Source organism: Mycobacterium asiaticum, from assembly GCF_001673315.1.
Lineage (GTDB): Bacteria > Actinomycetota > Actinomycetes > Mycobacteriales > Mycobacteriaceae > Mycobacterium > Mycobacterium asiaticum_B.
Window position 1 is genome coordinate 1 of the sequence record NZ_LZLQ01000086.1, and the last position, 57,671, is coordinate 57,671.

Annotated in this window: 50 protein-coding genes and 2 pseudogenes (1 of these 52 running past the window's edge); 31 read left to right on the top strand and 21 right to left on the bottom strand. The window is 66.1% G+C overall.

All coding sequences use genetic code 11. The features are described from left to right. Positions 1-382: 382 nt before the first annotated feature. The gene (gene arc / locus A5636_RS12920) at positions 383-2,212 is read left to right on the top strand and encodes a proteasome ATPase (protein ID WP_065159042.1); all 1,830 of its coding nucleotides are present in this window, start codon (positions 383-385) and stop codon (positions 2,210-2,212) included. Between the two features lie 23 nt (positions 2,213-2,235). On the opposite strand, the gene A5636_RS12925 is transcribed toward arc, so the two are convergent. Continuing rightward, on the bottom strand, positions 2,236-2,850 hold the full coding sequence (locus A5636_RS12925; protein WP_065159043.1) for a hypothetical protein: 615 nt from the start codon (positions 2,848-2,850) through the stop codon (positions 2,236-2,238). Between the two features lie 36 nt (positions 2,851-2,886). Next, positions 2,887-4,077 carry a hypothetical protein gene (locus tag A5636_RS12930; protein ID WP_065159044.1) on the bottom strand — a complete coding sequence of 397 codons (1,191 nt, stop codon included), beginning with the start codon at positions 4,075-4,077 and terminating at the stop codon, positions 2,887-2,889. Between the two features lie 324 nt (positions 4,078-4,401). Between A5636_RS12930 and dop the strand changes: the two genes are divergently transcribed. From dop to prcA, 4 genes are all read left to right on the top strand, one after another. Continuing rightward, positions 4,402-5,898, top strand: coding sequence for a pup deamidase/depupylase (gene dop / locus A5636_RS12935; protein WP_065159045.1), 1,497 nt, complete (start codon positions 4,402-4,404; stop codon positions 5,896-5,898). Between the two features lie 113 nt (positions 5,899-6,011). Then, a complete protein-coding gene (locus tag A5636_RS12940; protein ID WP_065159046.1) occupies positions 6,012-6,206 on the top strand; it encodes a ubiquitin-like protein Pup in 195 nt (64 codons plus the stop codon). Beyond that, entirely contained in the window at positions 6,203-7,075 is an 873-nt protein-coding gene (gene prcB, locus A5636_RS12945) for a proteasome subunit beta (RefSeq protein WP_065159047.1), read from the top strand. The genes A5636_RS12940 and prcB overlap by 4 nt, the downstream gene beginning before the upstream one ends. Beyond that, the gene (gene prcA / locus A5636_RS12950; RefSeq protein ID WP_065159048.1) at positions 7,072-7,809 is read left to right on the top strand and encodes a proteasome subunit alpha; all 738 of its coding nucleotides are present in this window, start codon (positions 7,072-7,074) and stop codon (positions 7,807-7,809) included. Before prcB ends, prcA begins: the two co-directional genes overlap by 4 nt. A gap of 34 nt (positions 7,810-7,843) precedes the next feature. On the opposite strand, the gene A5636_RS12955 is transcribed toward prcA, so the two are convergent. After that, the gene (locus tag A5636_RS12955) at positions 7,844-9,502 is read right to left on the bottom strand and encodes a PPE family protein (protein WP_065159049.1); all 1,659 of its coding nucleotides are present in this window, start codon (positions 9,500-9,502) and stop codon (positions 7,844-7,846) included. 143 nt (positions 9,503-9,645) lie between these two features. On the opposite strand from A5636_RS12955, the gene pafA reads away from it, so the two are divergent. The 7 genes from pafA (at position 9,646) to A5636_RS12990 (ending at position 18,005) form a co-directional block, all read left to right on the top strand. After that, positions 9,646-11,004 carry a Pup--protein ligase gene (gene pafA, locus A5636_RS12960; protein WP_155763793.1) on the top strand — a complete coding sequence of 453 codons (1,359 nt, stop codon included), beginning with the start codon at positions 9,646-9,648 and terminating at the stop codon, positions 11,002-11,004. A 7-nt stretch (positions 11,005-11,011) separates the two neighbouring features. Further along, on the top strand, positions 11,012-12,058 hold the full coding sequence (locus tag A5636_RS12965; protein ID WP_065159051.1) for a helix-turn-helix transcriptional regulator: 1,047 nt from the start codon (positions 11,012-11,014) through the stop codon (positions 12,056-12,058). Then, on the top strand, positions 12,055-13,023 hold the full coding sequence (locus A5636_RS12970) for a helix-turn-helix transcriptional regulator (RefSeq protein WP_065159052.1): 969 nt from the start codon (positions 12,055-12,057) through the stop codon (positions 13,021-13,023). Before A5636_RS12965 ends, A5636_RS12970 begins: the two co-directional genes overlap by 4 nt. An 80-nt stretch (positions 13,024-13,103) precedes the next feature. Next, on the top strand, positions 13,104-13,376 hold the full coding sequence (tatA, locus tag A5636_RS12975; protein ID WP_065159053.1) for a Sec-independent protein translocase subunit TatA: 273 nt from the start codon (positions 13,104-13,106) through the stop codon (positions 13,374-13,376). A 25-nt stretch (positions 13,377-13,401) separates the two neighbouring features. Then, positions 13,402-14,355 carry a twin-arginine translocase subunit TatC gene (gene tatC / locus A5636_RS12980; protein ID WP_155763794.1) on the top strand — a complete coding sequence of 318 codons (954 nt, stop codon included), beginning with the start codon at positions 13,402-13,404 and terminating at the stop codon, positions 14,353-14,355. A gap of 102 nt (positions 14,356-14,457) precedes the next feature. Next, positions 14,458-17,199, top strand: a complete 2,742-nt coding sequence (locus tag A5636_RS12985; protein ID WP_065159088.1) for a DEAD/DEAH box helicase — start codon at positions 14,458-14,460, stop codon at positions 17,197-17,199. Between the two features lie 80 nt (positions 17,200-17,279). Then, the gene (locus tag A5636_RS12990; protein ID WP_065159055.1) at positions 17,280-18,005 is read left to right on the top strand and encodes a DUF4333 domain-containing protein; all 726 of its coding nucleotides are present in this window, start codon (positions 17,280-17,282) and stop codon (positions 18,003-18,005) included. Here A5636_RS12990 and A5636_RS12995 read toward each other — a convergent pair whose 3' ends face one another. After that, positions 18,006-18,962, bottom strand: coding sequence for a 5'-3' exonuclease (locus A5636_RS12995; protein WP_065159056.1), 957 nt, complete (start codon positions 18,960-18,962; stop codon positions 18,006-18,008). Positions 18,963-19,001: 39 nt separating this feature from the next. Between A5636_RS12995 and A5636_RS13000 the strand changes: the two genes are divergently transcribed. Beyond that, a complete protein-coding gene (locus A5636_RS13000; protein WP_065159057.1) occupies positions 19,002-20,138 on the top strand; it encodes a M24 family metallopeptidase in 1,137 nt (378 codons plus the stop codon). A 63-nt stretch (positions 20,139-20,201) separates the two neighbouring features. Here the strand turns inward: A5636_RS13000 and A5636_RS26165 are convergent, their stop codons facing one another. The 4 genes from A5636_RS26165 to A5636_RS13020 all read right to left on the bottom strand — a co-directional run bounded on the left by A5636_RS26165 (position 20,202) and on the right by A5636_RS13020 (position 25,542). Continuing rightward, positions 20,202-20,996 (bottom strand): DUF5631 domain-containing protein, encoded by a 795-nt coding sequence (locus tag A5636_RS26165; RefSeq protein WP_155763795.1) that lies wholly within the window; start codon positions 20,994-20,996, stop codon positions 20,202-20,204. Positions 20,997-23,110: 2,114 nt separating this feature from the next. Then, the gene (locus A5636_RS26170) at positions 23,111-23,641 is read right to left on the bottom strand and encodes a hypothetical protein (RefSeq protein ID WP_155763796.1); all 531 of its coding nucleotides are present in this window, start codon (positions 23,639-23,641) and stop codon (positions 23,111-23,113) included. A 111-nt stretch (positions 23,642-23,752) separates the two neighbouring features. Continuing rightward, a complete protein-coding gene (locus tag A5636_RS13015) occupies positions 23,753-24,727 on the bottom strand; it encodes a hypothetical protein (RefSeq protein ID WP_065159058.1) in 975 nt (324 codons plus the stop codon). Positions 24,728-24,816: 89 nt separating this feature from the next. Continuing rightward, the gene (locus A5636_RS13020) at positions 24,817-25,542 is read right to left on the bottom strand and encodes a hypothetical protein (protein ID WP_065159059.1); all 726 of its coding nucleotides are present in this window, start codon (positions 25,540-25,542) and stop codon (positions 24,817-24,819) included. Positions 25,543-25,668: 126 nt separating this feature from the next. Between A5636_RS13020 and A5636_RS13025 the strand changes: the two genes are divergently transcribed. Further along, on the top strand, positions 25,669-27,123 hold the full coding sequence (locus A5636_RS13025; RefSeq protein WP_065159060.1) for a hypothetical protein: 1,455 nt from the start codon (positions 25,669-25,671) through the stop codon (positions 27,121-27,123). Between the two features lie 15 nt (positions 27,124-27,138). Here A5636_RS13025 and A5636_RS13030 read toward each other — a convergent pair whose 3' ends face one another. Beyond that, complete coding sequence (locus A5636_RS13030; protein WP_065159061.1) at positions 27,139-27,546, bottom strand: F420-dependent biliverdin reductase; 408 nt, start codon at positions 27,544-27,546, stop codon at positions 27,139-27,141. A 35-nt stretch (positions 27,547-27,581) separates the two neighbouring features. Between A5636_RS13030 and A5636_RS13035 the strand changes: the two genes are divergently transcribed. The 6 genes from A5636_RS13035 to bla all read left to right on the top strand — a co-directional run bounded on the left by A5636_RS13035 (position 27,582) and on the right by bla (position 33,577). Further along, a complete protein-coding gene (locus A5636_RS13035) occupies positions 27,582-28,331 on the top strand; it encodes an SDR family NAD(P)-dependent oxidoreductase (RefSeq protein ID WP_065159062.1) in 750 nt (249 codons plus the stop codon). Next, the gene (locus A5636_RS13040; protein WP_065159063.1) at positions 28,328-29,503 is read left to right on the top strand and encodes a bifunctional cobalt-precorrin-7 (C(5))-methyltransferase/cobalt-precorrin-6B (C(15))-methyltransferase; all 1,176 of its coding nucleotides are present in this window, start codon (positions 28,328-28,330) and stop codon (positions 29,501-29,503) included. The genes A5636_RS13035 and A5636_RS13040 overlap by 4 nt, the downstream gene beginning before the upstream one ends. Then, a complete protein-coding gene (gene cobM / locus A5636_RS13045) occupies positions 29,500-30,249 on the top strand; it encodes a precorrin-4 C(11)-methyltransferase (protein WP_065159091.1) in 750 nt (249 codons plus the stop codon). Before A5636_RS13040 ends, cobM begins: the two co-directional genes overlap by 4 nt. Continuing rightward, positions 30,246-30,989 (top strand): cobalt-precorrin-6A reductase, encoded by a 744-nt coding sequence (locus A5636_RS13050; RefSeq protein ID WP_155763797.1) that lies wholly within the window; start codon positions 30,246-30,248, stop codon positions 30,987-30,989. The genes cobM and A5636_RS13050 overlap by 4 nt, the downstream gene beginning before the upstream one ends. A 160-nt stretch (positions 30,990-31,149) precedes the next feature. Further along, positions 31,150-32,646 (top strand): PPE domain-containing protein, encoded by a 1,497-nt coding sequence (locus A5636_RS13055; protein WP_065159065.1) that lies wholly within the window; start codon positions 31,150-31,152, stop codon positions 32,644-32,646. Positions 32,647-32,662: 16 nt separating this feature from the next. Beyond that, complete coding sequence (gene bla / locus A5636_RS13060) at positions 32,663-33,577, top strand: class A beta-lactamase (protein ID WP_065159066.1); 915 nt, start codon at positions 32,663-32,665, stop codon at positions 33,575-33,577. Positions 33,578-33,592: 15 nt separating this feature from the next. Here bla and A5636_RS13065 read toward each other — a convergent pair whose 3' ends face one another. Genes A5636_RS13065 through cobG form a run of 3 tightly spaced genes read right to left on the bottom strand, consistent with a single transcriptional unit; the run spans position 33,593 to position 36,789 of the window. Continuing rightward, the gene (locus tag A5636_RS13065; protein WP_065159067.1) at positions 33,593-35,065 is read right to left on the bottom strand and encodes a precorrin-2 C(20)-methyltransferase; all 1,473 of its coding nucleotides are present in this window, start codon (positions 35,063-35,065) and stop codon (positions 33,593-33,595) included. Next, positions 35,062-35,688: a precorrin-8X methylmutase gene (locus A5636_RS13070; protein ID WP_065159068.1), complete on the bottom strand. Its 627-nt coding sequence runs from the start codon at positions 35,686-35,688 to the stop codon at positions 35,062-35,064. The genes A5636_RS13065 and A5636_RS13070 overlap by 4 nt, the downstream gene beginning before the upstream one ends. 9 nt (positions 35,689-35,697) lie before the next feature. After that, positions 35,698-36,789, bottom strand: coding sequence for a precorrin-3B synthase (gene cobG, locus A5636_RS13075; protein ID WP_065159069.1), 1,092 nt, complete (start codon positions 36,787-36,789; stop codon positions 35,698-35,700). 65 nt (positions 36,790-36,854) lie between these two features. Between cobG and A5636_RS13080 the strand changes: the two genes are divergently transcribed. The 3 genes from A5636_RS13080 (at position 36,855) to A5636_RS13090 (ending at position 40,510) form a co-directional block, all read left to right on the top strand. Then, on the top strand, positions 36,855-37,526 hold the full coding sequence (locus A5636_RS13080) for an alpha/beta fold hydrolase (protein ID WP_065159070.1): 672 nt from the start codon (positions 36,855-36,857) through the stop codon (positions 37,524-37,526). Between the two features lie 100 nt (positions 37,527-37,626). Continuing rightward, the gene (locus A5636_RS13085; protein ID WP_081287768.1) at positions 37,627-39,027 is read left to right on the top strand and encodes an FAD-dependent oxidoreductase; all 1,401 of its coding nucleotides are present in this window, start codon (positions 37,627-37,629) and stop codon (positions 39,025-39,027) included. 31 nt (positions 39,028-39,058) lie between these two features. Beyond that, positions 39,059-40,510 carry a flavin-containing monooxygenase gene (locus A5636_RS13090; RefSeq protein ID WP_065159071.1) on the top strand — a complete coding sequence of 484 codons (1,452 nt, stop codon included), beginning with the start codon at positions 39,059-39,061 and terminating at the stop codon, positions 40,508-40,510. A gap of 69 nt (positions 40,511-40,579) precedes the next feature. On the opposite strand, the gene A5636_RS13095 is transcribed toward A5636_RS13090, so the two are convergent. Further along, on the bottom strand, positions 40,580-41,428 hold the full coding sequence (locus A5636_RS13095) for an SDR family oxidoreductase (RefSeq protein WP_065159072.1): 849 nt from the start codon (positions 41,426-41,428) through the stop codon (positions 40,580-40,582). Positions 41,429-41,544: 116 nt separating this feature from the next. On the opposite strand from A5636_RS13095, the gene A5636_RS13100 reads away from it, so the two are divergent. Then, on the top strand, positions 41,545-43,068 hold the full coding sequence (locus tag A5636_RS13100) for a molybdopterin-dependent oxidoreductase (protein WP_065159073.1): 1,524 nt from the start codon (positions 41,545-41,547) through the stop codon (positions 43,066-43,068). Positions 43,069-43,072: 4 nt separating this feature from the next. Here A5636_RS13100 and A5636_RS13105 read toward each other — a convergent pair whose 3' ends face one another. Continuing rightward, positions 43,073-43,273 carry a hypothetical protein gene (locus tag A5636_RS13105; protein WP_065159074.1) on the bottom strand — a complete coding sequence of 67 codons (201 nt, stop codon included), beginning with the start codon at positions 43,271-43,273 and terminating at the stop codon, positions 43,073-43,075. A gap of 56 nt (positions 43,274-43,329) precedes the next feature. Between A5636_RS13105 and cobN the strand changes: the two genes are divergently transcribed. Further along, positions 43,330-46,914 carry a cobaltochelatase subunit CobN gene (gene cobN, locus A5636_RS13110; protein WP_065159075.1) on the top strand — a complete coding sequence of 1,195 codons (3,585 nt, stop codon included), beginning with the start codon at positions 43,330-43,332 and terminating at the stop codon, positions 46,912-46,914. Positions 46,915-46,922: 8 nt separating this feature from the next. Here the strand turns inward: cobN and A5636_RS13115 are convergent, their stop codons facing one another. The 4 genes from A5636_RS13115 to A5636_RS13130 are packed head-to-tail and all read right to left on the bottom strand — an operon-like array spanning position 46,923 to position 50,725. Further along, positions 46,923-47,726: an SDR family NAD(P)-dependent oxidoreductase gene (locus tag A5636_RS13115; protein WP_065159076.1), complete on the bottom strand. Its 804-nt coding sequence runs from the start codon at positions 47,724-47,726 to the stop codon at positions 46,923-46,925. 14 nt (positions 47,727-47,740) lie between these two features. Continuing rightward, positions 47,741-48,382: a TetR/AcrR family transcriptional regulator gene (locus tag A5636_RS13120; protein ID WP_065159077.1), complete on the bottom strand. Its 642-nt coding sequence runs from the start codon at positions 48,380-48,382 to the stop codon at positions 47,741-47,743. Then, positions 48,366-49,511, bottom strand: coding sequence for a sulfotransferase family protein (locus A5636_RS13125; RefSeq protein WP_065159078.1), 1,146 nt, complete (start codon positions 49,509-49,511; stop codon positions 48,366-48,368). The genes A5636_RS13120 and A5636_RS13125 overlap by 17 nt, the downstream gene beginning before the upstream one ends. Next, positions 49,508-50,725, bottom strand: a complete 1,218-nt coding sequence (locus A5636_RS13130) for a DUF1214 domain-containing protein (RefSeq protein ID WP_172827229.1) — start codon at positions 50,723-50,725, stop codon at positions 49,508-49,510. Before A5636_RS13130 ends, A5636_RS13125 begins: the two co-directional genes overlap by 4 nt. Before the next feature lie 99 nt (positions 50,726-50,824). On the opposite strand from A5636_RS13130, the gene A5636_RS13135 reads away from it, so the two are divergent. Beyond that, the gene (locus tag A5636_RS13135) at positions 50,825-51,214 is read left to right on the top strand and encodes a PPOX class F420-dependent oxidoreductase (protein WP_065159079.1); all 390 of its coding nucleotides are present in this window, start codon (positions 50,825-50,827) and stop codon (positions 51,212-51,214) included. Positions 51,215-51,218: 4 nt separating this feature from the next. On the opposite strand, the gene A5636_RS13140 is transcribed toward A5636_RS13135, so the two are convergent. Continuing rightward, complete coding sequence (locus A5636_RS13140; RefSeq protein ID WP_065159080.1) at positions 51,219-51,911, bottom strand: dienelactone hydrolase family protein; 693 nt, start codon at positions 51,909-51,911, stop codon at positions 51,219-51,221. Between the two features lie 72 nt (positions 51,912-51,983). Here A5636_RS13140 and A5636_RS13145 point away from each other — a divergent pair, with 72 nt between their 5' ends. Continuing rightward, positions 51,984-52,469, top strand: coding sequence for an FxsA family protein (locus tag A5636_RS13145; protein WP_065159081.1), 486 nt, complete (start codon positions 51,984-51,986; stop codon positions 52,467-52,469). Here the strand turns inward: A5636_RS13145 and A5636_RS27615 are convergent. After that, the gene (locus A5636_RS27615; protein WP_301336720.1) at positions 52,466-52,600 is read right to left on the bottom strand and encodes a hypothetical protein; all 135 of its coding nucleotides are present in this window, start codon (positions 52,598-52,600) and stop codon (positions 52,466-52,468) included. The genes A5636_RS13145 and A5636_RS27615 overlap by 4 nt on opposite strands. A gap of 77 nt (positions 52,601-52,677) precedes the next feature. Here A5636_RS27615 and A5636_RS13150 point away from each other — a divergent pair, with 77 nt between their 5' ends. The 3 genes and pseudogenes from A5636_RS13150 to A5636_RS27870 form a co-directional block, all read left to right on the top strand. Further along, positions 52,678-54,282, top strand: a complete 1,605-nt coding sequence (locus A5636_RS13150; RefSeq protein WP_065159082.1) for an amidohydrolase — start codon at positions 52,678-52,680, stop codon at positions 54,280-54,282. 160 nt (positions 54,283-54,442) lie between these two features. Continuing rightward, positions 54,443-56,123 (top strand): annotated as a pseudogene (lnt, locus tag A5636_RS13155) (apolipoprotein N-acyltransferase); the annotation flags it as partial. 63 nt (positions 56,124-56,186) lie between these two features. Beyond that, positions 56,187-57,017: pseudogene (locus tag A5636_RS27870) on the top strand (polyprenol monophosphomannose synthase); the annotation flags it as partial. Here the strand turns inward: A5636_RS27870 and rbpA are convergent. Then, positions 57,014-57,349, bottom strand: coding sequence for an RNA polymerase-binding protein RbpA (rbpA, locus tag A5636_RS13165; RefSeq protein ID WP_065159084.1), 336 nt, complete (start codon positions 57,347-57,349; stop codon positions 57,014-57,016). The pseudogene A5636_RS27870 and the gene rbpA sit on opposite strands and share 4 nt — an antisense overlap. A gap of 186 nt (positions 57,350-57,535) precedes the next feature. Between rbpA and A5636_RS26835 the strand changes: the two genes are divergently transcribed. Further along, positions 57,536-57,671: the start of a hypothetical protein gene (locus tag A5636_RS26835; protein WP_081287770.1), read on the top strand. The gene runs 215 nt beyond the window's last position; the window shows 136 of its 351 coding nt (coding positions 1-136); it begins with the start codon at positions 57,536-57,538; the stop codon falls past the right edge of the window.

Genomic DNA, 57,671 nt, shown 5'->3' on the forward strand with positions numbered 1-57,671 from the left:
GGAGTCCATTCGCCGCGGCGCCTGGTGCGAACAACCAGTGAGTCCGACCACCGCCAGCGCGATGGCGGCGCCCAGCGTTACGCAGACTTTCCGCGACATCGGGTTGCAGCGCTCAGCGGCGAAAAAACGGGTATAGACAGCGAAATGCAACAGAAGTCACACGCGCGCCGGCCGCGCTGGTCGCCGGAGTGGTCGGAAGGCCTGTGGCTAGGGATTTCAGGGTCACAGAAGTCCTTTCGCTCGGCCCGAGTAGAAGCCGAGATTACCAGCGTGACCCAAGTTGTAACTTTTCAACCGCATTTGACTACACACATCAAACGCTGCCGGCCGGTAGCGTTGAACTATCCGCCACGCCATCCCTGGTGCGGGAAAGGAGCGCAACATGGGTGAGTCAGAGCGTTCTGAAGCATTCGAGACCCCTCGCGATATTCCCCTGTCCAGCGAAGATGCTGCCGAACTCGAACAGCTGAGGCGTGAGGCCGCGGTGCTGCGCGAGCAACTCGATAATGCGGTCGCACACCAGAACCCCACTCGTTCGTCGCGCGATGTGCATCAACTCGAAGCCCGTATCGACTCGCTCGCCGCACGCAATTCGAAATTAATGGAAACTCTTAAAGAGGCTCGCCAACAACTATTGGCGTTGCGTGAGGAAGTTGACCGGCTCGGTCAGCCGCCCAGTGGTTACGGCGTCCTGCTCGGTTCGCATGAAGACGAGACCGTCGACGTATTCACCTCGGGCCGCAAGATGCGGCTGACGTGCTCGCCCAACATCGACCTGTCTGTGCTGAAGAAGGGACAGACCGTGCGTCTCAACGAGGCGCTGACGGTTGTCGAGGCTGGGACGTACGAGTCCGTCGGCGAGATCTCGACGCTGCGCGAGGTGCTGGGCGACGGTCACCGCGCGTTGGTGGTCGGCCACGCCGACGAGGAGCGCATCGTCTGGCTGGCTGAGCCGCTGGTCGCCGAAGATCTCCCCGAAGGCCACCCCGACGCCCTCAACGACGACAGCCGGCCGCGCAAGCTGCGGCCCGGCGACTCGCTGCTGGTGGACACCAAGGCCGGGTACGCCTTCGAGCGGATTCCGAAGGCCGAGGTCGAAGACCTGGTGCTGGAAGAGGTTCCCGACGTCAGCTACGAGGACATCGGTGGCCTGACGCGGCAGATCGAACAGATCCGTGACGCGGTCGAACTGCCGTTCCTGCACAAGGAGCTCTACCGCGAATACGCGCTGCGACCACCGAAGGGTGTGTTGCTCTACGGCCCGCCCGGTTGCGGTAAGACGCTGATCGCCAAGGCCGTCGCCAACTCGCTGGCCAAGAAGATGGCCGACCTGCGCGGTGACGATGCGCGTGAGGCGAAGTCCTACTTCCTCAACATCAAGGGACCGGAGCTGCTCAACAAGTTCGTCGGCGAAACCGAGCGCCACATCCGGCTGATCTTCCAGCGCGCCCGGGAGAAGGCGTCGGAAGGCACTCCGGTGATCGTGTTCTTCGACGAGATGGATTCGATCTTCCGCACCCGTGGCACCGGCGTCTCCTCTGACGTCGAGACCACGGTGGTGCCGCAGTTGCTGTCGGAGATCGACGGCGTGGAAGGTCTCGAGAACGTCATCGTGATCGGCGCCTCCAACCGTGAGGACATGATCGACCCGGCCATCCTGCGACCCGGACGCCTGGACGTGAAGATCAAGATCGAGCGACCGGATGCCGAAGCGGCACAGGACATCTTCTCCAAGTACCTGGTCGAAACGCTGCCGGTGCACGCCGACGATCTCGCTGAGTTCGACGGGGATCGGGGTGCTTGCATCAAGGCGATGATTGAGAAGGTCGTGGACCGGATGTACGCCGAGATCGACGACAACCGGTTCCTGGAAGTCACCTACGCCAACGGTGACAAGGAAGTCATGTACTTCAAGGACTTCAACTCCGGCGCGATGATCCAGAACGTGGTCGACCGGGCGAAGAAGAACGCGATCAAGTCGGTGCTGGAGACCGGGCAACCCGGTCTGCGCATCCAGCATCTGCTCGACTCGATCGTCGACGAGTTCGCCGAGAACGAGGACCTGCCCAACACCACCAATCCCGACGACTGGGCGCGGATCTCGGGCAAGAAGGGCGAGCGGATCGTGTACATCCGGACCCTGGTCACGGGCAAGTCGTCGAGCGCGTCGCGAGCGATCGACACCGAGTCAAACCTGGGGCAGTACCTGTAAGCCGCTAGCTCGACCTGTAAGCGCTAGCTCGCCAGCGAGTAGCTGTTCGTCAGGTCGTCCTGCAGCACTTGGGCTGCTTGGGTTGTGGTGTCGACGCGCAGTTCGTCGTCCAGCACGCGCGAGTGGTAGGACCAACCCGTCGGAAGCTTGAGTCGGTCGCCGAGCGTGGGCAGATCGGCGCGCGAGAGTTCAGGGTCGACGACCTGGCTCCACGTCTGCATCACCCATTGGCGCCCGTGCGGGTCCTGAAGTTCATAGATTTCCTGCCCTCGGTTGAAGACGAAGACCGTGTGCCTGCTCACTTGGTTGACGGTGTAGGGCGTGGGGTTCATCGACGACAACAGAACGGTGGCCTGCAGCAGCATGTCGATGCCGCCGAAGGTCTTGATGATCTGCGGGCCCTGCTGGTTCTTTTCGATGCGGTTCATCAACCAGTAGCGCGGACCGTTGAGAAGAGCTGTGGCAGCACCGTTTTCGGTCGCGATGGCATGAGCGTCGAGTGCCTTCCACAGGTCTTCGGGACAATCGTTGAGCGGAAAGCTGTTGTAGACGGTGGCTTGCGGACCCGCTTCGCCGGGAGTCACGAGAAGCACTTCGCCGTAACGTTTCCCGGACAGGTCGCCCGATTGTTCGGGCATCGCGGAGTTCGATTGAGGGGCTGACACAGGGTGAACCTAATCACCCAGGTCAGCGGCGTCAACACTGGTCATCGGCGCGTTCACCACTCGGCTGCGGTACCGGTTGCGGGCGGTCAGGGTGAGGTGCAGATCGTCGATCAACGGGTCGACGAAGGTAGAGCGGTAGTCGTCATCACCGGCCGCGCGGGCGCTGATGTACATGAACGTCAACGCGCCCAGGAACAGACAGAGGTGCACCAGGGAGTCGGGCACCGGCACCGTCAATCCGAGCACGGTGGAGTTGTTGTCGGTGGTGCGGGCCCACTCCTGCAGGAGGCCGGGGGTAAGCACGATCAGGCCCAGCGTCACATAGATTCCGGCGGTGAGCGCCGCCACCACCATGATCTGCGCGAGTTGGGACGCCGCCAGCACGAAGACTACGTTGACGCGTTCGGCCCGACTCAGCGGCGGGCTGCCGGACGGATCCGGCATCGACTCGAAAGGCGTGTCGGACAAGCGTTCTCGGTCGAGGGCCACGGCTGCGGGTCTGCGCAGCATTGGCTTGACTCGTTCGGCGGTGGCAGAGACCACGAAGGCGGCGGCAATGCCGATCAGAAAGACGATCGCCAGCGCCAGCCGGTCCCCGCTGATGGTCGCGGCCATCAGCCAGACGTTGCCGTTGAAGAACACCAGTGTGGTCAGCAGCACCACGGGCAGCGCCCGCACTGCGAGTCCGCCGATCGTCGCGAGGTGCGAAAGCGTCATGCGGGCCGACCACCCGGTCACCGAGCCGACTCCGCAGCCGGTCAGCACCAGCATCACGACGGCCGCGCCGACAGCGTTGGCCAAGTGTGATGGGCCGCTCTCGATCACGATCGCGATTCCGACGATGATGATCGCCGCCGTCGCCGCCAGCGCCCTGCCGCGGCCGCTGGGGATTCGAGACACCAACCACCCGACAACAGTCATCGCTATCGGGGCGACTGCGATCAGGATCAACAGAAACCATTCCCGCGGCGACGGCGTGCCGTCGATGATCACGTCCTTGCCGTCAGTGACGAACAGCACCGGCAATGCCCAGCAGTGCAACGTCGCGTAGGCCGCCAACATCGGGGCCGAGCGCGACCAGAGTCGCCGCCACCGCCCACGCGTGGTCAGTACCGACGGAAGGCCACGCTGCAAGAACCAGTTCTCGGCTTCGTTGGTCGCCGACCGCCGTCGCGCCCGTGAGCGCAAAGAACGACTCATGCCGGGTCACACTAGCCTCGGCAAGCACGTTGCGCCGCGCTCTCGGCCGCCGCCACGATTGGCTGTCTGCCGGGCGACTGCAACCATTTGCGTTTTTGATTGTGTGACTAGGGCTTTCAGTGTGCGGCAGCGGCGGGATTTTCGGGCCTGGGGCCGCCGCAGACGCACACCGCAAACCGCCGCTGCACACCCGATTGCCGACGTCGGCAATCCGGCGCCAAGACCGTCCCCGTCCCTGCAGTGATCGTCGGCTGCTCCCGCCCCGACACCCGTCCTCACCGGGCCGCACACAGCCCGCGTCGCCGACGGGCCTAGGCTCAAGGGATGCAACGGATTATCGGAACGGAGGTCGAGTACGGCATCTCCTCGCCGTCCGACCCGACCGCTAACCCGATCCTCACCTCTACCCAGGCGGTTCTGGCGTACGCCGCCGCGGCCGGCATTCAACGCGCCAAACGGACCCGCTGGGATTACGAGGTCGAGTCGCCACTGCGCGACGCTCGTGGTTTCGACCTGAGCCGGTCGGCAGGACCGCCCCCCGTGGTGGATGCCGACGAGGTCGGCGCCGCCAACATGATCCTGACCAATGGGGCGCGGCTCTACGTCGATCATGCGCACCCGGAGTACTCCGCCCCCGAATGCACCGACCCGATGGACGCGGTGATCTGGGACAAAGCCGGTGAGCGGGTGATGGAGGCCGCCGCCCGCCATGTCGCCAGCGTGCCCGGCGCCGCGAAACTGCAGCTCTACAAGAACAACGTCGACGGCAAGGGCGCGTCGTACGGATCGCATGAGAACTACCTGATGTCGCGGCAGACGCCGTTCTCGGCCATCATCGCCGGGCTCACGCCGTTCCTGGTGTCCCGGCAGGTGGTGACGGGTTCGGGACGGGTCGGCATCGGGGCCTCCGGCGACGAGGCCGGCTTTCAGCTGTCCCAGCGCTCCGACTACATCGAGGTCGAGGTTGGCCTGGAAACCACCCTCAAGCGCGGCATCATCAACACCCGTGACGAGCCGCACGCCGACGCCGACCGGTACCGCCGGCTGCACGTCATCATCGGCGACGCAAACCTGGCCGAGACGTCCACGTATCTGAAGCTGGGCACGACGGCGCTGGTCCTCGACCTGATCGAAGAGGGCATCGACCTCACCGACCTGGCCCTGGCCCGCCCGGTGCACGCGGTCCACGCCATCAGCCGCGACCCATCGCTGCGTCAAACCGTGGCCCTGGCCGACGGTCGGGAACTCACCGGGCTTGCGTTGCAACGGATCTACCTCGACCGGGTGGCCAAGCTGGTGGACAGTCGCGACCCGGATTCGCGCGCCTCGCACGTCGTCGAGACCTGGGCGCATGTGCTCGACCAACTCGAGCGGGACCCGATGGACTGTGCCGAGTTGCTGGACTGGCCGGCCAAGCTGCGACTGCTGGAAGGCTTCCGCCAGCGCGAGAATCTGAACTGGTCGGCGCCCCGGTTGCACCTGGTTGACCTGCAGTACTCCGATGTCCGCCTGGATAAAGGCCTGTACAACCGCCTGGTGGCCCGCGGCTCGATGAAGCGCCTGGTCACCGAACATCAGGTGCTGGAAGCGGTGGACAATCCGCCGACGGACACGCGGGCGTACTTCCGCGGCGAGTGCCTGCGCCGGTTCGGGGCGGACATCGCCGCCGCGAGTTGGGACTCGGTGATCTTCGACCTGGGCGGCGACTCGCTGGTCCGGATCCCGACGCTGGAGCCCCTGCGGGGCAGCAAGGCGCACGTGGGAGCACTGCTCGATTCGGTGGACAGCGCGGTTGAACTGGTGGAACAACTCACCAGCTAGGGCTGGTTGAACCGACGAAACGTCGGTGCTGACCGGTAGGGTAGAAAACGCCCACGGGCGATGGACACGCAGCGCGGCTTGTCAGAAGGCCCGCAACGAAGCAGGAGGCGGCGATGGCGCAGGAGCAGACCAAACGTGGCGGTGGTGGCGGCGATGACGACGACCTCACCGGCACGACGGCCGCGGGCCAGGAGCGTCGCGAAAAGCTGGCGGAAGACACTGACGACTTGCTCGACGAAATTGACGATGTCTTGGAGGAGAACGCCGAGGACTTCGTTCGCGCTTACGTTCAAAAGGGCGGACAGTGACCTGGCCGTTGCCTGATCGCCTGTCCACTAACCCCGCAAGACCTGGATTTCCGGCTGTAGAGCTGTCGTCCTTCGCTGACTTTCTGCGTCGGCAAGCCCCGGAACTGCTTCCTGCGAGCATCACCGGGGGAGGCGTAGCCGTGACCGACCAGCTGCCGCACGGGACCACCATCGTTGCTCTGAAATACCCCGGCGGCGTGCTGATCGCCGGGGACCGTCGTTCGACGCAAGGCAACATGATTGCCGGGCGCGACGTCCGCAAGGTCTACATCACCGACGACTACACCGCTACCGGCATCGCCGGAACCGCGGCCATTGCCGTGGAATTCGCCCGGCTGTATGCAGTCGAACTCGAGCACTACGAGAAGCTCGAAGGCGTGCCGCTCACCTTCGCCGGCAAGGTCAACCGCCTTGCCATCATGGTGCGTGGAAACCTGCCCGCCGCGATGCAGGGCCTGGTGGCGCTACCGCTCCTGGTGGGCTACGACATGGATGCCGCTGATTCCGAAGGCGCTGGCCGCATCGTCTCCTTCGACGCCGCGGGCGGCTGGAACATCGAGGAAGAGGGCTACCAGTCGGTGGGTTCCGGGTCGATCTTCGCCAAATCGTCGATCAAGAAGCTGTATTCGCAGGTCACCGACGCCGATTCGGCGCTGCGGGTAGCCGTGGAAGGGCTCTACGACGCCGCCGACGACGACTCCGCCACCGGCGGGCCGGACCTGGTCCGCGGCATCTATCCCACGGCGGTCACCATCGACGCCGAGGGGGCGGTCGACGTCCCCGAGCGGCGGATCGCCGAACTGGCCCGGGATGTCATCGAAAGCCGTTCGCGCGCAGATACTTTCGGCCCCGACGGTGGTGAGAAGTGAGCTTCCCGTATTTCATCTCGCCTGAGCAGGCGATGCGCGAGCGCAGCGAGCTCGCACGCAAGGGCATTGCCCGCGGTCGCAGTGTCGTGGCCCTGGCGTACGCCGGCGGGGTCCTCTTCGTCGCGGAGAACCCGTCGCGCTCGTTGCAGAAGATCAGCGAACTCTACGACCGGGTGGGCTTCGCTGCGGCCGGAAAGTTCAACGAATTCGACAACCTGCGCCGCGGTGGTATTCAGTTCGCCGACACCCGCGGCTACGCCTACGACCGTCGCGACGTCACCGGGCGCCAGTTGGCTAACGTCTATGCCCAGACCCTGGGCAGCATCTTCACCGAACAAGCCAAGCCTTATGAGGTCGAGCTGTGTGTGGCCGAGGTGGCCCACTACGGCGAGACCAAGGCGCCAGAGCTGTACCGGATCACCTACGACGGGTCGATCGCCGACGAGCCGCACTTCGTGGTGATGGGCGGCACCACCGAGCCGATCACGAACGCGCTCAAAGAGTCCTACACCGAGAACGCCGAACTACCCGACGCGTTGAACATCGCGGTCGAGGCGTTGCGGGCGGGTGCTGCCGACGCTGCCAGCAACGGCTCGTCCACGCTGAGTGTGGCCAGCCTGGAGGTCGCGATTCTCGACGTCAACCGGCCACGCCGGGCATTCCGTCGGCTCAACCGGGCCGCTCTGGATTCGTTGCTGGGCGAACCGGAATCTGACGGCGAATCTTCGGAGTAGTCACACTCGCCGGTCTTCACCGCGACTGACAGGCTCACCGCCAGGTGCTCGGCACCATCGGCGTCGCGGGGCCGCTCCCGAAGTCGTCGCCTGCCAACCTTGTCAGTCCGACGGCGGGGGCAGCGTTTTTGGGAAGGGTGCCGGCATATCCCTGTGGGCCCGCGCCTTGATCGGACGCCGTAAATACGGGCTCGACCTCGACCTGGGCCTCGACGTCGCCCCCGACGTCCTCGGCCAGGACCTCGACGTCGCCCTCGACGTCCGCGGCCAGGACCTCGACCTCGACGTCGACGTCCGCGGCCAGGAACTCGTCGCTGTAACCCCGCTGCGGGGTGCGCTTATGCTGCCGGAGCCGCGCCCGCCGTCGGAGCGCACCCTTCGACTCGGTCGCTACCGCGGCGCTGTCCGGCTTGGGGGCCTTCTTCTTAGCGCTCGCGCTCGCGCCGGCGCCCATACCCGAACCGAACCCGACGCCGGGGGGTCCCACTACGTACGGCGGGGTGAATCCAGGGCCAGTGGCCGACGGGGTGGGCGGCGGCCCGCCCGCACCCGCCGGGGCCGTCGAGGCAGCCGGGGCTGGCGCCGGAGCGGGCGTGGAAGCTGACGTGAACGACGTTGTCGGAGAGCCCGTTCCTGCGGCCGGCCAGTCAGCAGACGCGGCGGCGGGCAGTTGCGTCGGCGTATCAGCAGCAGCGGGTGGGCCCGCTAACCCGGCCGCCCCGGCAAAGCCGCTCGCCGTCCCTGCGGGCATCAACATCGCGCCGCCTGCCGCGGCCAGCAACAACGGGGACTGAGTTATGGCCGTCCCGAGCTGGGCGACATGCGTCGGCCAGTCCAACAGCGACAGCGCCAGGAAATACTGGATTGCCTGAGTCGGGTTCTGCGACATCTGCATGGTGTCCCCGATCAGCTCGAGGCCGCGAGCGAGGTACCACATCGGCTGGGTGGCGTCTGCGTAGCTCTCGTAGCCGACGCCGTTGAGCGTGCCGGCGCCCGAATCCCAGTAGATGCCGAAGATCTCCAGGAAGTCCGATATCAGCTCGGTCAAAGGGTTGGAAACCAACGGATTTCGGATCAGTCCGTCGATGCCGAAGCGCTCCAGGATCGGGGCGATCGCGTTGATCATGGCTCGCCCCGGATCCAGGGATGCCGCCGAACCAGCGGATCTCATGATGGGCGGTGCCGCCGACGAGGATGGTGTGGACGCGACCGCGGCCGTCGCAGCAGCGTGATAGGTGGTCATCGTGGTGGCGGCCTGAATCCACATCCGCACGTAGTCGGCTTCGTTGAGAGCAATCGGCACCGTGTTGATGCCGAAGAAGTTCGTCGCAACCAGCGCAGCGTGCGTGGCGTGGTTGGCGGTCAGCTCGGCCAGGGTCGGCATCGTAGCCAGCGCGGCGCAGTACGCCGCGGCCGCGTTCTGGTGCTGTGTGGCTGCAGCGGCATCGGCCGCACTGACTTCGAGCAACCACGCAATGTACGGCGCTTGAGCCGCCGCCCAGGATTCCCCGCCGAGACCTGCCCATGAACTCGGTCCCGTCGCGGCGACCAGATTGCTGATCGCCGCGGCGGTCGCGGCGTACTCGTTGCTCAATGTCTCCCACGCTGCCGCGGCCGCCAACAGCGACCCGGGGCCTGGCCCCTGGCTCAACAATGCGGAGTGCACCTCGGGTGGTGAGGCCATCCAGATCATGTCCGCGCGGTCCTCCGAAGCGTCCGGGCATCAAAGTTTCGCATAGCCTAACTTTTATATTCGGTATCCCGTCAAGTGAGCTAGTCGGCGACGCGGGCGCGGCTGCGCACCGTCGCGGAGGGACAACCAGTACCCTCGATTAGGTGCAGCGACGAATCATGGGCATTGAGACCGAATTCGGTGTCACCTGCACCTTCCACGGGCATCGCCGCCTGTCCCCAGACGAGGTGGCGCGCTACCTTTTCCGGCGGGTGGTCTCGTGGGGTCGCAGCTCGAATGTTTTCTTGCGCAACGGGGCTCGCCTCTACCTCGATGTGGGCAGCCATCCGGAGTATGCGACCGCGGAGTGCGACAGCCTGGTGCAGCTGGTCACCCACGACCGAGCCGGCGAGTGGGTGCTGGAAGACCTGCTGGTCGACGCCGAGCAGCGATTGGCCGACGAGGGCATCGGCGGCGACATCTATCTGTTCAAGAACAACACCGACTCGGCGGGCAACTCTTACGGTTGCCACGAGAACTATCTGATCGTGCGAGCCGGCGAATTCTCCCGGATCTCCGACGTGCTACTGCCGTTCCTGGTCACCCGCCAATTGATCTGTGGGGCCGGCAAAGTGTTGCAGACGCCGAAAGCCGCTACTTTCTGCTTGAGCCAGCGTGCCGAGCACATCTGGGAAGGCGTGTCTTCGGCGACCACCCGGAGCCGGCCGATTATCAACACCCGCGACGAGCCGCACGCCGATGCGGAGAAGTACCGCCGGCTGCACGTGATCGTCGGTGACTCGAACATGTGCGAGACCACCACGATGCTCAAGGTGGGCACTGCGGCGCTGGTGCTCGAGATGATCGAAGCCGGAGTCGCTTTCCGGGACTTCTCCCTGGACAACCCGATCCGCGCCATCCGCGAAGTCAGCCACGACGTCACCGGTCGCCGGCCCGTCCGGCTGGCCGGTGGACGGCAGGCCAGCGCGTTGGACATCCAGCGCGAGTACTACAGCCGCGCCGTCGAGCACCTGCAGACCCGCGAGTCCAACGCACAAATCGAACAGGTGGTGGATTTGTGGGGCCGCCAGCTCGATGCGGTGGAAAGCCAGGACTTCGCCAAGGTGGACACCGAGATCGACTGGGTGATCAAGCGCAAGTTGTTTCAGCGCTACCAGGACCGCTACAACATGGAGTTGTCCGACCCCAAGATCGCCCAGCTGGACCTGGCTTACCACGACATCAAGCGCGGCCGTGGGGTCTTTGACCTGCTGCAGCGCAAAGGTCTGGCCACTCGGGTCACCACCGACGAGGAAATCGCCGATGCCGTCGAGCGGCCACCGCAGACAACCCGCGCCCGGTTGCGCGGCGAGTTCATCAGCGCCGCACAGGCCGCTGGGCGTGACTTCACCGTCGACTGGGTGCACCTCAAGCTCAACGACCAGGCGCAACGAACGGTGCTGTGCAAAGACCCGTTCCGGGCCGTCGACGAGCGGGTAAAACGACTGATCGCGAGCATGTAACCGCGGAATGGCCATTTCGAAAGTCGAGCGGCTGGTCAACCTGGTCATCGCACTGCTGTCGACCCACGGGTACATCACCGCCGAGAAAATCAGATCGAACGTCGCGGGTTACTCCGAGAGCCCGTCCGCCGAGGCGTTCTCCCGGATGTTCGAACGCGACAAGAACGAACTACGCGACCTGGGCATCCCGCTGGAAGTCGGCAAGGTCTCCAACCTGGACCCCACCGAGGGGTACCGCATCAACCGCGACGCCTACGCGCTGCCGGACGTCGAGTTGACGCAGGAGGAGGCCGCTGCCGTAGCGGTCGCAACGCAGCTCTGGCAGTCGCCCGAGTTGATCACCGCCACCCAGGGGGCGTTGCTCAAACTCCGGGCCGCCGGCGTGGACGTCGATCCTGTCGACAACGGCGCGCCGGTGGCCATTGCCTCCCCGGCCAGCCTGCCGGGGTTGCGTGGGTCAGAAGACGTGCTCGGACTCCTGTTGGAGGCCATCAACTCCCGGCAGGCGGTGCAGTTCCCGCACCGGCCGTCCCGCGCCGAGCCGTACACCACCCGCACCGTGGAACCGTGGGGTGTGGTCACGGACAAGGGCCGTTGGTATCTCGTGGGCCACGACCGCGACCGAGAAGCCACCCGTACCTTCCGGGTCTCCCGGATAGGCGCCGCTGTCACGCCGATAGGAGAGCCCGCCACGGTCACGGTGCCCGACGGCATCGAACTGTCTGAGGTCGTCGCCCAAGCCGTTGCCGATGGCCCCACCGGAGCACAGGCTCAGGTCTGGGTGGCCGACGGGCGGGCTACCGCGTTGCGCCGGATCGGACGGTCGGTGGAGTCCCGGCAGCTGGCCGGTCGTGCTGGTGAGGTGATCGAACTCGACATCTCATTCAGCGACCGCTTGGCGCGCGAAATCGCCGGCTACGGCGCGGACGCGATCGTGTTGGAACCTGATTCGCTGCGTGAAGACGTGCTGGGTCGTTTGCGCGCGGCAGCCGGTCGGGAGCACGTGACCCGCACCGGCGACGATGCAGAGCGAAGCGATGAGGAGGAGCGGTGACGTCCGTATCCACTCGGCTGGTGCGGTTGCTCAACATGGTGCCGTACCTGCAGGCCAACCCGCGCATCACGCGGGCTGAGGCCGCCGCGGACCTCGGTGTCTCCGAACAACAGCTGGAGCAGGACCTCAAACAGCTGTGGATGTGTGGACTGCCCGGCTACGACCCCGGCGACCTCATCGACTTCGAGTTCTCCGGTGACACCGTCAAGGTGACCTTTTCCGCGGGCATCGACCGGCCGCTCAAGCTGACATCGCCCGAGGCCACCGGCCTCTTAGTGGCGCTGCGGGCGTTGGCCGACATTCCCGGCGTGCTCGATCCGCAGGCTGCGCGCAGTGCGATCGCGAAGATCGCGGCCGCCGCCGGTGCGGCCGGACCCGACAACGCCGTAGCAGCCATCGATCAACCCGCGCCCATGGAGAGCCGGGCCGCGGCCACAGTCCGTTCCGCGGTCCGCGACAAGCGGGCATTGACCATCGACTACTACGCCGCATCCCATGACTCCCTCACCACCCGAATCGTCGACCCGATCCGGGTGTTGCTGATCGGCGACCACAGCTACCTGGAAGCTTGGTCACGCGAGGCCGAAGGGGTGCGGCTGTTCCGCTTCGACCGCATCGTCGATGCCGCTGAGCTGGGCGAACCCGCGTTGCCGCCGGAACCGGTGCTGCGGGCTCCGCCGGACACCTCATTGTTCGACGGCGACCCGGCGCTGCCCTCGGCGCTGTTGCGAGTAGCACCATCGGCGATGTGGATGTTCGAGTATTTCCCGATCCGGGAGGAGCGCGAGCTGGATGACGGCTCGTGCGAGGGCACGATGACGTACGCCTCCGAAGACTGGATGACCCGGCTGGTGCTGGGTTTCGGTGCTGCGGTGCGGGTGCTGGAGCCCGAGTCGCTCGCGCAGCGCGTTCGCGCCGAGGCGACGACGGCCATCCAGGCCTATGCGGCGGCCGGACAGGGCTGAGGGCACGCCCTGCGCTGCGCTTGGCACGGAGCGACCTCTGTGCTGCGGTAGCATCGGGTGAACGTCTGGAGGTAATCAAAGTGGGCAGTCTTCAACCGTGGCACTGGCTGATCCTCGCTGTCGTGGTGATCGTGTTGTTCGGTGCCAAACGGCTCCCCGATGCGGCGCGCTCGCTGGGCAAGTCGCTGCGAATCTTCAAGTCCGAGGTCCGTGAACTGCAGAGCGAGAACAAATCCGAAGCGTCATTGCAGACCCCGGCGGCTCCGGCGGCCACGCCGACACCCGTGCAATCTCAGCGCGTCGAGAACGCAGCACCCGCCGACCAGGGCCACTCCGAGGCGCGGCCGGCTTAGTCCGGGTGTCACCTGACCGAATGTCGTGAAAGCTTCCCGGGTTTCAGCGCGCGCTTTTGGTCCTCTCAAACGGCTCAATCCCCGTAACCGGCGCAGTCGCGTCAACCCCGACGGGACGATGTCGCTGGTCGAGCACCTGACCGAGCTGCGGGCCCGATTGCTGATCTCGCTGGCCGCGATCGTCGTGACGACGGCGTTCGGATTCGTCTGGTACTCACATCCGGTATTCGGGCTGGAAAGCCTGGGTGAGTGGCTGCGGCAACCCTATTGCGCTCTGCCGCAGTCAGCGCGGGCGAACATCAGCGCGGACGGGCAGTGCCGGTTGCTGGCCACCGCGCCGTTCGACCAGTTCATGCTGCGGCTCAAGGTCGGCATGACGGCCGGGATCGTGCTGGCCTGCCCGGTCTGGTTCTACGAATTGTGGGCGTTCATCACTCCCGGTCTGTACAAAAAGGAGCGCCGCTTCGCGGTGGCTTTCGTGATCCCGGCAGTAATGCTGTTCGTCGCCGGCGCCGCTCTTGCCTACCTGGTGTTGTCCAAGGCATTGAGCTTCCTGTTGACCGTCGGCAGCGACGTGCAGGTCACGGCACTCTCCGGCGACCGGTATTTCGGGTTTCTGATCAACCTGCTCGTGGTCTTCGGGGTCAGCTTCGAATTTCCATTGCTGATCGTGATGCTCAATGTCGTCGGCATCCTGACCTACGAGCGGCTCAAGGCCTGGCGGCGTGGCCTGATCTTCGCGATGTTCCTGTTCGCGGCGGTGTTCACGCCCGGTTCGGATCCATTCTCGATGACCGCGCTCGGTCTGGCGTTGACCGTGCTGCTGGAGTTCGCCATTCAGATCGCCCGGGTGCACGACAAGCGCAAAGCCAAACGTGAAGCCGCCGCGATCCCGGACGACGAGGCGTCGCCCATCGAGGCGCCCTCGCCGATACCGGCGCCCTCGGTCATCGGCGGATCCCATGACGACGTCACCTGAGTCGAACGGCCGCGAGCGCGCGTGTCCGCACAGGGACACGCCGGTGCGGGTGGCATTAAGCGGACCTTCGTGCCGCGGCCTGAAGGCTGCAGCGTGACTGATCTGACCGATCTGCCCGAACTGGCCCGCTTCAGTACCGAACTGCCCTTTGCCCTCGACCCCTTCCAGCTACGCGGGTGTGCCGCGCTGGAACGTGGCCACGGCGTGTTGGTCTGCGCCCCGACCGGCGCCGGCAAGACCGTCGTCGGGGAATTCGCCGTGCACCTGGCGCTGGCTGCCGGCGGCAAATGCTTCTACACCACGCCGCTCAAGGCGCTGAGCAATCAGAAACACACCGATCTGACCGCGCGCTACGGCAAGGACCGGATCGGATTGCTGACCGGTGACCTCTCGGTGAACGCCGACGCCCCAGTGGTGGTGATGACCACCGAGGTGCTGCGCAACATGCTCTACGCCAACTCCGCTGCCCTGCAAGGGCTTTCGCATGTGGTGATGGACGAGGTGCACTTCCTCGCCGACCGGATGCGCGGCCCGGTGTGGGAGGAGGTCATCCTGCACCTGCCCGACGAGGTGCGCTTGGTCAGCCTCTCGGCCACCGTGAGCAACGCCGAGGAGTTCGGCGGCTGGATCCAGACCGTGCGCGGCGATACGACGGTAGTGGTCGACGAGCACCGCCCGGTGCCGCTCTGGCAACACGTGCTGGTGGGTAAACGGCTCTTCGACCTGTTCGATTACCGGCCCGAGGCGCCCGCCAAGGACAAACCCCACGTCAACCCCGAATTGCTGCGTCATATCGCGCATCGCCGCGAGGCCGACCGATTGTCTGACTGGCAGCCGCGACGTGCTCCGCGGGGCGGTTCGGCCCGCGGCGGGCGGCCCCGTTTTTATCGCCCGCCGGCCCGGCCGGACGTGATCGCGTCGCTGGACTCGGCGGGTTTGTTGCCGGCGATCACGTTCGTGTTCTCTCGCGCCGGGTGCGACGCCGCCGTGCAGCAATGCTTGCGGTCGCCGCTGCAGTTGACCACCCAGGAGGAGCGGGCTCGGATCGCCGAGGTCATCGAGCACCGTTGCGGTGACCTGGCCGACGCAGATCTGTCGGTGCTGGGCTATTACGAGTGGCGCGAGGGGTTGCTGCGTGGGCTGGCCGCCCACCATGCCGGGATGTTGCCGGCTTTCCGGCACACCGTTGAGGAATTGTTCACCGCTGGCCTGGTCAGAGCGGTATTCGCAACCGAGACGTTGGCGCTGGGCATCAACATGCCGGCCCGCACCGTCGTACTGGAAAGACTGGTCAAGTTCAACGGCGAGCAGCATGTGCCGCTCACGCCGGGGGAGTACACGCAGCTGACCGGTCGCGCTGGGCGGCGCGGCATCGATGTCGAGGGACATGCGGTGGTGCTCTGGCACCCGGAAGTAGAGCCGTCGGAGGTCGCCGGCCTGGCGTCTACCCGCACGTTTCCGCTGCGAAGCTCGTTCGCGCCGTCCTACAACATGACGATCAACCTGGTTCAGCACATGGGTCCGGAACAGGCGCATCGGCTGCTGGAGCAGTCGTTTGCCCAGTATCAGGCAGACCGGTCGGTGGTCGGCTTGGTCCGCGGCATCGAGCGCGGAAAGGGAATGCTCGACGAGATCGCCGCGGAGCTGGGCGGGCATGATTCGCCAGTGCTGGAATACGCCCGCATGCGTGCACGAATCAGCGATCTGGAACGCTCTCAGGCCCGGGCGTCGCGCCTGCACCGACGCCAAGCCGCCAGCGACGCACTGGCCGCGTTGCGCCGAGGCGACATCATCACCATCACCCACGGCCGCCGCGGCGGACTGGCGGTGGTGCTGGAAACGGCCCGCGACAGCTCCGATCCGCGGCCGCTGGTGCTGACCGAGCACCGGTGGGCGGGCCGTATCTCGTCGGCCGATTATTCGGGTGCCACCCCACCTGTGGGGTCGATGACCCTGCCTAAGCGCGTCGAGCATCGCCAGCCACGGGTGCGTCGGGATCTGGCCTCCGCGCTGCGCTCGGCCGCCGAGGGTCTGACCATCCCGGCGGCGCGGCGGAACAAAGAGGACGCCCACTACGACCCGGAACTCGCCTCGTTGCGGGAAGACCTGCGTCGTCATCCGGCACACAACGCGCCGGGAGTCGAAGAGAAGGTCCGCGATGCCGAGAGGTACCTGCGGATAGAGCGGGACAACGCGCAGCTCGATCGCAAGGTAGCCGCGGCCACCAACTCGCTGGCGCGCACCTTCGACCGGATAGTGGGTCTGCTGACCGAGCGTGAGTTCATCCGGGGCGGTGCCGATGATCCGCAGGTCACCGACGACGGCCGGCTGCTGGCGCGGATCTACAGCGAGAGCGACCTGCTGGTGGCCGAGTGCCTGCGCAGCGGCGCGTGGGCCGGGTTGAAGTCCGCCGAGTTGGCGGCAGTGGTGTCCGCCGTCGTTTATGAGTCCCGCGGGGCTGACGGGCCCGGTGCACCATTCGGTGCTGAAACCCCGACGCCGCGACTTCGGCAGGCGCTCGTGCAGACGGCGCGGCTGTCCGCGGCGTTGCGCGCCGACGAGCACACCCACCGGATCGCGCAGAGCCGGGAACCCGACGACGGCTTTGTTCCAGTCATCTACCGATGGGCAAGCACCGGCGATCTGGCGGCGGCGCTGGCCGCGGCCGAGGCCACCGGAAGCGGTGCACCCTTGTCAGCAGGAGATTTCGTACGGTGGTGTCGGCAGGTTCTTGACCTGCTGGACCAGGTCCGCAACTCCGCCCCGGACCCCGACGTGCGGGCAACAGCCAGGCGCGCTATCAATGACATTCGGCGCGGCGTCGTCGCAGTTGACGCCGGGTAGGCTGGGCCGGAGCTACGGTGTGATCGGCGTACCACCACGGGGGCCAACGTGGCCAGGACAATACGGACTGAGGAGCAGTGATGAGTGGACCGCAGGGACCGGACCCAAGGTGGCAGCAGCCCGGCCAGGGTTCCTCGGACCCGACCATGGCGGGCTCGCCGTGGCAACAGCCCGGTGGCGGCCAGGACGCAACCTGGCACGCCCAGTCATATCCGGCCGCTGAGTACCCGGGCTACCAGCAACCCGGCGAACAGGCCTATCCCCAGCAGCAGTATGGACAACCCGGGTACGGGTCAGACTTCGGTTCGCAGGCCACCCAGTACGGCGCGACACCGCAGTACGGGCAGGCGCCTCAATACGGGCAGCCGCCGCAGTACGGCCAGCCGCAATACGGGCAACCGGGTCAGCCTGGTCAGTATCCGCCGCCCCAGGGTGTGAACGCCTACGGCCAGCCCGCTCAGGGTCCCAAGCGGTCAAAGACTTTTATGGGTGCGGTGATCGGCGGGATCGCTTTGCTCTTCCTCGTCGTGCTCCTGGTGCTCGGGTTCGTGGTGCCCGGGTTCTTCGTCACCACCAAGTTGGACGTCAACAAGGCCAACTCCGGCGTGCAGACGATCCTTACTGACGAGACCAACGGTTACGGCGCGAAGAACGTCAAGGACGTCAAGTGCAACGGCGGTTCCGACCCGGTGGTGAAGAAGGGCGGCACCTTCGACTGCACCGCGAGTATCGACGGCGCATCGAAGCGCGTGACGGTGACGTTCCAGGACGACAAGGGCACCTACGAGGTCGGTCGCCCGCAGTAATCAGTCGGGCAGCCGGTCCAGCGCTTTCTGCAACCGCGAGATCGAGGATCCGACGCCGTACTGGGTCGCCAAATCGGCGGTGCGCTTCGGGTCAGCTGCGTGCAGCGGCAATTTGTCGGTGCTCGTCGACAGCGTGACGGGGGCGTCGGTAGCCACCCGCACGACCTGTTGTGCGGCTTCGATGTAGTCGCTGGCTTTGCGCAGCTTGGTCCGAATACCGTTGGCCAGCTTGGATTTCGGGTCATCAGCTGCGGCCACGATCGCGTCCAGAGACCCGTGTTGGGCGAGCAGGCTGGCCGCGGTCTTCTCGCCGACCCCGGGTACCCCGGGCAGTCCGTCGGAGGGGTCACCGCGTAGCAGCGCCAGTTCGGCGTAGGCCGGACCCGCGCGATGCGCTGGGACCCCGTACTGTTCGGCCACTTCTTTGGGGCCGAACAAGGTCGCCTTGGAGAGCCCGCGCCCAAGATAAAGCACCCGGACCGGGACGGGGTCGTCGGCAACTACCTGCAGCAGGTCCCGGTCCCCGCTGACGACCACCACAGGGTCCTTGTGTTCCGCGGCGGCCAGAGTGCCCAGCACATCGTCGGCCTCATAGCCCGGCGCGCCGGCGGTTGGGATCCCGAAGGCGTCCAGTAATTCCATGATCATGTCGATCTGTGGGGTCAGCTCGTCGGGTACTTCCTCCACGTCGGGCTCACCCTCGGGTTCGGGTTCGGCGACCCGGTGTGCTTTGTAGGAGGGGATGAGGTCGACGCGGAACTGGGGTCGCCAATCCAGGTCCAGGCACACCACCAGCCGCCCCGGCTTGTGTTGGGTGATCACGACGGCCACGGAGTCGATGAATCCGCGAACGGCATTGACCGGCCGGCCATCGGGAGCCTTGATCGACGACGGTACTCCGAAGTAGGAGCGGAACCACATGCTGGCGCCGTCGAGCAGCAACAGGGGAGCAGGCATGAGGTAATCCTGCCAGGCCGTCCGGTTAGCCTGGCTGGCATGGACTCTCACCGATTCGAGGGCGCGGTTTATGCCCGTCGCCTCGGCGCGGCCGCCAGTTTGGTCGCCCGAGCCGGGCTGGCCGGCCTGGTGATCACCCCCGGCTATGACCTGCGGTATCTACTCGGCTCACGCGCAGACACTTTCGAACGGCTGACCGCGTTGGTGGTGCCGGCGGTAGGGGATCCGGCGGTGGTGCTGCCGCGGTTAGAGCTCGCCTCGCTGAAGGAATCCGCTGCCGCGGAGCTAGGTCTGGATGTGCGGGACTGGGTCGACGGCGACGATCCATACCGATTGGTGAGTGAGGCCCTGGGCAGTGCACCGGCCGCTGTGGCGGTGACCGACTCCATGCCGGCGTTGCACTTGCTGCCGCTGTCCCACGCGCTGGGTGTGATGCCGGTGTTGGCCACCGACGTGCTGCGCGAGTTACGGATGGTCAAAGAACCGGCCGAGGTCGATGCGTTGCTTGCGGCCGGCGCGGCGATTGATCGAGTGCATGCGCGGGTGCCGTCATTTTTGGCGCCGGGGCGAACGGAGGCTGATGTCGCGGCTGATATCTCGGAAGCGATTGTGGCAGAAGGCCATTCGGATGTGGCATTTGTGATCGTCGGCTCAGGTCCGCACGGCGCCGACCCGCATCACGGCTTTTCGGACCGACAGTTGAAGGCGGGCGACATTGTTGTCGTCGACATCGGCGGCACCTACGGGCCCGGCTATCACTCGGATTCGACGCGTACGTACAGCCTCGGCGAACCGAATGCCGAAGTGGCTGAACAGTATTCGATTTTGCAACGGGCCCAGCGCACGGCGGTTGAGACGGTGCGGCCCGGGGTGACGGCCCAGCAGGTCGACGCTGCCGCACGAGACGTACTGGCTTCGGCCGGTCTGGGGGAGTATTTCGTGCACCGCACCGGGCACGGCATCGGACTGTGCGTGCATGAAGAGCCCTACATCGTCGCCGGAAATGAGCTGCCGCTGGCGACGGGCATGGCGTTCTCGATCGAGCCGGGTATCTACTTTCCCGGTCGGTGGGGGGCTCGCATCGAGGACATCGTGGTCGTGACTGAAGATGGGGCTTTGTCGGTCAACAATCAGCCCCACGAGCTGACCGTGGTGCCGATGTCCTCAAATCGTTGACCACTGCCCAGAGCCGAAGGGCACTCGGGCTCTGAATCGGAGCCATCGTTTGATCAAGGCAATTCAACTAGTGGGCTGGCCAGCAAGAAACCACGCGAGATGGTAGTTGGCGACCTTCTTATCACCGGCCACCAGTGCGTCGATCGATGCGAGCAGTTGCCAATTGCCGACCTTGTTGGCATCGATGTGGTGGGGGTAGGCATCGAGCACTTGGCTGCTGATCGTGGCCAGATGTTCTTGCAGCAGAGTAATTTCCGAGTCCAGGACACCTGTGCCGGCTGAAGCCGCCTTGGCCAGCGTGTGGGCTAGTCGCGGCAGGCCGTCGCGCCACTGGGTGGCCCGGCTGAGTTCCCAGCCGAGATCGGCAATGTCCGGCGCGGATCGCGGCCGCGGCGAAGTGGGCAACGGCTCGGCGTCATCGGGAACGTGGTGAGTCGGGGTGTAGTGGGCGGTGACGGTGACTTCACCGAGCAAAGCCTCAAGGGCGCCGCGGCGTCGTGCCGGTGGTAGCAGCGTCACCACGGACGGCAACGCGATGCGGGGCGGGATCCAACCGCCGGCCAAATCGGTCACTAGCACGGTGGTATTACCGGCGCGGTCGCCGGCCGCCCACGCTAGGCGCGGTTGCTGGCGCGCGACGGCGTTAACCAGGCGCTGCAACCGGGCGCGCGCAGTGGCGTCGGCGGATGCGGCGCCGACGGCCGCGCCGGTCGCTGTTGCTGCGACGGCCTGGGTGCCGATCGATGACGGTGGCGATGGCGCCTGGGTGGGAGTGGTTTGCCGGACGAGCGGGGATTGGCCCGGAGTTGCTTGACCGGCCGACGGGCTTACCGGTGCCGAGCTTGGGGTTGCAGACACGGGCGGCGGGCTGGGCGCTGGGGGCGGGTTGAGGGTCGTCGACACCGGTGGCCGGAGGTCGGAACCATACGTTGGCAATGCATTAGCGGCCGAAGGTGTCAGGGGTGCGATCGGTGTTTGCGGCGCTGCCGCGACGATCGCGGGTGCTTGCGGCGCGTCCGGCACGGCCGCATGGTAAGTGGGTGTTGGCGCTTCGGTGGCCGACACGTGGACCGGAGGGCTCGCTGCGGCGGCTGGGACTGCCGTTGGTGCATGCGGCATTTGAGCTTCTGTGGGTGTCACTGGCATCGATGCGGCGGCGTGCGCGGCCGCGGATATTGGGGCTCCGGACTCCAACCCCTTATTGAAGCTTTGTGCGAGTTCGGCGGGAGTGATGCTTGGGGTTTGGGGGAGTGCGGGAGCGGATGGGAGCAACGTCCCGGGTAACGGTGCACCTCGACCGCTTATTGCGGGCGGGATAGATGTGTTTGCCGTCCCAGAAGTGGAAAACCCAGGGACTGCGGGGGCAAGGGCAGGCGGGGCCGCAGGCGGCGCCGCAGTCGCATGCGTCCCAAATCCGCCGTGCGGCGGAGTGGGTGATAGACGTCCAACTGGCAACACCTGTCTTGGCGCTGCTTGGCTGGGAACCGACTCGTTGATCGCTGCGGGCTCTAGTACAGATGGAAGATGGTCATTCAGAAAGAGTTGCGGTTCTGCGCATCCCGGTTTGATTGGGGGCGCTTCACCTTCTTGCCGGCCGAGTGACGTTGGGAGCTGGCCGACTCCAAGTAATTGCGGAGAGGCGGAGTTGTTTACCAAACTTCTGATTGCGTCGTTTAATTCCCGCTGATCCTTGGGATTCTGGAAGATGTGACCCATGTCGACGCCGTGTGCTTGAGCGAACTGACGCGTCGTTTGTCCCGCGGCTTCTACGTCAAGTATTCGCTGTACAGCGTCGGCCACGTTACCGCCATACTTTGCAACAGCCATGTTTGCAATCGCGTGATAGTTGTTGATCAACGACAGGATTGCAGCCACCTTGGTCTCTGGGGACTGCTTGGAGTCTTCGACCGCTTGGATTTCTTTGTTTCCTTCTTCAGCCAAACTCGATAAATCCTGTCGGAGGGAAACTATGCTGTCATAGGCAGTTCCATATGCCTGCTCTTTCACCATATTTTTCTCAGCTACTAATCTGGCTTGGTGTTCGCACGTACGAAAAGTCGCACGTAAATCTTCAACTGTGCTACCACTTTGGTCAGCAAGTAATCCGGATTGCGCATCGCGCAGAGCGTCACCAAACTCGTTAAACCGTGTGCGTATTCCGGTGCGATTCGCTCTGCCGCTGGCGACGGCGGCTAAGTCGGTATCGTCGGGCCAATAATCGCCTACAAGTACAGGCGACCACTTGCCGGCAGGAAAGGTCATCTGCACATCTCGGCGACTCTTGATCCGGCACGTTCGACAGCATTCTGTGAATCCTGCAGTTCCGAATCACCGGCCTCAGCCATGTAGTTGATTGCAAGCATTTGATATGAATCGGCTAGTGCTCTAGTTGCCGCTGCAAAGTCGTTTGGGGTGGCGGATTCCTGTTGCAGCACCTTTAGCAGATATTCGCCACTATCGAACAGCGCGATTCGCGCATTCGCCGCTAGCCCCAGCAAGGTGGCGGGGTCGTTGCCACCACCCCGGCCCGTATTGGCAAGTACCGCGTGGTGCACCTTTGCATACGCAGCGCACACCCTCCTCTTCGCTTCGGCAACTTGCTGGCTCGTGTATGTGGGAGGGAGCGGTGGTTCGTGCTTCGGCAAGGGTCGAAACCAGGCGCCTACGGCGACTCCGACCGCCAGCAGCGCAATTCCTAGCGAGACGATTGCGAGCCACCTCGGCACCCGACTACGCGCGGGCGGCATCGCGGGCGGCCAGGTCGGAGGTTGCTGCGAAGGCACGTTAGACACGCGTGGATCGTATCGTTCCCGCGTGAAACCGCCAGTCATGCTTTGCTACGCGACACGTGAGAGGCCGTTGACCAAATACTCACGCGCACAGACTCATTGTGCCGGCGGATCAAAGGACTCGAAACAGGACTTCCGCGGTTGTCGTCCGATAGGAGTACCATGTGCCTGGCGGTAAATCCGTCATTTGCAGAGTGCTTCGATTCTGACTGCCTCTTCATTTCCAATATTTAAGGTATCCTTCATCTGGCTATCAGCAAGACCGTTAAGGTAGTCAATGACGAGCTCTTCGTAAATATCGGAAATCTTGCGGGTACTTACCTTGAGCTCAGATGGTGTGGCAGCCTGCGCTGACAGGACTGTTCGAAGATATCCGCTGCCCGCAAGGAGCGCTTGACGACCATTTATCGCGAAAGCAAATCTGGCAGTCTCGTCAACGCCAACCTCACGAGAAGAACTCGCTTTGATCGCCTGGTGCACTTTCGCATACGCAGCGCACACTTTCGCCTTCGCTTCGGCAACCTGCTCGCTCGTGTACGAGGGGGCGGGCGGCGGTGGTTCGTGCTTCGCCAATGGTCGAAACCACGCGCCGAGGGCAACTCCGATCGCCAACAGTGCGACCCCTAGCGAGACGAGAGCGAGCCACTGCGGCGGCCCAATATGCGTCGGCGGTGTCGCGGGCGGCCAGGTCGCAGGGGGAGGCATGTTAGACACGCGTGGATCGTAGCGTTCCACCGAAAAACCGCCAGTCACCCTTTGCTGGGTGCGGCGTGACAAGGAGTCGATCTCCTGATCAAGCTCAAAGGCAACGTTGCTGTCGTCGGATCACGAACCCGAATCGGGACCTTCGCGTTTATCGTCGGAGAGCACTATGCGTCTCGTCGCTACCGGTTTGCCGTCGATGTGCTTGGTCACCGCCGGCAGCGTGGGGGGAGCGGTGATACGCCCCTGCACCGGTGCGCCATTTTTGACAGTAGGTCCGACGATCCGTTTGGTGTCGGGCTTGGCCTCGCTGCCGGAAGCGCCTGCGCCGTGCATGGCCCCCGGCGGCATCATCGGCATTGCACCGCCCATCGCCCCGCGTTGAGCCGCCGCAGGTTCGGGCACACTCGGCGCCGGCGCCGAGGCGGCCTGCGACGATGCGGGCACGGTACCGGCTGAGGGAGTCGGCGGCGGCCCGAGCATCGCCGTCGGATTGGTTCCCTCGAAACCGCCACCCCCACCGCCAGCGCCCTCGCTACCGCCGCCTCCGCCGGCACCAGAGAAGTGGCCGCCCCCCGCACCGAAATCGTCCCCACCTCCGAGCAACTCGTCGGGATCGACCTCACCGGCGCTGGCGCCAGTCCCTTGCTGCATCATTCCCATGCCCGTCTGCATGGCCTGTTGCCCGGCCTGCGCAAGCTGTTGCGGAATCTGCATAAACGGCTGCAGAACCCCACCGAGCGCTCCGGCGATTCCGCCCGCTACCCCGGACGCCATCTGCGGCATCTGCTGCAGCATCTGAGACATCTGCCCCGCGCCTCCGACACCGGCCAACTGCGCGGCAGCTTCGTTTTCGTTGGCAGGAAACTTGGCGAGCGCATCGTTAACTTTCGCGTCGCGCTCGTCATGCCCGCTCTGCGCTTCGCTGTTGTCGTCGGCGTCACCGGCGTTGGCGGCCGCGCCGAGCGCCCTGAGCAGTTGGCTGATGCCCGAATGCCCGGAAGCCAGCTGATCAGGAGTGATCGCCGGTGGCGGTGGTATCCCGAGTAGCTGCGAAAGTTGGTCGAGCATGATGCGTAGCTCGTCGTCCCCGCTCATCGTGTCCTTCCACCTACGGGGCCAGGTGCCCTCCTGGATCGGGTGATGCTATCGCCTATCGGTGATTCCGGTTAGTCAGTACGGATTTTTCACCGCTTCAGCGGGTTGGGGTCATCAACAACCGCGTTGTAACGCAGGATCATGTCTCGGTCAGGTAGTACGAGTCTGACCGGATCGTCTTGATAGATCTGGGTGTACAACGCGGCCAGTCCCCGACTTAGAGTTTCGTCGTAGATGCCAGATTCCACGTGAATACCTCTGCTAAACAACTCATCTGGACTGCCGATGCGTCCATCGATCAGGTACTGCGGAGGAATGTTTGTTACCGGGTGTCCGGATGCGAGGACGGCGTTCAGTATCTCGCGATCAGCTCGGCCAATTGACATGGTGGGCAATCGATGATCCGTCGGGAGCAGCATCCCGGTCGGGGCGGGCCCCAGCACATCACCCTCAATTGCCTGACCGACTATTCCGAGCGCTGGCGCGGCAAATGGGCCGGCTCCTGGTATTGCTCCTGTCACTGCGGCCAAGGTCTTCACCCCCAACTCGTAGGCCGTCTTCTTCTGGTCATATTCCGTCCGCCGCGCGGCATCTTCCTGCAACGCATGGCTTTCCACCTGCGCTTGAACCGCGTTGTGGATCCCGGCGTCGACCAACCCGCGCAGGGTCATAGCGTCGTGCAAGTGGGCGTTGTAGTTCGCCATATGGGGTGTGTGGCTGGTGAGCGTCTGAATGTAGTTGCCCTCGGCGAGAATCGCCTGCCGCTCAGCATGCCCATTGAAGTAGTCCGACGCTGCCTTGTCAGTGCTGAGCACCGAGAAGATCCCCTTGGCGACGGGTCAAGGCCGACGTGCCGAGGTCAGCTCACAGATTGATCTCAACACTCCTACAGTTGGACAACGTTTCTCGTCCCCTTCCGTAGCGCCGTGCCAGGGTAACGCATGCCCAGCGCGAGGTCGTTGAAGTGCGCCGTTTTCGTCTCGACGTTCATGCTTGCGCTGACATCGGCGGCACCGGTCGCCGCCGACATCAACGAGGTGCCGACACCGCCGTCACCCACGGCTCCCTGCAACGCGATCAGTCCGTTCGCCTTTCCGTGTTCGGGCACCGGCAAGTTCGCCGACGCGGTCGCCGCGGAATGCCGACGCGTCGGGGTCTCTGACAATCTGTGCCTGGTGCCGTTGGCGCACAAGGTGACTCAGGCTGCGACGGCCGCTTATCTCCAGTCGTGGGTGCACCGTGCCGCGCAATTCCAATACGCGCTCGGCGACTCGGTGCCCTTCAAAGACGCTCAGTGGATCGGTACCCACAACTCTTTCAACAGCCTCGCCGAACAGTTCACCCCGTCGCACGCCGACTCCAATCAGCAGCTGTCGATGCCTCAGCAGCTCGACATCGACGTGCGCAGCATCGAATTGGATCTGCACTACATCCCGCGACTCGGCCAGCTGGGCCGGCCCGGTGTCACGGTGTGCCATGGTCGTCCGCCGGAGCAGGGCAACCTGGGCTGCACCACCGAACCGCTGTTCTCCAAAGTGCTTCCGGTCATTGGGGATTGGTTGAATAACCATGCCGACCAAGTCGTCCTGCTCCTCATCGAGGATCAACTGAAAGATCCGACGGCCTACGCCTCGGCGCTGTCCACCATAGAGAACGGGTTGCGGCGCCCCGACGGGACAAGTCTGATCTATCATCCCGCTCCCGCCGACATCAGTCCCGCCGGATGTGCTGCGTTCCCGCGCAACATCTCTCGCAACGACGTCCGAACCGCGGGCGCGCAGGTAGTGCTGGTCAGCGATTGCGTGCCGAGTTTGGGCAGCGCCGTCTTCAGCTGGGAACACGAGGAGGTGCAGAAGGGGTCAACCTTTGACTACCAGCAGTTTCCGCGGTGCGATGCGACGTATGGCCCCGTCGTTTATGCCAACAACATCGTCCGATACTTCGAGGACTCCACGTTCATTTCGGCGCTGATCAACCCCAGCCGGCCACCCAACAATCCGGAGGCGCTGACGCCGAACAAGGTGCAGGCGATGACGTTCTGCGGCGTCAATCTCTTTGGTCTCGACCAGCTACTGCCCGAGGACGGCCGCATTCAAGCGACGCTGTGGAGCTGGGCACCGGATGAGCCTCGTGCCGGAGCAGGCGGGTGCACCCTGCAGGGCGCCGACGGACGTTGGGTTGCGGCGCCCTGCACTGACCCGCATCCCGCGGCCTGTGTGAACGGGATAGGCGCGTGGACCGTGACGGCACCGGTGCAGTTCACCGGCGCGTCGGCGGCCTGCGCGGCGCTGGGGTCGACGTTCGGGCTGCCGCGGACGGGGATTCAGAATTCGCGTTTGTGGGCGGCGGCTGGGCCGGGCGGTGGAGCGTGGGTGCAGTACGTCATCTCGCCGTGACCGCGGGAAACGTCATCAACTGCGGTCGAGCAGGTCGGACGAGCCCAACACCCGTTCCACCTGAACCTCGATGACGACCCGACGTGGGTTCGCCCGCGGTGTGCGGTAACGCTGCGCGTAACGCAGCTCGGCGTCGCGAACGGCGTCGATTTGTTTGTTCACCACGGCACGGCCCTCGAGGGACAGCCACCGTGCACCATCGACCTGGCTGAGCACCGCTACACCACCGCGCTCGGCGTTGACGGCCTTCTGCGAACCGCCGGTGGTGATGACGCGGGCGATGTGCGTCCTGGGGTCGAAGGTGAATCCCACCGCCACCACGTGCGGTGAATTGTCGGCCCGCAACGTCGTCAACATCGCCAGATGGCGTTCGGAGAGGAACGCCAGCGCGTCGTCGGTGAGCCGCGTAGTGGTCTTGGCCATCGCCTCTCACGCTAGCGCAGGCGATAATCACAGCCGTGGACGACACGAGCAGCGGTCCGATAGTAATTTTCGGCGGCCGCAGTGAGATCGGCGTCGAGCTCGCACGGCACCTGGCGCCTGGCGCCACGGTGCTGTTGGTGGCGCGCCGAGCCGATCAACTCGGTGACGAAGTGGCCACCGTGCGAGACGCCGGTGCCGCCTCGGTGCACACCTTGGAGTTCGACGCCGACGACGTGTCCTCCCACGCTGCCCTGGTCGACGCGATCATCGCCGAGCATGGCTCGATCGGCACCGCGGTGCTCGCCTTCGGAGTCCTCGGTGATCAAGCCCGCGCCGAGATCGACGCGGCGCATGCCGTCGCGATCGTGCACACCGATTACGTCGCGCAGGTCAGCTTGCTGACGATTCTGGCGGCGGCCATGCGCCGCGCCAATCGGGGATCGCTGGTGGTGTTCTCGTCGGTGGCCGGGGTGCGGGTGCGTCGCGCCAACTACGTCTACGGTTCTGCCAAGGCCGGGCTGGACGGATTCGCCAACGGATTGGCTGACGCGCTACACGGCACCGGGGTGCGGTTGTTGATCGCTCGCCCGGGGTTTGTCATCGGGCGGATGACGCAGGGCATGACGCCGGCGCCGCTATCCAGTACCCCCGAGCAGGTTGCTGCCGCCACGGCGAAGGCACTGGCCAAAGGGCGGCGCAGCGTTTGGATCCCGTGGGCGCTGCAGCCGATGTTCTTCACTCTGAAGCTGTTACCGCAATTCGTCTGGCGCAGGATGCCGCGATGATCATCGTTGTCGGCATCGGCGCCGACGGCATGTCCGGCCTATGCATGGAGTCGGCTTACGAATTGCGGCGCGCCACAATCATTTACGGATCCAAGCGGCAACTCGACCTGCTCGATGACACCGTGGTTGCCACGCGGCGTGAATGGCCATCCCCGCTGCTGCCTGCGTTGGAGCGAATCCTCGAGGACGCAGCCGGTGACATCCACGTCATCGCCAGCGGCGACCCGCTGCTGCACGGAATCGGCGGGACCCTGATCCGACGCTTCGGAAACGACAACGTCCGGGTCCTGCCGCACGTGTCGTCGGTGACCCTGGCCTGTGCGCGGATGGGCTGGAGCGTCCATGACACCGAAGTGATCAGCCTGGTCACGGCCGAGCCGCCTACGGCGGTGCGACGTGGGGGACAGGCAATTGTGCTGTCCCGCAACCGGACTACCCCAACGGCGCTGGCGTCGCTGCTGGCCGCCTACGGGCGCAGCGAGTCAGAGTTCACCGTGCTGGAGCAACTCGGCGGCCCGTGCGAGCGTCGTCGGGACGGCACCGCCGGGGACTGGGCCAACCATGCACCCGTGGATGTCGACGACCTCAACGTGCTCGCCATCCGCTATCTGCCCGACGAGCGCGTCAGACATCTGCCCGACGACGCGTTCGCCCACGACGGTCAGATCACCAAGTACGGTATCCGGGCGCTCACGTTGGCGGCGCTTGCTCCTGTTCCAGGAGAAAGGCTTTGGGATGTCGGTGCGGGTTCCGGCAGCATCTCCGTCGAGTGGTGTCGCAGTTTTCGGGGTTGTACCGCGGTGGCATTCGAACGAGACGAGCGTCGCCGCACCAGAATTGCCGACAACGCCGCCGCAAACGGTGTGACCATCGAGACGCGCGGTGCTGCGCCGGATGGATTCGACGGCGCGCCACTTCCGTCGGCAATCTTCATCGGTGGTGGTCTGACCCGTCCCGGCTTGCTCGACTCCTGCCTCAAATTTCTGCCCGTCGGCGGGCGCCTGGTGGCGAATGCGGTGACCGTGGAATCGGAAGCCGTTTTGGCGCAAGCCCGTTCACAACACGGCGGCGAGTTGCGGCGATTCCAGCATTACCACGCTGAACCGCTGGGCGGCTTCACCGGCTGGCGCCCGCAGCATCCGGTCACCCAGTGGGCGGTGGTACAGCGGTGACGGTGTATTTCATCGGTGCCGGGCCGGGTGCGGCGGATCTCATCACCGTCCGCGGCCTGCGGCTGCTCCAAACGTGTCCGGTGTGTCTTTATGCCGGTTCGATCATGCCCAAAGACCTGCTGGCCCACTGCCCGTCCGATGCCAAGGTCGTCGATACCGGTCCACTTACCCTGGACCAGATCATCAACGAACTCACCGACGCCGATGTCGCCGGCTACGACGTGGCGCGCTTGCACTCCGGTGACCCCTCCTTGTACAGCGCCTTGGCTGAGCAGTGCCGCCGGCTCGACGCCGTGGGCATCGGTTACGAGATCGTCCCCGGGGTGCCGGCTTTCGCGGCCGCGGCGGCGGCACTCAAGCGTGAACTCACCGTCCCCGGGGTGGCGCAGACCGTCACGCTGACCCGGGTGTCGACGCTGTCCACGGCCATGCCGCCCGGCGAAGACCTACCGACGCTCGCCGCAAGTGGTGCCACCCTGGTTCTGCATCTTGCCGCGGCCCAGATCGACGCCATCGTTCCGCAGCTGCTGGCCGGTGGATACCCACCCGAAACACCGGTAGCGGTGGTCGCTTTCGCCAGTTGGCCGCAACAGACCGTGCTGCGCGGCACGCTCACCGACATTGCCGCACAGATGCGTCAGGCCGGCATCACCAAGACCGCCGTGATCGTCGTCGGTGACGTGCTCGCCGCCGACGGTTTCACCGACAGCTATCTGTATTCAGCGGCCAGACGTAAGGACCACTGATGCGGGTGTTGCTGCTCGGTGGCACCGCCGAAGGGCGTGCGCTGGCCGAAGTCCTGCATCCGGATGTGGACATCATCAGCTCGCTCGCGGGGCGCGTCCCTGACCCGGCGTTGCCGGCAGGGCCGGTGCGCATCGGCGGCTTCGGTGGCGTCGACGGACTGCGTCGGTGGCTGCGCGAGGAACGCATCGATGCGGTCGTCGACGCCACCCACCCGTTTGCGGCCACCATGACCGCGCACGCCGCACAGGTATGCCGCGAATTGTCGCTGCCGCATCTGGTGCTGGCCCGACCACCGTGGGATCCGGGTGCGGCCACGGTCGTGGCCTCGGACAGGGAGGCAGCCGAAGAGGTTGCGAAACAGAACTATTCACGAGTCTTCCTGACCACCGGCCGGTCGGCGGTGGGGGCTTTCGCCGGCAGCGACGCGTGGTTTCTCATTCGCGCGGTGACCGCGCCTGAGCACATGCAGCTGCCGCGCCGCTATGAGCTGTTGCTGTCCCGCGGTCCCTACCGGTACGAGGACGAACGTCGACTGCTTGCCGAATACCGGATCGAGGCCCTGGTGACCAAGAACAGCGGCGGCGCGATGACCAGAGGCAAGCTGGATGCGGCCGCCGCGCTGCAGATTCCCGTCGTGATGGTGGCCCGTCCGCCGCTGCCGGGTGGCGTGCAAACGGTCGGCACCGTTGCCGACGCGGCGCGCTGGGTTACCGGCCTGAGCCGCCGGTTCACGCACTGATCACACCCGGTGCATACGAAGCGCACATAAATTTTTTGGTACTGAAGCAAATTGCGGGGAACCGACGCGCACCTAGATCCGACTACTGATACGGAAGCCGCTCACAGCCCGAGCGGCTCTGGGGGAGGTAGGGCGTGGTGCTGCATGCAGGTCTGCGGCAATGACGGCTCCGCTGTGGTTCGCCATGCCGCCAGAGGTGCCTTCGGCCCTACTGAGCAGCGGTCCCGGACCGGAGTCGCTGCTGGGGGCCGCGCAGGCGTGGTCGTCATTGAGTGCGACCTACGCGGAGGCGGCGGACGAACTCGCTCAGTTGCTGGGCGCGGTTCACAGCGCCTGGGACGGGCCCACCGCCGAAGGCTATGTGGCCGCCCACGGCCCCTATCTGGCATGGCTGCTGGACACCGCCGCGAAGAGCTCGGCGGCGGCCGCCACGCACGAGACGGCCGCCGGTGCCTACACCGCGGCGTTAGCCAACATGCCCACCCTGGCCGAGCTCGCCGCCAACCATGCCGTCCACGCGGCGCTGGTGGCAACCAACTTCTTCGGGCTCAACACCATTCCGATCGCGCTCAACGAAGCCGACTACGTGCGGATGTGGGTGCAGGCTGCCGAAACGATGACGGCGTATCAGGCGGTCGCGGAGTCCGCGCTCAACGCCGCGCCCGCCACCGCGCCGGCGCCGCGGATCGTTTCCCAGCACGCTGACACCACCCAGGCGACCGCCGCGTCCACGACGTGGCAGGACCAGCTTGCGGCAGTCATCCAGCAGTACACCTCGAACTTTGCCTGGCCGGTCTCCAAGGATCTCAATCCCGGCGGGTGGCCGATCCCGGCCGTGCCCTTCGCCAACGGGCTCAGCGCCGCGCTGGGGCAGATTCCCGGCATCTCCCCGGTGCTCGCCACCGCATTGGCGTGGGCGACTTTCCACACATTGATGATTTTCTGGCCATTCGGCCAGCAGGCAGTGGCATTGGCGGTGTCGCTCGCCCCGGCCTTCGTCGTCGCTTCGGGTCTGGGTGCGGTGGGACTGGGGGCGGCGGGCGTGGGAGCCGCGGGCATCGCCATTCCGCTCTCGGTGGCGACGCCGCTGGCCGCAGCCACCGCGACGCCGGCCGGTGTGCCGGTGCCACCGACGGCGGGACCCGCCTCGACGGTTGTCAGCCAGGCTCCGCTGACCTCAGGCAACGTGGCGCCCAGTGCCGCGCCGACGATGGGTGTGGGACCGGCCGGTGGCGGTCCCACAGGCTTCGGACCGACCCTCACCGATCCGACCGGGGCCACCGCGGGCATCTCCGATTCCCTGTACGCGGTGGGCCTTTCGGAGCTGGCCGCCCGCACCGCCGCCGGCGGTCGCGCGCGTCGCCAGGCTCCCGAGTCGGCACCCGACGAGGCAACCGCACCCGCGCCGGCGACAACTCCGGCAGACGAACGGGCTCGGCGCCGTCGGCACCGCACGGCGACGGCGAAGGATCACGGCAACCGTTACGAATTCCTGGCGGCCGACACCCCGGTGGCGCCGTCCGAGGAAGGTGCGGGACCGTTCGGATTTGCCGGTGCCGCCATCAGACCAGGTGCGGCTCGCGCGGCGGGGTTGGTCGCCTTGGCCGACGACACGCCGCTGCCGATGCTGCCCACCACCTGGGACGGCGACGCCTGACACACTGTTGCCCGAAATGGGTATATCGACTTCAATCTGGACCCGCCGTCAAGCGTTCTCGGTCGCCGCTGGGGTCTTGGTGTCCGGATGTGCGCGTCCCGGGGCCGGCCGTCCCACGACGCCGACCACCACCAAAGCTTCGCCGGACCTGTCCCGGCGTTTCGGCGACCTGGAGCGCAGATACGGGGGCAGGGTCGGTGTATACGTCCCGGAGACAGCGACGACGACGGCGCTCGCCTACCGGGCCGACGAGCGGTTCGCCTTCTGCTCGACGTTCAAAGCGCCGCTGGTCGCCGCAGTGCTGCACCAGTATCCGCTTGCTCATCTGGACACGCTGGTCACCTACACCAGATCCGACATCAACTCCACGTCGCCGGTGACCGAGCAGCACGTCGGATCCGGAATGACCGTCCGACAGCTGTGCGATGCCGCAATCCGCCACAGCGACGGCACCGCGGCCAACCTGTTGCTTTCTCAAATCGGCGGTCCGGCGGGTTTCACCGGCTATCTGCGCGGCCTGGGCGACGGTGTCAGTCGGCTCGACCAGGCCGAGCCGGAACTGAACCGCGACGCCCCGACCGACGACCGGGACACCACGACGCCGCGCGCCATGGCCTCCGTCTTCCAACAGCTTGTGCTAGGTGATGCCCTGCCGGCGGACAAGCGCACGCTGCTGGTCGATTGGATGATGCGTAACACCACCGGCGACAACAGGATTCGAGCCGCATTCCCGGACTGGAAGGTCGCCGACAAGACCGGATCGGGTGATTACGGGCGCACCAACGACGTTGCGGTGGCGTGGTCGCCGGGCGGAGTGCCCCACGTGATCGCGATCTACTCCGACTGCACCGCTGGCGGGTACGACGCTCAACCGGACGAGGCCGTCGTCGCCGATGCCGCGCGCATCGTGGTGTCCGCGATCGGGACTTAGCCGGGATGATTGGGCTCAGCCGGGATAGCGCCGCGGAGTGAACACCCGATCGCCGAAATCGGTTGACTGCCACTGTGTTTGAGATGATCCGACGATGAGCAGGCAGCGCATGTCGACATCGGCGTGGTGCAACTCGGCCAACGGCACCACCCGGACGTCCTCGTCGGGTCCGGACACATTGCGGCCGATCACCACCGGCGTGCTGGGATCACGATGTTTGAGCAGCACGTCCCGCGCGGCGCCGACCTGCCAGGTCCGGGATTTCGAGGCCGGGTTGTAGATGGCGAGCACCAGATCTGCTGCCGCGGCGGCGTCAAGCCGCGCGGCGATGACGTCCCACGGCTTGAGCCGATCGGACAGCGAGATCACCGCGTAGTCGTGCCCCAGCGGGGCGCCGACCCGGCTGGCTACCGCCTGGGCGGCAGTCATCGCCGGAATCACCCGAACCTGCACTGTCGGCCACTGTTTGGCTTCCTCGAGCACCGCGGTGGCCATGGCGAACACCCCCGGGTCACCCGACGACACCACGGCCACGGCGTGGCCCTGCTCGGCTAGCGTGCAGGCCAGCCGCGCGCGGGCCGGTTCGTCGGTGTTGTCGCTGGCGTGGCGGCGCTGCCCGGCGCGGGCGGGCACCCGGTCCAGATAGCCGCCGTAGCCGATCAGGTCGGTCGCCCCGGCCAGCTCACGTCGGCTTTGTGGCGTCATCCACTCGGTGCCGCCCGGCCCCAAGCCCACCACCGCGACCGACCCTGCCAACCGGGGCCGACGCCGGCCGCCCGGCAGCATGGCCAGCGAGAAATAGGGGACGCTGGACTCGTCGACGTCCGCGGCGGCCAGCACGCGCTGGCCCGGGGTGCTGGCCCGCTCCACATAGAACGTGTCGTCGAGTTGTCCTGATGCCGAAAGCGCTTCGCGCACATTGTGATACGACCGGCCCAACTTCAGGATCACCGCCGCGTCCGCGTCGGCAAGCCGACGGGTCAATTCACCCACCGGCAGCGTGCCGGGCAGCACCGACAAGACCTCGTCGCCGGCCACCAGTGGGGTGGCGACGGCGGCCGAGGCGGCGCTCACCGACGTCACCCCCGGGACGATCACCGCGTCGTATCGCTCCGTCAACCTCGTGTGCAGATGCATGTAGGAGCTGTAGAACAGGGGGTCGCCCTCGGCGAGCAGCGCCACATTGCGCCCGGCGGTCAGGTGCGCGGCGATCCGCTGGGTGGCCTCGACGTAGAAGTCCTCCAGCGCGCCTGCGTAACCGCCCGGATGGTCGGTCGTCTCGGTGGTCACCGGATACACCAGGTGTTCCTCGATCTGCCCCGGGCGCAGGTACGGCTCGGCGATACCGCGTGCGATGCTGCGGCCGTGGCGGGCGCTGTGGTAGGCCACCACGTCGGCCTCGCCGATCACGCGGGCCGCCTTGACCGTCACCAACTCCGGGTCACCGGGTCCCAGCCCGACGCCCCACAGCGTGCCTCGCTGCGTCATTCGCGTTCGGTCGCTATCGCGTTGACGGCGGCGGCGGCCATGGCGCTGCCACCTCGTCGTCCCAGCACCACCAGATACGACATGCCCCGCGGGCGTTCCACCAGTTCCTGCTTTGACTGTGCGGAACCCACGAATCCGACCGGCCCGCCCAGCACGGCCGCGGGCGCCGGGGCGCCGTCGTCGATCAGCTCCAGCAGGCGGAACAGCGCGGTGGGGGCATTTCCGACGGCCACGACGGCGCCGTCGAGGTGCTCGGCCCACAACTCGACGCCGGCCGCTGACCTGGTCGTCTGTCGAGTGGCGGCCAGGTCCGCCGCGCGTGGGTCGGCGACCAACGACACGACCTCGTTGCCGGCCGGCAACCGCGCGGTGGTGATGCCTGCCGCCACCATCGAGGAATCGCAGAGCACCGGTGCACCGCCGCGCAGGGCCGCACCGGCCCGGGCGACGACGTCGTCGGTGAAGGCCACGTGCTCGGCGACGTCGACCTGGCCGCAGGTATGGATCAACCGGACGACCACCCGCTCGACGTCGGCGGGGAAGCGCGTCAGGTCGGCTTCGGCACGGATGGTCGCGAACGACTGCCGGTAGATCTCCGCGGCGTCGCGGATGTAGTCGAGCACCCGCCCACCTTAAGACCTGAGAACCCGGTACCCCGTCCCGGTGGCGACCAGTACCTCACCGGTCGGTGGACTGCCGCACGCGCGTTCGCAACCCACGAAGTGCCGGTGCACCGGGTACGCCGGATCCAAAGCAGCCGTGACGTCGGCCCGCACGTCGGACGCCGACTGCGCGCAACCGGGGCTGCCGGTACACGCGCTCACCGTCAGCCAGGGGGAGTTTTCGTCAAACACCAGACCCAGCGGCGCCAACACCCGCAGCGAGACATCGGCGACCTCTTCGCTGAGATCGCACACCAGCACCGTGCGCCATGGCGTGATCACGATGGGGGCTTCGATCGCCGCGAGAAACTCGGCTACGCGGGCCGGCAGGACCCCTAGCGGGACCGCGGCGCCGAGCGCCACCTTGCCGTCATCCTGCGGTATCCAACCGACCGGCGCCTTCGCGGCGGGCCAGCCGGCGCCGAGTTCGGCACCCGGCAACAGGTCGTCGATGCTAGCCAGTTCGGTTACCCGCCAAGCCTTTCCGCGTACATCAACAAAGCGCAACGCGATCTCGACCAGGCTTGCAGTGACGTCGGTGGTCCGCAAGCCGGTATCGCGGCCGGCCAACAGTATCGATGCCTGGCCGTCCGGTAACGCGTACACACCGAGGTCGGCACCGAGGCCCGACACGTCGCCGCGGCCGTCGTCCAGACTGAACCAGAACCGGCCACCCAGTTCGGCCAGGCGAGGCTCACCGCAGATGGCCGCGTCCAGTTCGCTGACCCATGGCCGCACGTCCGCGTTGCCGCCGACCCGACCGGACAGCGGTGACGCCACGATGTTGCGCACGCGCTCGTGGGTTGCCGACGGCAACAACCCGGCTCCCGCGATCCTTTGGGCAACCGCATTGACATCGGAGATCGCGCGCAATTGCAGGTTGCCGCGCGCGGTCAACTCCAGCGTTCCCGAACCGAACTCCTGGGCCGCGCCCGCCAGCGCAGCCAACTGAGCCGCGCTGATCATGCCGCCCGGCAAACGCACCCGCAGCAGCGCACCGTCGGCGGCCTGGTGCACCTGCAGCGCGCCCGGGCAGGCATCGGAGTCGCGGGTCCTGGACATCTATCCACGGTACGGCGTAACGCGGCTGGTGATTGGATCACTGCGGAAGGGGCAACCATGTCTTCATGGAGACGGTGGAATACGCCCCCGGACGGTCGGCCGATGTCTTCGGCGATGCACACCAGCCCACAATCCTGCTGTGGCACGGCATGCAAACCGACGCCCGTGCCGCCGTTCGGCCACTCGCCGATTTGCTGGCCGGGCATGGCGCCGCAGTGGTCGCACCGGACTGGAACTCCCACGCCGACGACGGCGGGCGGGCGGACCTGCTGGGCTCGCTGCAGTTGGCCCGCGAGCACGGCAGCAACGCCGATGGCATCGTGTTGGTCGGCTGGTCCCTAGGGGGCGCTGCCGCGGCCGGCCTGACCTTTGCCGCCTCGCACCACGATGTGGTTGTCGCACATACAGTTTGCTTGGCCGGTGCATTCATGGCGCCCGATCCGATCTCGGGGCGAGAGCTCACTGAGTTGATGCCCGAAGAGGTCGGTTCACCGTTCACCCTGCTGCATGGATCGGCCGACGACGCGGTACCGGTGGCGGCAAGCCGAGAGTTCGCCGCTGCTCTGAACCAGCGCGGCTGGCCGGTTGAGTTCGCGGAGTTGGCGGCCGACCACGGGTCGATTGCCGGGGCCGAATACGACGCGGCGGCCGACCGGTACGTGCCCGCAACGGGGGCAGCGGCTCAGCACGTGGCGGCTGATGTCGCCGCGCGGATCGCGGCCGTGATCGGCCACTGACCGTCGAGGCCACCCGCAAATTTGAGTAGTTGACTACTTAAGCGCTGGCCCCAGCCGCGCAGCACACTTCGGACAGGCTACGAACGGTCAGGAGTGTGCAATGAAGCAACGCGGTCAACATGCGGTGGTGCTGGGTGCCAGTATGGGCGGGCTGTTGGCCGCGCGGGTGCTGGCCGACTTCTACGAACAGGTGACGGTTGTGGAGCGGGACGTGTTGCCCTCCGATCCGGTGAACCGGCGAGGCGTGCCGCAGGGCAGGCTCATCCACGCGTGTCTCGCACGGCTGGGCGAAGTGCTCGACGAGTTGTTCCCCGGGTTCCGGGACGACCTGATAGCCCACGGTGTCACCAGCTGGGACGACGGCGACTTCGCCAAAGTTGATTTCTCGTTCGGCGGCCATCGCATGGTGCGCTCCGGACGGTCCGCAGACGCCCCGCGGATCCTGTCGCCGAGCCGGCCCGTGCTGGAATGGCATGTACGCCAACGTATTCAAGCGATCCCGAACGTCACCTTCCAGGATGGCCATGACGTGGTCGGCCTGACCGCGACACCGGATAATCGGCGCGTCACCGGAGCGCGGGTGGTGGATCGCGCACACGACAGGTGCAAGACACTGACCGCCGACCTCGTCGTCGACGCCACCGGCCGCGGGTCGCGGACCCCGGTCTTTCTCGAGCAACTCGGCTATCAACGGCCCCGTGAAGACGAAGTGGTGGTGCAGTTGGCCTACGCGTGTCAACTCCTGCGGATCCCTCCCAGAGTGATCAAAGAGCACATGATCGCGCGCTTCCCCGAGCCCGGGGTGCCGAAGATGTTCGCTCTACTCGGCTACGAGAACAACACCTGGATGGTCGGCGCCGGCACGATGGTCGGACTGGAACCACCACACGATCGCGCTGAAATACTCGACTACGCAGAGGAATTGGCGCCACGACAGGTGTCAGATGCGCTGCGGGCAGCCGAACCGATCGGCGAGGTCGTGCACCATCGCGTCCCGTCCAACCGGTGGCGGCGCTACGACAAGATGCGCCGGTCACCCGACGGTCTGCTGGTTCTCGGTGACGCCGTGTGCAGTTTCAACCCGATTTATGGGCAGGGTATGACGATCGCAGCCATCGAGGCGACCGTGCTTCGGGACTGCCTGCGCCGCGGAGGACGAGGTCTGACGCGGCGCTTCACCCGGGTTGCCGCCAAGAACGTGCGGGTGGCATGGCAGACGGCCGTCGCTTCGGATTTGGCGCTCCCGGAAGTGCCTGGGCCCCGGCCTATCCTGATGCGGATCAGCAATACCTGCCTAGAGCCGGTGATGAGGGCAAGCGAGACAGATCCCGTCGTCGCTGCGCAGTTCATGCGAGTCACCGGGATGGTCGATCGGCCGATTCGCCTGCTGCGCCCGTCCATCCTGCTGCGGGTGCTGCGGGCACAGCACCGCCGGACAGACCTGCTGCGGCCCGTCGACCACGAGAGAAATCTGTGCGCTGTACCCGCCGAACCGGCGTAGCGTGCTGAGCAGAGCGCGGCGAAAGGTCGGTATGGCGGTCGAAATCAAGGTTGCGATCATCGGCGCCGGGATGTCAGGCATCTGTATGGCGGCCAAGCTGCAGGATGCCGGTATCGACTCGTTCACCATCTTCGAAAAGGCGGACGAGGTCGGGGGAACCTGGCGCGACAACACCTATCCCGGCCTCCATTGCGACGTCCCCTCGCGGTTCTATTCGTACTCGTTCCGGCCCAATCCCAAATGGTCGCACTTCCTTTCGCCGGGGCCCGAGATCCAGGCCTATTTCCGTCAGGTCGCCGACGAGCGCGGCATTCGTTCGCACATCCGCTTTGGCGCCAATGTCACCCGGGCCGAGTACGGCGATACGAAGTGGCGACTGACCACGGCCGATGGGGAGGAGACGTTCGACGTCGTCGTCACCGCAACCGGATTCCTACGGATACCTCGCTATCCGGACATCCCCGGCAGGAACACGTTCGCCGGTCCCGCCTTCCATTCTTCGCGTTGGGACCACTCGATCTCGTTGACCGACAAGCGAATCGGCTTGATCGGCACTGGCTCAACCGGTGTGCAGATCACGGCGGAACTCGGCGGAAAAGTGCGCGGACTCAAGATCTTCCAACGCACCGCGCAGTGGATCTACCCGATGCCGAACGGTCGCTATTCGCCGCTGACGCGCGGCGCACTGACCCGGCGGCCATGGTTGAATCGGCTGCCCTACCTGTTCTGGGGTTCGCTGTTCAGCAGAATCTTCGGGGTCGCCCCGGTCCGCCCGGGCTGGCAGCGCCGGTTCATCCAAGCCATGTGCCGATGGAACCTTCGGCTCGCGGTGCGAGACCCACAGTTACGGGCCAAGCTCACCCCGAAAGATCAGCCGATGTGCAAACGCCAGGTCATGGCCGGGCATTTCTACAGCGCGGTGCGACAGCCCGGAGTCGAAGTGATCACCGAGGCGATCGATTGCATCGAGCCTCGTGGAATCGTGACTTCCGACGGCACCCTGCACGAACTGGACGTGCTCGTCTTCGCCACCGGATTCGACGCCCGCGCCTATGTCCGACCGCTGCAGGTGATCGGGGAGGGCGGAATCACCTTGGACGAGGCCTGGACAGACGGTCCGATGGCCTACCGCTCGGTGGCGGTACCGGGGTTTCCCAACCTGTTCATGATGGTCGGCCCGCATTCGCCGGTCGGCAACCAATCGCTGGTGCCGATTGCCGAAGATCAAGCCGACTACGTGATGTGGTGGATCCAGCAATTGCGCAATGGCCACATTGTTGCGGCCGCGCCGACCGAAGCGGCCACCAAGCTGTATAACGAGGCAATGAAAGCGGATATGCCGCAGACCATTTGGGTCACCGGCTGCAGCAGCTGGTACCTGGGCAAGGACGGTCTGCCCGAGTTGTTCCCCTGGACACCCCAGACGCATCGCGATCTACTGCGCCGACCCGACCCGGCCGACTTCAACGTGCGTACCGCCTGACGGGCACTTGTCGCTGTCGGGGCCGAAGGCGGGACGAACTCGACTCGGTCTCAGAGCCCAGGCTCGCTTTTACGACGTCCCGGTGCGTCGCGCATAGGCCGCGCGCTGGTCGGGTTTGACGTCGCTGGTGAACACACGTCCGGTGCCCAGGACGCGTCCCAACGCCTCTGCTACGCCCTGCGGCAGCAGACGTTGAACCGACACCGTAGCGCCGATCGCGCGGGGCACGATCACGCGCGGCTGGGGTTTGCTGATCACGCCGAGAACCGCGCGGGCGATCTCCTCGGGCTCGGCATTTCTGAATCCCTTGGCGTGCCCGATCCCGGCGACCATCTCGGTGTTGGTCAATGTCGGCATGATCGCGGAGAAATGAACGCCGCGTCCGCGGTTCTCCATGCGGACCGTGTCGGTATACCCGAGCACGGCATGCTTTGTCGCGCAATATGTGGCGATACCTTCGGTCGGCAAGATGCCACCCAGCGAAGCGATGTTGATGACGTGACCACTGCGGCGGGGAAGCATCCGTTGGGCGGCCAGCTTGGTGCCCAGAATCACGCCGAAAATGTTGACATCGAGCAGTCTTTGAGTGATGGCGTCGGCCTCGTCCACCGCGCTGCCTACTGCGATCACGCCCGCGTTGTTGATCAGGACATCCAACGGGCCTAACTCGTTCTCCACGGTGTCGAGGAATTCGGTGAACGATGCGCGGTCCGTCACGTCCAGACCGCGGGAGACCGTGAGGCCCAGCCGCTCACCCGAATGCTGAACGGCGGCTTCGTCGATATCCCCGATCGCCACCTTCGCCCCCGATGCGTGCAGCGCTGTGGCGATAGCCAGGCCGATCCCGCGCGCGCCACCGGTGATTGCTACGACTTTTCCGGGGACTTTTCCGGCGATTTTTCCGGCATCAGATTTCATTGCTTCACGGTACGGCTTGCGCAGCGTCCGGTCGACGCCCGCATGCCGATTGCGCTGTGCGTATGCACCACAAAGCTTTTGCGGGGCTACAGCCGAAGGCGCGTAAAGTAGCTCGGATGGCCGTGGCTTCGCCGAACGCGCGGATGCTCGCCGGGGTCGCCGCTGCGTCCGTCGCGTTGGGTGTCGCCCAGTTGGCGGGTATTCCGTTCGGCGCGCGGGCCGATGCGCGCACCGCGGTGGGTTCTGCGGTCGTCGACCTGACACCGGGACCCGTCAAAGAGTGGGCGATTCAGACCCTCGGCCCGCTGGACAAACCGTTCCTGGCCGTTGTCGTACTGGTGGTGATCGCGACGATCGCAGCGATCGGCGGAAGTTACGAGACGCCGCGCCGTCCGTTCGGGAGCGCCGCGATCGTCGCGGCGGGCGTTCTTGGCTGCGTCGCCGTGTTGTCGCGGCAGGGTGGGACAGCGCTCGACACCATCCCTACGGTCGTCGGCGCCGCCTGCGGCGTGCTGGTCCTGCGGGTGCTCATCCGGAAACACCCGGACGATCAAACCCGAACGGCGGATCCAGACAGACGCAAAGTGGTCATGTACGGGTTGCTGGGATTCGGAATACTCAGTGGGGTGGCGGGTGCGGTCATCACGCGCCTGGCGCATTCGGTGGAAGCCGACCGCAGGACTTTCGCGCTGCCCCGCCCGCGGTCGCCGGCTCCTGGGATACCCGCTGACGTGCAACCCAAAGGTGTTGCGCTGCCAAGTTTCATCACACCGAACGCGGATTTCTACCGAATCGACACCGCACTGGTTGTCCCCCAACTCAGTCAGGGTGACTGGCGGCTGCGCATCCACGGCATGGTGGACCGCGAAGCCAGTTACACCTTCGACGACCTGGCCCGCTTCGAGGTTGTCGAGGCCATGACCACTTTGACCTGCGTATCCAATCCCGTTGGCGGGGATCTCATTTCGACCGGAATTTGGACAGGCTACCGGGTGGCCGATCTTTTGGCGGAGGCCGGTGTGCACCAGGAAGCCGATATGGTGCTCTCCACCTCGATCGACGGATTCACCGCCGGCACACCGGTGCAGGCCCTGACCGACGGCCGCGCAGCGCTACTGGCGGTCGGCCTCAACGGTCAACCGTTGCCGGTCGAGCACGGCTACCCGGCGCGCCTGGTGGTGCCGGGACTTTATGGCTACGTGTCGGCCACCAAGTGGGTCGTCGAACTCGAACTGACCCGATTCGACAGAGCTAAGGCGTACTGGACGCGCCAGGGGTGGGCGGCGCGCGCGCCCATCAAGACTGAGTCGCGAATCGATGTGCCGCGGGGCGGCCAGAAGGTGCCGGTGGGGCCGGTGGTGTTCGGGGGCGTGGCGTGGGCACAGAACCGGGGAGTGCGGGCCGTGGAGGTGCGCATCGGTGACGGTAGGTGGCAACCGGCCGAGCTGGGCGCGAGTTATTCCAACGAGACGTGGCGGTTGTGGAGCATCCCATGGGAGGCCAAAACCCCTGGGCGAGAGATGATCACAGTCCGTGCCATCGACAACACCGGAGCCGTCCAAACCGAAGACCGGGCCGCTCCCGTCCCCGACGGGGCGACCGGCTGGCACACGGTGAACTTCACCGTCGTGGGGAAGTAGTGCCCTATCGGGAAGAGAGTTTCCGCCAGCTGAACACCGCGATCACAATGCCGACCAGCGCGGTAATCGGACCGATGACCGACCAGGTGGTGGTATTGCTCATCGGGCTGCCACCCAGCACTCCGAAGCCCTGCAGCGCCCAGATCACCCCGAACAACGCGACGATCAACCCCAACGCGAAGGTGACGACGAATCCTCTGTTCATATAGGGACCCTACGTGCCGATTCGGTGCTCCGGAGGCGCTGCGGTACGAATGGGGGGTGGCCGAGCCAACCATTTTGCTGCTGTCAACGTCTGATACGGACCTGATCAGCGCCCGTTCCAGCGGGAAGAACTACCGGTGGGCCAACCCCTCCCGGTTGTCGGAGGTCGAGTTGCCCGACCTGCTCACCGACGCGTCCATCGTGGTGGTGCGCATTCTCGGCGGGTACCGCGCGTGGGAGGACGGCATCGAGGCTGTGCTGGCCAGCGGTGTGCCCGCGGTACTGGTCAGCGGCGAGCAGGCGGCCGACGCCGAGTTGACCGGACTGTCGACCGTGGCGGCGGGCATCGCTGTGCAGACCCACATTTATCTGGCGCACGGCGGCGTGGACAACCTTCGGCAGTTGCACGCGTTCCTGTCCGACACGGTGCTGATGACCGGTTTCGGGTTCACTCCGCCGGTGCAGACGCCTACCTGGGGCGTGTTGGAGCGTCAGGCTGCTCAGGCGACGGGTCCCACCATCGCGGTGCTTTACTACCGTGCGCAACAGCTGGCCGGCAACACCGCCTACGTCGAGGCCCTCTGCGATGCGATCGAGGCGGCCGGTGCCCGCGCGCTGCCCGTCTACTGCGCGTCGCTACGCACTGCGGAAACCGAACTGCTGGCGACATTGGGTGCCGCCGACGCCATGGTGGTGACGGTGCTGGCCGCCGGGGGAGTCAAACCGGCTGCGGCGGTGGCCGGCGGTGATGAGGACAGTTGGAACGTGGAACACCTGGCCGCGCTGGATATTCCGATCCTGCAGGGGTTGTGCCTGACCAGCCCGCGCGACCAGTGGCGGGACAACGATGACGGGCTGTCGCCGCTCGATGTCGCCACCCAGGTGGCGGTGCCCGAGTTCGACGGCCGCATCATCACAGTTCCGTTCTCCTTCAAAGAAATTGATGACGACGGCCTGATCTCCTATGTCGCGGACCCGGAACGATGCGCCCGGGTTGCGGGTCTGGCCGTACGACACGCACGGTTGCGTCACGTCGCGGCCGCCGACAAGCGGGTGGCCCTGGTGTTCTCGGCTTACCCGACGAAGCACGCCCGAATCGGGAATGCCGTCGGACTGGACACCCCGGCCAGTGCGGTCGCGCTGCTGCGCGCCATGGAGGAGCAGGGCTACCAGATCGGCGACCTGCCCGGGGTCGCGGCGGGCGACGGTGACGCGTTGGTCCACGCGCTCATCGAACGCGGAGGCCAGGATCCGGACTGGCTCACCTCTGAGCAACTGGCCGGCAACCCGATCAGGGTCTCCGCGCGCGACTATCGCGACTGGTTCACCACTCTTCCAGCCGAACTGACCGACGCGGTGACAAAGCACTGGGGCCCGCCGCCCGGTGAGCTCTTCGTCGACCGCAGCCACGACCCGGATGGCGAAATCGTCATCGCTGCAATCGAATCCGGCAACCTGGTGTTGATGGTGCAGCCGCCGCGTGGGTTCGGCGAGAACCCTGTCGCGATCTACCACGACCCCGACTTGCCGCCGAGTCACCATTATCTGGCCGCGTATCACTGGCTTTCCCAGGACCGCCCGGCCGGCTTCGGATCGCACGCGATCGTGCATCTGGGCAAGCACGGCAACCTGGAATGGCTGCCGGGCAAGACGCTGGGTATGTCGGCGGCCTGTGCCTCCGACGCCGCGCTGGGCGACCTACCCCTGATCTACCCGTTCCTGGTCAACGACCCCGGCGAGGGCACCCAGGCCAAGCGGCGAGCCCACGCGGTACTCGTCGACCATCTCATCCCGCCGATGGCCCGCGCCGAAACCTACGGTGACATCGCGCGTTTGGAGCAACTCCTCGACGAGCACGCCAACGTGGCGGCGCTCGACCCCGGCAAACTGCCGGCCATCCGTCAACAGATCTGGACCCTGATCCGCGCCGCCAAGATGGACCACGACCTGGGACTGACCGAGCGTCCGGAGGAAGACACCTTCGACGACATGCTGCTGCACGTCGACGGCTGGTTGTGTGAGATCAAGGACGTCCAGATTCGCGACGGTCTGCACATCCTGGGCCAAAAGCCGACGGCCGAAGTCGAACTCGACCTGGTCCTGGCCATTCTGCGGGCCCGCCAATTGTTCGCCGGCCGGCAGGCGCTGCCCGGCCTGCGCCAGGCGCTTGGCCTGTGCGAGGACGGCACCGACGAACGGGTTGCCGTGGACCGTGCCGAGGCGGCGGCCCGGGAGTTGATCGCCGGATTGCAGGACGCCGGTTGGGACCCGGCGGCCGCCGATGAGCTCACCGATGACGCCGACGTGGCCGCGGTGTTGCGCTTCGCAGCCACCGAGGTGGTACCACGCCTGGCCGGCACCTCCGCCGAGATCGAGCAGGTGCTTCGGGCCTTGGACGGACGGTTCATCCCGGCCGGGCCGTCCGGGTCGCCGTTGCGAGGCCTGGTCAACGTGCTGCCCACCGGACGCAACTTCTACTCCGTGGACCCAAAGGCCGTGCCGTCCCGATTGGCGTGGGAAGCCGGTGTGGCGCTGGCGGATTCGCTGCTGTCCCGTTATCGCAACGACCACGGGCGGTGGCCAGAATCGGTGGGTTTGTCGGTGTGGGGCACTTCGGCGATGCGTACCTCCGGCGACGACATCGCAGAAGTGCTTGCGCTGCTGGGTGTTCGGCCGGTCTGGGACGACGCATCCCGACGGGTCGTCGACCTGACACCCATTTCGCTGGACGAGCTGGGCCGGCCGCGCATCGACGTCACTGTACGCATCTCGGGGTTCTTCCGCGACGCCTTCCCGCACGTCGTGACCATGCTCGACGACGCCGTGCGGCTGGTCGCCGAACTCGACGAACCCGACAGCGACAATTACGTGCGCGCACACGCCCGGGCCGACCTGGCCCAGCATGGTGACCAACGTCGCGCCACCACAAGGATTTTCGGATCCAAACCGGGCACCTACGGTGCCGGGCTGCTGCAGCTCATCGACAGCCGCAACTGGCGCGACGATGCCGACCTGGCGCAGGTGTACACGGCATGGGGCGGCTTCGCCTACGGCCGCAACCTGGACGGGCGCGAGGCAGTCGATGACATGAACCGTCAGTACCGGCGTATCGCGGTGGCCGCCAAGAACACCGACACCCGCGAGCATGACATCGCCGACTCCGACGACTACTTCCAGTACCACGGCGGCATGGTGGCCACCGTGCGGGCGCTGACCGGCCAGGCGCCGGCCGCCTACATCGGCGACAACACCAGACCCGACGCCATCCGGACCCGCACTTTGTCCGAGGAGACCACCCGGGTGTTCCGTGCCCGGGTGGTGAATCCGCGCTGGATGGCCGCCATGCGGCGGCACGGTTACAAGGGGGCGTTCGAAATGGCTGCCACCGTCGACTACCTGTTCGGCTACGACGCCACTGCCGGGGTGATGGCCGACTGGATGTACGAGCAGCTCACCGAGCGCTACGTGCTGGACCCGGAGAACCGGAAATTCATGGCCGAGTCCAACCCGTGGGCGTTGCACGGCATGGCGGAGCGGTTACTGGAAGCCGCCGGCCGCGGGATGTGGGCAGAGCCGCAACCCGACACCCTCGACGGCCTGCGCCAAACCCTCCTGGAAACCGAAGGCGACTTGGAGGGTTAAGCAGCGGGTCAGATGAAGTCCGATCCACCGTCCACGTTCACCGTGGCGCCGGTGACGTAGCCGTTGCGCCGGGACGCGAGGTAAGCGGTGATAGAGGCGACCTCTTCGGGCAGCCCCGCCCGCCCGAGGTCGCACGGATGGTGAAAGTGCGTGTCGATCCACGTCATCACATCGTGCGGATCGGTAGCGTCCAGGCCGTCGGCGGCCAGGATGTCCTTGAGGTTCTCGGTGAAGCTGGCTGTCACGATGGTCCCCGGGCATACGCAGTTGACCAAGATCCCGTCTCCGGCAAGGCTTTTGGAAAGATTCTTGGTGACGCTGGCCAGGGCCGCCTTCGACGCGGTGTAGGCGACGATGCGTGGGTTCTGGCGCTGAATGGAATGCGCCGACAACGTCACAATGCGTCCCCATTCCGCAGCGCGCAGCATTGGCAGCGCAGCGCGGATCGACCGGACCGCCGACATGGTGCCCAGGTTGAAAGCCGCGTCCCACTGAGCGTCATCCATCTCTTCGAAATATCCGTCACCGGGCCCGATTGTGTGGACCAGACAGTTGAGGTGCCCCCACCGTTGCGCCACCTCGGCAAAACCGGAAGCGATCGAATCCGCGGCGGCCATGTCCACACTGATTCCGAAGGCCTCCGGCGCCCCGGCCGCCCGGAGCGACACCACCGCAGCATCGAGTGCACCTTGGTCCCGAGCCATCACCGCCACCTTGACGCCCTCGGCCGCCAGCGTTTCGGCGATGGCCAGACCCATTCCCTTACTGCCACCGGTGACAACCGCTGTCGATCCCGCAAAACCCAAGTCCATTGAAAACTCCCTCGTTACTGTTCGACGCCCAAGGCCCGTAGGCAGAACCGCAGAATATGGCCACGGATTTCGACCCGGTCGCACGCACCGGTCGTCCAGTGTCGATCGATGCCCGCCCACACCACGCCATGAATAAAGCGGGCATCGGTATCCGGATCGATGCCGTGGAATACGCCTCGCTGCATTCCGCGCTCGAGAACCTCGCTGAGCGGCGACAACATCTCGGCATACGCGGGTTGAATGAGGTTGGGAGCGGCCAACGTCTGTGACTGCGCCTCCTGCGACAGCCATCGCAAGCCGGATCGAACTGTGTCGTCGAACGCCAAGTCAAGCCGGGCGTCCACCCAGGCCACCACCGCGTCGACTTCTGTCGCAGCCGAGGCCATTCGGCGGCGCAAGCGTCGCGTCTCGACCCGGGCAGCCTCCCGGAAGACCTCGGCTACCAGCGCATCCTTGGAGTCGAAGTGTCGGTAGAACGCGCGGGTGCTCAGGCCTGCTCGGGCCAGCACTGCGGCAATACCGAAGCCGCTGACCCCCTCCTCGCGGAGGGTCACCGAGGCGGCGTCCAGTATTCGGCGACGGATGGTGGGGTCAGGGGCGAGCTTGTCGCGTCGCCGGGTGCGTGGAGTGTTGACCCGTTCAGGCAGTTGCGTCATAGCTGGCCAGGTAGTCGGCGAAACGCTCCCGTACGCCCTCAGATGTCAAGCCGTAGTCGCTCAACGAATATTCATGCGCACCACGGCTTCCGGGCTGGTGGCCGTGCGCCCACCGCTCCACCGACTGTCGGCTGGCGTCGGTGAACGTCAACCCCAGTGATTCGTAACTGGCGCGCAAGACGCCGACCGGGTCTGTTCGCAGGGCCGCAAACGACACGTCGGCGAATCGCCCCTCGCCCACCCGATCGCGGAAATCCATTGCCCGCCGCACGGCTTCGGCCCAGCTATCCACCTGCTCGGCGCCGAGCTCAACGGCGTCGTTCCGGTCGCTGCTCCAGCTGCGCACGTAATGAATAAGGCTGCACACCGATCCCAGCACCATGGCCGGATCGCGATGGCTCCACAGGAATCTCGCGTTCGGGTACGCCTCGACCAGCGCGTCGAGGGCGAACATATGCACGGGGGTCTTGAGGTGCCAGAGGTTGGGCGGGCAACGCCACTGCAACAGTTTGAGCACCCGGCGATGGTAGGTGTAGGTCTCGCGCATATCGCAATGCATCAGCCACGCCAGGTATCGGGGTGCGCGAACGGCGCCGTCGAAGTGAAACGTCCGGAAGCTCATGCCCATCAGGTCCTGGCATTCGGTGGGGGCGGTCGCCTCGGAGTTGTAGAGCGTCTTCATCTTCGGGAACATCTCGTCGAGCATCTTCAAGCCCGCCTCGGCCTGCGCGATCCGTGGATCGTCGTGTTGGCTGGCGGATTCCGGTGGCGGGGTCGGTGCCTGCGACTCCCACATTCGCAGTGAGCGGAACTGCGGATCAGCGGCTACCAGTTGGCTCAGGGCGGTGGTTCCGGTGCGGGGGAGGCCGATGACGAATACCGGGCCGCCAACCACCTGGTCGTCGATTTCGGGGTGCCGGGCGTAGGTGTCCTCGACCTTGAGGCGCTGGATCAGCGCGTTGCTGATGGTCGCGTGCTGAATGACGCGGCCCATGTCGTTGAGGTCTGCCTCGGTGTTCAAGGCGTCGACGATGCGTTCGAGACCCTCCCGGTAATACGTCGAACCGAAATCGTCGAGACCCGTTGCGGCACAGGCCGCTTCTTCCAGCCCGTCGGCGCTGAAGGTCATCTCCGGAACCTTTCCTGCACGGCACACCGACGTGAGGCAAGGACCGATGCCCGTTCCTCGGGCGTGATTCGTGTTGTGTCGGAGGGTAATTCGGCAAGGATGTCAGCTGAGGGCACCAGACGCGTCGAGGGCGCAGGTGCAGTCGTGGTGCGCACGCACCGCAGGATGATAGGGCCGTTGCTGTGACCGGCGGTGTCGAGCCAGTTGGCCACCCCGGGATCCGCCGCGCAGAGCACCACTCGCACGCGACCGTCGGAGTCCACGGCGGCCTGATGGGCGTTCAGGCTGGACTGGTGGCGGCCGTAGTGAATGGTCTCCCACCACGGGTTGCCGATCGAGAAACTCCAGTAGATGCCCTCGGGCGGTTCGACTTCGACGATCAGCGCCTCGTCCGGAGCCAACTCCCACCGGCCGATGACCGGGCGGTTCTCGGCCGCCGCCCCCATGCCGATTCGGTCGATCGGCGGCAGGAACCCGTTGGCGGGCGGGGCGGCGCCGAACTGCAGAAAGAACGCGAGATTGTCGTGCACGAATTCGCCCAGAGCGACCACCTGCCGCGATATTACGGTGGCGGCATCGGCGCGCCCATGCGTTGTCGGGACCGGGTCACCCAGCCGTTCGATCTGCAACGAAGACGGCACCTCGGTATCCCAGTCGTAGAAAAAATGCCGGACGGTCAGCGTGGGATTTTCGCCCTCGAGACGCATCCAGTTGCCCGGGCGCTCGTCCGCGGAAAGCACGACCTCGAAGTTGCCGTCAGCGTCGACCTCGAGTTCGTCGACCAGTTCGTTGGCCGTGGCGACGATCCCGTTCATCGTCTGCAGTCCGACGTAGCGCGCGGTGCCCCGATTGCCGTGCAGCCGGTAACTCTCCCCGCCGCGCAGCACCGCGCGGGTGTAGACGCAGTCCGGGCATTCCATTCCCCACGTCACGAGGTCGTCGGTGCTGGTCCGCTGGACCGACAGCACGGGGTCGGGGTCGTACCGCAACACCTCGTCGATGCCGGCGCTCAGCAGCACCAGCAGATGTCGCATACCCGCCGCGAGATCGACGCGATTGCGGTTGCACGACGCAGAATTCACCACGTCCGCGGCATCGCGTAGCCGGTCCAGCAGGTGCGACCAAGCGGGGGAGACGTCAGCGTCGGCGCCCGAGAACGCCGCCTCCGCGATCGAGAACGGTAACCAAGCCAACGACTGCGGTGGATCGCTCACCTGGTTTCCCTCAATCCATGCGGAGGTTAAGTGAAAACAATGTTTTCACTTAAAGCGTGAGAATGTCAACGCTGTCGCCGACAGCGCTAGGTTGGCAGCGTGACACCGACCTTCGCCGACCTGGCCAAAGCGCAATACATCCTGCTCACCACCTTCACCAAAGACGGCCGGCCAAAGCCCGTCCCCGTGTGGGCGGCCCTGGACAAGAAAGCCGGCGACCGGTTGCTCGTCATCACTCAGGAAAAGTCGTGGAAGGTCAAGCGCATCCGCAATACGCCCCGAGTGACCCTGGCGATTTGCGACATGCGCGGTAAGCCAAAGAGCGAGGCCGTCGACGGCACCGCCGCCGTTTTGGACAAGTCGCAGACCGCTGCCGTCTACGACGCGATCGGCAAGCGCTATGGCATCGTCGGCAAGGTCTTCAACCTGGTCAGCAAGCTGCGCGGCGGCATGGCGAACAACGTCGGACTCGAACTGCGGGTGGTCTGACAACTCACCGCAAGTGCTCGCCGAAGAAGGCGAACACCCGGCGCCAGGCGTCCTCGGTGGCGGCCTCGTCGTAACCGAAACCGGTGATGCGCAGTATGGGTTGGCCGGGCAGCTTGTTGGCGAAGCTGTGTCCCGCCTTCGGATAGGACTTGATGTCGGCGGTGATGTTCTTGGCAGAGGTCACCCGGCGCAGCTTGTCCGGGGCGCCCATGCCCAACGGGTCACGCTTGCCGAAGCTGGCCACGATCGGGCACGCGCCGTCCAGAGTCTCACTGAGATTGCGCGGCAGCGGAGTGCCGTAGAACGGTGCGGACGCGCCGAAACCCTTGGGCGACAACACGAGTGCGAATTGCCCGCCCATGCAGAAGCCGGCGATGCCGACCTGCCCGTTGCAGTCGGGCAGTCCGAGTAGGTGATCGCGGGCCGCGAGGACGTCATCGATGGAGCGGCCGCGGCCGGCCAATACCTCGCGGATCACCCTGGTGATGCACCGGGCCCGCCCGCCTCGCGCGTACATGTTCGGGGTAAGCGCCACGTAGCCCGCCGCCGCGATTCGCTGGGAGACCGCTTCGTTGTCGGGGCCGTACCCGATGGCATCGTGCACCACCACCACGCCCGGCCAGGGCCCTTCGCCCTGTGGGACGCTCAGCAGCGCATCGATCGGGCCGGCCGGGGTGTCGATGTCAATCGTCGTCATACCGTCATCTAACTGCAGCCGACGTGCGACCGCCCAAGGAACTCTGGCCTGCCCGATAGACGTTGGCCTGACATGTTGGGACGGCTGCTTCTCATTTACGCCGTCGTCGAGCTCATGGTCACGGTTGGGCTGGCGGCGGCGATCGGTGTCGGCTGGACCGTGCTGGTGCTGCTGGGCACGTTTGTCCTGGGTCTGATGGTGGGCGCGCCGATGGGTGGGCTACAGCTCAGTCGTCAGCTGATGGCGCTGCGGTCGGGGGCCGAGGAGCCGCGGAGCGCACTAGGTGATGGTGCATTGACCGCCTTGGCCACCGGACTCGTCGTGGTTCCCGGCCTGGCCTCTACTGTGCTGGGCCTGTTGCTGCTGATGCCGCCCGTCCGGTCGGTCGCCCGTCCGGCGTTGACCACGTTGGCGCTGCGTGGATTCCTGCGGCGCATCCCGCTGCCGCCCGACACCCCGATGGGCCGCCAACGCCCCGCAGGCGATTACATCGACGGCGAGGTCATCGACGTGATCGACGTCGACTCACCCGGCCTGCCGTCCGGGCGGGCAAACTAGTCGTCGTCCTCGGGTTCGGTGAGTTCCGGCGCGTTCTCCCGGGTCGCCATGCCACCCTCGCGGCCCTGGTCCACAGGTCCGGGACGACCCCCTTTCGGCTCGTCGTCAGCCGGGTCCGTTTTCTTGGTCATCGCATCCTCCTGGCGATGAATTACCCCGCCAGGCGTCGTTCGAAGACTGGCCGACAAATCCGCGTAGTTTTGCCCGTGTGACGGTGATACCGACCAGGCTGCTGGTCAACGGGCGGGTGCACAGCCCCAGCCACCCGGATGCCACCGCCATGGCGGTGCGCGGTGACGTCATCGCATGGCTGGGCAGTGACGAGGTGGGCCACCGGCAGTTCCCGGATGCCGAGGTGCAGGATCTGAACGGCGGGTTCGTGGCTCCGGGTTTCGTCGACAGCCACATCCACCTCAGCGCAACCGGCCTGGCGATCAGCGGCCTGGATCTGCGCACCGCCGGCTCGCGGGCGCAGTTCCTCCGCATGCTCACCGACCACGTGTCCGCTCACCCCGGCCGGCCGGTGTGGGGACACGGCTGGGACGAATCGAGGTGGCCCGAGAACCAGCCGCCCAGCGCCGACGATCTGGATGCGGTGCTGGGTGATCGGCCCGCCTACCTGGCCCGAGTGGATGTGCATTCGGCGTTGGCGTCCTCCGCCCTGCGGCGTCTGGTCCCCGGCCTTCCCAATGCCAGCGGATTCCACCCGCAGCGCCCGCTGACCGGCGCCGCGCATCACCTGGCCCGCGCGGTCGCCCGCGACCTACTGACCGCAGAACAACTCTCCGAGGCCCGCGCGGCCGCTCTGCAGGCACTCGCGGCGGCCGGCGTCGTAGCGGTGCACGAATGCGCCGGTCCCCAGATCGGTGGCCTCGACGACTGGCTGCACCTGAGCGCTCTCGACCACGGCGTCGAAGTCATCGGGTACTGGGGCGAAGCGGTCACCACCGCGGCACAGGCGCGCGAGTTGATCGCGGAGACCGGGGCCCGCGGCCTGGCAGGTGATCTGTTCGTCGACGGGGCACTGGGATCGCGTACCGCCTGGCTGCGCGAACCGTACGCCGACGCGCCGGGCTGCACCGGCACCTGCCACCTCGAGCCCGACGCCATCGAAGCCCACGTTCGGGCGTGCAGCGAAGCCGACGTCACCGCCGGCTTCCACGTGATCGGGGACGCCGCGGTGTCGGCAGTCGTCGACGCCTTCGAACGGGTGGTCGGCGACCTCGGCGTGGCCGCGGTCGCTCGTTGCGGGCACCGCCTGGAACATGTGGAGATGATCAACGCGGAGCAGGCCGCAAAGCTGGGATCGTGGGGCGTCATTGCGAGCGTGCAGCCCAATTTCGACGCCTCCTGGGGCGGCGACGACGGCATGTACGCGCAGCGCCTCGGTCCGGATCGAGGTTGCCGGCTAAACCCGCTGGCGCTGTTAGCATCCCAAGGCGTGCCCCTCGCCTTCGGTTCCGACGCGCCTGTCACCGGCTTCGAGCCGTGGGGGAGCGTTCGCGCGGCGGTGCGACACCGCACGCCGGGCAGCGGGATCTCGGCGCGCGCGGCATTCGCTGCGGCCACCCGTGGCGGCTGGCGCGCCAGCGGCGTCCGGGACGGCCTGGCCGGCACTCTGGTGCCCGGGGCGCCCGCGTCGTATGCGGTGTGGGACGCCGGCGCGCTGGACGTGGCCGCGCCGCTCGACGGCGTGCAGCGCTGGTCTACCGATCCCCGCTCCGGGGTGCCTGCATTGCCACGGCTGGATGGGGACGGCCCCCTGCCGCGATGCCTCCAGACCGTGCACCGGGGTGCGGTCATCTATGGCTAGTGGACGGCACAGTCGGGACCCGAGAGGGGACGCACCGGACGAGAGCAAGCAGGCGCACGCCGTCGAGACCACTCCCGAGCAACCTTCCGAGGATTTGCCGGCGGAAACTGCGGAGGATTTGCCGGCGGAAACTGCGGAGGATTTGCCGGGACGGCCCCGGGTGCGGCGCGCATTGGAGCGGATCCCCGGCCTGCTCGGTGCTTTGCGGCCCCGACTGACGCGCTTGACGGCGGCCGTGGTCGCCGGTTGGCTGATGTACGCCAGTTTCCCAACCCTGAACTGGTGGTGGGCCGCCGTGCTGGCGATCGCGCTGCTGAGTTGGGTGCTGGTTCATCCCGACACCACGCCAGTCGGTGGCCTGGGCTATGGCTTTCTGTTCGGGGTCGCGTTCTACGTGCCGTTGTTGCCATGGATCAGCACGCTGGTGGGCACCACACCGTGGCTGGTTTTGGCGATGGTGTGCGCGTGCTATCCGGGTCTGTTCGGCCTGGTTGCGGTCGTGGCACGCGGGCTACCTGGTTGGCCGGTCTGGTTCGCGGTGCTTTGGGCAGCCCAGGAATGGCTGAAATCGTCATTCCCGTTCGGTGGGTTCCCGTGGGGATTGATCGCGTTCGGCCAGGCCGACGGTCCACTGCTGCCGCTCGTGCAGCTCGGCGGTGTGGCGCTGCTTTCCACGGCGGTGGTGCTGGTGGGCGCCAGCATGACGGCGATCGTGCTGGAAATCGGGAAATGGCTGCGAGCCGGGGGTGCCAACCGCGCCGAGAAACCGGCCGAGCCGCCCGCGGTCACCCTGCCGGGAGTGAGCATCTGTGTGGTGTTGCTCGCCGCCATCCTGATCTGGCCGCAGGTGCGCCATGCCGGCGTGGGGGCCGGCGGCGAACCCACCGTCACCGTCGCCGTCGTGCAGGGCAATGTGCCTCGCCTCGGTCTCGACTTCAACGCACAGCGCCGCGCGGTCCTGGACAACCACGTCAGCCAGACACTGCGGCTGGCCGAGGATGTGCAGGCCGGGGCGGCGCCGCAACCGCGCTTCGTGATCTGGCCGGAGGACTCCTCGGACATCGACCCGTTCACCAACATCGACGCTGCCCAGGAGATCTCCAAAGCGGCGGGCGCGATCGGGGTGCCGATCCTGATCGGCACGGTCCTCGATGTGCCGGGCCGCATGCGCGAGACCCCGGAATACACCAACACGATGATCGTCTGGAATCCGGGCAAGGGGCCGGAAGGACGCCACGACAAGGCGATCGTGCAACCGTTCGGCGAGTATCTGCCGATGCCCTGGCTGTTCCGGCATCTGTCCGGGTACGCCGACCGCGCCGGGCACTTTGTGCCGGTCCCGGGTGACGGGGTGGTACCCATCGCCGGGGTGCCGCTGGGCGTGGCCACCTGCTGGGAGGTCGTCTTCGACCGCGCCCCGCGCGAGTCCGTCCGCAACGGCGCGCAGTTGTTGGCCGTGCCCAGCAACAACGCCACCTTCACCAGGACGATGAGTGAGCAACAGCTGGCCTTCGCCAAGGTGCGGGCCGTCGAGCACGACCGTTACGTCCTGGTGGCCGGCACCACCGGAATCAGCGCCGTCATCGCTCCGGACGGCGGCGAGTTGAAGCGCACGGAGTTCTTCGTCCCGGACTATCTGGACGTTCAGGTGCGCCTCAAGACCACGCTGACACCAGCCACCCGTTGGGCTCCGATCCTGCAATGGGTGCTGCTCGGGGCGGCTGGCGCAGTCATTGTGGCCGCAATACGGCACAATGGTTGGTTCCCGGCGAGATTCCCGCGTCCGACGCGCCGGCGGTCCCGGCCCACCGATGGTGACTCCGAACCGCCGTCAGCGAGCCAGGTGACCACCGCGAACGACGCCCCGTCCGACTGACAAGGCCGCAAGGCGACGGAACCCGAATCGGGCGAGATGAAGGAGCTACATGACCACCGGCCACCCTGCGCCTGACGTTCCGGGCGCCGGTCCCAGGCAGCGCGTCCTGGTGATCATCCCCACCTATAACGAGCTGGAGAACCTGCCGCTGATCCATCAGCGCGTCAAGCAGGCGTGTCCCGACGTGCACGTTCTGATCGTCGACGACAACAGCCCCGACGGCACCGGCCGGCTCGCCGACGAGTTGGCCGCCGCCGACACCGGGTGCACGCACGTGCTGCACCGGACCGTCAAGAACGGCCTGGGCGCGGCCTACCTGGAAGGTTTCGCCTGGGGCTTGGGGCGGGGCTACGCGGTCCTGGTCGAGATGGACGCCGACGGCAGTCACGCTCCCGAACAGCTGCACCGCCTACTGGAAGCCGTCGACGCCGGGGCCGACCTCGCGATCGGTTCGCGCTATGTGCACGGCGGGACAGTGCGCAACTGGCCGTGGCGGCGCTGGGCGCTGTCGTGGACGGCGAACACGTATTCGCGCCTGGCACTCGGCGTCGGCGTCCATGACATCACCGCCGGATACCGCGCCTACCGGCGCGAAGTCCTTGAGGCGATCGACCTGGACACCGTCGACTCCAAGGGCTACTGCTTCCAGATCGAGATGACCTGGCGCACCGTCAATGCTGCTTTCTCCGTTGTCGAAGTCCCGATCACCTTCACCGAGCGCGAGATCGGTGTGTCGAAGATGAGCGGCTCAAATATCCGCGAAGCGCTGGTCAAGGTCGCTCAGTGGGGTTGGCAGGGCCGCGTCGAGGCCAGGCGCAACCGGCGCAGCGGCAAGCCGCGCTCGCCGTTGAACGGCTAGCCGCGGCGACGCGACCGGATCAGGTCGAGGCGCTCTTTGAGCAACTCCTCGAGTTCCTCGACCGAACGGCGCTCCAGCAGCATGTCCCAGTGGGTACGAGGCGGCTTGACCTTCTTCGGCTCGGGCAGGTCGCCCTCGATCAGGGTGCCTTCCATGCCGTTGCGGCACAGCCAGGTGCCGGGGAGCTCGGCGTCGTCGGCGAACGGAACCTCGAACTCCTCGCCGTTCTCGGTGCGATAGCGGGCAATCTGCCGCGGAGCGAGGTCGTGGTTACGGTCGGTCTCATAGCTCACGGCTCCGAGGCGACTGCCTCGTAGGACACGATCAGCCATTGGTGCTGCTCCTTTGGGTGCGGTGAGCGATTATTGCTCCCGTAGTGTGATTCTCCCTAAGCAAACGATAAGACCGCTTACCCGAGTTCCCGTTCTCCATGATCGCTACGCAACTTCTGCGACGCGGTTGTCGCAGTTGTCCATGATACCGGGATCGCGGGCGGCATCAGACTAAAGTCAGCGGCTGTGAGTCGTCGCGTTCGGCCCCAGCCGTGCCGTTGGTGCGGCCGCGATGTCGCCGATGTGGGTATGGGCCGTCGTCGCCAGTACTGCCGGCAGTCGTGCCGACAGCGGGCGTATGAGCAGCGAGCCCTGATCACCC

Coding starts and splice junctions, on each gene's coding strand:
- A5636_RS13145 (WP_065159081.1), top strand. CDS start 51,984: ATGTTGGGACGGCTGCTTCTCATTTACGCCGTCGTCGAGCTCATGGTC.
- A5636_RS13090 (WP_065159071.1), top strand. CDS start 39,059: ATGGCGGTCGAAATCAAGGTTGCGATCATCGGCGCCGGGATGTCAGGC.
- A5636_RS13000 (WP_065159057.1), top strand. CDS start 19,002: ATGGACTCTCACCGATTCGAGGGCGCGGTTTATGCCCGTCGCCTCGGC.
- A5636_RS13125 (WP_065159078.1), bottom strand. CDS start 49,511: ATGACCTTCAGCGCCGACGGGCTGGAAGAAGCGGCCTGTGCCGCAACG.
- A5636_RS27615 (WP_301336720.1), bottom strand. CDS start 52,600: ATGACCAAGAAAACGGACCCGGCTGACGACGAGCCGAAAGGGGGTCGT.
- bla (WP_065159066.1), top strand. CDS start 32,663: ATGGGTATATCGACTTCAATCTGGACCCGCCGTCAAGCGTTCTCGGTC.
- A5636_RS12965 (WP_065159051.1), top strand. CDS start 11,012: ATGGCCATTTCGAAAGTCGAGCGGCTGGTCAACCTGGTCATCGCACTG.
- A5636_RS13115 (WP_065159076.1), bottom strand. CDS start 47,726: ATGGACTTGGGTTTTGCGGGATCGACAGCGGTTGTCACCGGTGGCAGT.
- A5636_RS13040 (WP_065159063.1), top strand. CDS start 28,328: ATGATCATCGTTGTCGGCATCGGCGCCGACGGCATGTCCGGCCTATGC.
- A5636_RS13085 (WP_081287768.1), top strand. CDS start 37,627: ATGAAGCAACGCGGTCAACATGCGGTGGTGCTGGGTGCCAGTATGGGC.
- A5636_RS13015 (WP_065159058.1), bottom strand. CDS start 24,727: ATGAGCGGGGACGACGAGCTACGCATCATGCTCGACCAACTTTCGCAG.
- A5636_RS13025 (WP_065159060.1), top strand. CDS start 25,669: ATGCCCAGCGCGAGGTCGTTGAAGTGCGCCGTTTTCGTCTCGACGTTC.
- A5636_RS12940 (WP_065159046.1), top strand. CDS start 6,012: ATGGCGCAGGAGCAGACCAAACGTGGCGGTGGTGGCGGCGATGACGAC.
- A5636_RS12995 (WP_065159056.1), bottom strand. CDS start 18,962: ATGCCTGCTCCCCTGTTGCTGCTCGACGGCGCCAGCATGTGGTTCCGC.
- A5636_RS13140 (WP_065159080.1), bottom strand. CDS start 51,911: ATGACGACGATTGACATCGACACCCCGGCCGGCCCGATCGATGCGCTG.
- A5636_RS13065 (WP_065159067.1), bottom strand. CDS start 35,065: ATGACGCAGCGAGGCACGCTGTGGGGCGTCGGGCTGGGACCCGGTGAC.
- arc (WP_065159042.1), top strand. CDS start 383: ATGGGTGAGTCAGAGCGTTCTGAAGCATTCGAGACCCCTCGCGATATT.
- A5636_RS13105 (WP_065159074.1), bottom strand. CDS start 43,273: ATGAACAGAGGATTCGTCGTCACCTTCGCGTTGGGGTTGATCGTCGCG.
- A5636_RS13030 (WP_065159061.1), bottom strand. CDS start 27,546: ATGGCCAAGACCACTACGCGGCTCACCGACGACGCGCTGGCGTTCCTC.
- A5636_RS12930 (WP_065159044.1), bottom strand. CDS start 4,077: ATGAGTCGTTCTTTGCGCTCACGGGCGCGACGGCGGTCGGCGACCAAC.
- rbpA (WP_065159084.1), bottom strand. CDS start 57,349: ATGGCTGATCGTGTCCTACGAGGCAGTCGCCTCGGAGCCGTGAGCTAT.
- A5636_RS12955 (WP_065159049.1), bottom strand. CDS start 9,502: ATGATCTGGATGGCCTCACCACCCGAGGTGCACTCCGCATTGTTGAGC.
- dop (WP_065159045.1), top strand. CDS start 4,402: ATGCAACGGATTATCGGAACGGAGGTCGAGTACGGCATCTCCTCGCCG.
- A5636_RS12925 (WP_065159043.1), bottom strand. CDS start 2,850: ATGCCCGAACAATCGGGCGACCTGTCCGGGAAACGTTACGGCGAAGTG.
- A5636_RS13120 (WP_065159077.1), bottom strand. CDS start 48,382: ATGACGCAACTGCCTGAACGGGTCAACACTCCACGCACCCGGCGACGC.
- A5636_RS12990 (WP_065159055.1), top strand. CDS start 17,280: ATGAGTGGACCGCAGGGACCGGACCCAAGGTGGCAGCAGCCCGGCCAG.
- A5636_RS13100 (WP_065159073.1), top strand. CDS start 41,545: ATGGCCGTGGCTTCGCCGAACGCGCGGATGCTCGCCGGGGTCGCCGCT.
- A5636_RS13055 (WP_065159065.1), top strand. CDS start 31,150: ATGACGGCTCCGCTGTGGTTCGCCATGCCGCCAGAGGTGCCTTCGGCC.
- cobG (WP_065159069.1), bottom strand. CDS start 36,789: ATGTCCAGGACCCGCGACTCCGATGCCTGCCCGGGCGCGCTGCAGGTG.
- A5636_RS13080 (WP_065159070.1), top strand. CDS start 36,855: ATGGAGACGGTGGAATACGCCCCCGGACGGTCGGCCGATGTCTTCGGC.
- A5636_RS13095 (WP_065159072.1), bottom strand. CDS start 41,428: ATGAAATCTGATGCCGGAAAAATCGCCGGAAAAGTCCCCGGAAAAGTC.